Genomic DNA, 55,507 nt, shown 5'->3' with positions numbered 1-55,507 from the left:
CCGTCGCGGGCGCGGTCGGCAATGGCGCATCGAGCGCCATCGCGGACCGGGTCGTCGCCGCGACCGAGGCACCGTCGTAGCGGAGCGGAATCGTCAGCGTGAAGCGGCTTCCCTCACCGGGCGCACTGCGCAGCGAGATCGCCCCACCGAGCAACCGCGCCAGTTCGCGCGAAATCGACAGGCCGAGGCCGGTACCGCCATAGCGCCGGTTGATCGCACCGTCGGCCTGGCGGAACGCCTCGAAGATCGCCCTGTGCTGTTCGGGATCGATGCCGATCCCGGTGTCGGTGACCGACAGGCTGAGCCGCTGGTCGTCCGCAAGATCGATCCGCAGGTCGACGCGACCGGCCGCGGTGAACTTGAACGCGTTCGAGAGCAGGTTGCGCAGGATCTGCTCGAGGCGCTGGCGGTCGGAGGTGAAGCGCGCCGGTGCGCCTCCCGCGACATCGACCGCGAAGATCAGCCCGCGTTCGGCGGCGACCGGATCGAAGGTCCGGCGCAGGTCGGAGACCAGACGATCGGTCGACACCGGTTCGGGACGGATCTCGATATGTCCCGCCTCGATCTTCGACAGGTCGAGGATATCGTTGATGAGGGTCAGCAGGTCGTTGCCCGACGATTCGATCGTCCTCGCATAGCGGACCTGCTCGTCCGACAGAGTATGCTGCGGATTGTCGCCGAGCAGCTTCGACAGGATCAGCAGCGAATTGAGCGGCGTCCGCAGCTCGTGCGACATGTTCGCGAGGAAATCGGACTTGTAGCGACTGGCCTGTTCGAGTTCGCGCGCCTTCAGCTCGACCGCCGCGCCGGTGCGGGCGAGGTCGTCGCGCTGGGTCTCGAGCAGCTGCGCCTGTTCCTCGAGCTGGGAATTGGTCTGCTCGAGCTCGACCTGCTGCTGCTCGAGCCGGACCTGCTGCTCCTTGAGCGCCCGTCCCTGCTCTTCGAGCTCTTCGTTCGAGACCCGCAGTTCCTCGCTCTGGACCTGGAGTTCCTCCGACTGCCGCTGGGTCTCCTCGAGCAGATTCTGCAACTCGGTGCGAAAGCGTGCCGAGCGCAGCGCGACGCCCACGGGCTCGGCGATCTGATCGAGCAGGGCTGAGGCGCGGTCGTCGATCTTGTGGAGAAAGCCCAGCTCGATCACCGCATTGGGTTCGCCGTCGGCCTTGAACGGCGCGATGACGAGATGGCGGGGCTTGTCGCGCCCCAGCGCCGATCCGACGGTCAGATAGCCCGCGGGAACGTCGTGGACGACCAGCGTCCGCCCCTCTTCCGCCACCCGGCCCATCAGGCCCTCGCGCAGCGCGAACCGCATCGGAACATCGGCATCGCCCGGCACGCCGAGCTGCGCCACCCGCTCGAACTGCCCGCCATGGCCCTTGAACAGGACGGCCACCTGAGCGCCGAGATAGGGCGCCAGGAAGTCGAGGACGGCATCGCCGAGCTGGGCGACGGTCTTGTCCCCGAGCATCGTCTCGGACACCCCGACCTGCCCGGCCGCGAGCCAGGCCTGGCGCTGCCGCGCGAGCATGCTCCGGTGCACCAACAGACCGACGGCCAGGGTCAGGCCCATGCCGAGCAGCGCCGCGAGAACGCCGCTGACGATGGCGTTGCGTGAGGCCGTCTCCATTTCGGCCAGCCGCGCCTGGCGAAGCCGCGCCTCCTCCTGGCCCATCGCCGCGAGCTGGGTACGGATCGCGTCCATTTCCAGCTTGCCGCGATCGGTGGTGACCACCGCCAGAGCCGCGCTGGCGCCACCGGCGCGCCGAAGATCGATCGTCTGCTTCAGTTCGGCGAGCTTGGCTTCGACATGCGGCTTCAGGCGCCCGATATTGTCCTGCTGGGCGCGGTTGTCCGCGGTCAGCCTCGTCACCGCCCGCAGTTCGGAGGCGATCTTCGACAGGGCCAGCTGATAGGGTTCGAGATATTTCTCGCCACCGGTCAGCAGGTAACCGCGCTGGCCGGTCTCGGCATCCTGCACATCCGACAACAGCGCGTCGAGCGAGGTGATGACCTCGTGCGAATGGACGATCTTCGCATTGTCGGCGGCGAGCGTCTGGATGTTCGAATAGGACATCGCGCCGCTGATCGCGAAAAACAGCAGGGCCGCAGCCACGGCGAACGGCGTGCGCCCCCGCGTGCCGGCGGCGACGCCCGACGCGCTCTCGATGATCGTCTTCGGCATCGGAGTTCAGCCCGCGACGCTGAACGAATTCACGGCCCCGATCGGGGCCCGCCCGACATCATGCTCCGTTGCGATATTCCAGTCCGCCCCCAATTCGATCAATGCCCGATCCCTTTCGACTGCCTTCGGTCCGCCACGCACATCCGGTGACGTCGAAAACGCAACAGGCGGACCCGTGCGGCGCGATAATCACCCCGAAATCAGCCGATGAAGGGCTGAATCCCGCGTCGCAACGAAATCGACTCGAAAAGGTTCCGGCGATTGTCGAATATCGGCATCCGCGGCGTGAAGCCCTCCCGCGCGAGGCCGTTCCCGTCGCACAGGCCGTAAATCCGAGAGTCGGGACCTCGTCATTCCCGTCGTTCGCTTCTGCGCTTTAAGAACAAACAGAGAACGCCTATGCTGCATGACGCACACGAGTCGAGGACCCGATATGGCTACGCGGACGAACATGGCGGTTATGGCGACAGCCCAGCTCACATTGCCGGTGAGCGAGATCGAGGGCGGCGACCGCACGCCGCATCCGGCGACGCGAAAGCCCCGGCGCCGCCGAACCGTGGCGCGGTCTCCCGCCGTGACACCCGCCGCGCTGGCGGAAGCGGTTCAGCCCGACCTCGTCGCCATCCGCGAGGAGCCCGTTGCCGCCGCTCCGCCGGCCGCCACGGCGACGCCGTCGATGCCGGTCGTCGAGGAACCGCCCCGCAGCGCGTTCGGACAATGGCTGCTGCGCCAGGTCGGACATAAACAGGACTGGATCGCCAATCTCGCCAAGGCGGCCAAGGCCGACCCACGCTTCCCGAAAACGGGATCGGTCGACGATGTCCGCAAGCATCTCTCGGGTCTCGGCGCCGAAGGCGACATGTTCGAGGCGCTCGAGGACGCCGAGAATGCGTGGATCCGTGGCTGACGGTGGTCCGCGGCGCCTTGCGTCCGCGCACCCCCGCCATCCCGCGATCGGCCGAGGAGAATGACCACGGACATGCATCTGATCGCGCGGGCCACCTCGCGCGACCAATGGCTCGAGCGGCTGACCGCGATCGCCGCCGAGATGGCCGGCTATGATATCGACCGGCTGGCGACCCCCTGGAATGGCGGCGCCAAAGACCAGGGCGAACTGTGGCTGGGCTTCGCGACCCGCGCGCGGATCGCGCTCGAGGCGCTGGCGCCATGCGGCCTCGATGCCGAGGAGAGCAAGACGACGATCCCCGAGGCGCTCCACGACCAGGCGACCGAGGCACATCATTTCGTGCGCACCGTCCGCGAGTGGCGCGGCATGCCACTCGCCGCGCTGGCGCGGCTGTCGGGCCTGTCGGCGGAGTTGATCGAGGCGATCGAGACACGCAGGATCGTGCCCTCGCTCTATCAGGAGCGCGCACTCGCCAAGGCGCTCGATGTCGCCCCCGAATGCGTGACCGACTGGCCGCAGGTGATGGCCGACGCGGCCGCGCTCCGTGACGATGGCGAGCTTTGCTGAGCGCATCATCGGCCGCGGGAGGTGCCGCGACGTCCTAGGCCTACGCCGCGCCAGCCATGCCGCCGGATCGCCGAGCGATCCCCCGACAGGCAGCGAATCAGATTGTCGAATGCCGCCGCGTCATACGGCACCCGCCGGCGCGGAGAAGTTTCGGCGAGCGCGGCGGCCTCCCCCATCTCTGCGGACGATCGCGCGGCAGGCGGACTGTGCAGCCGGGCGGGTTTGCCCGAGTGCGCAAGTGAATCAAGCGGTTAGATGATAAGTATTGATTTGGGACGGATCGACAAAACAGCCCATCGAACCCAGGATATAGTTCACCTCATCGCGTGACACTGAAGCAGACCAAGATGTTATTGGTCATGATGTCAGGCGAAGGGATAGATATGGACCACCCCAGCAGAGACGACGCGCTGCAGGAAGCGCGCGCTATTGCCGATGCTGCCCGGCATCTCAAGGAGCGCAACCGGCTTTTGCGCGAGCGTCTGGAGGCGATGCACCGGCGGGGCGCTGGCCCGCCCGATGAGACGACCGCCCGATTTGACTGAAGCCTGTCGCTTGCGGCACCGATGGCCAGCGACCGGCTTAGGGCTCGTCCAGCGAGCGGGCGGCGGCGAGTTGCTCGCTCGCCTCGATCAGATATTCCTGGGCGCCGGGCGCAGCGCCCTTTGCCCCTGAGTAAGCCGGTACCGTTGTCATTGCGGGAAGCCTATCATGCTTTCCCGAACCACCCCCATATTATCGTCGCGACGCGCAAACGGGCCCGGCTTTGTTCACTTTCACACATTTCCACGCCGCGCCGGGCCGACCGGCCGCGACAGCCGATCCGACGCGGAGCCACGTGGCCGCCAGCCACGCACAACAGCCTGGCGCGACCTTGGCGGGCGGCGGCGGAACGCCCGCTCATCGCTGCCGTTGAGCGCAAAGCAAGGAGACACCGCCATCGCTCGCACGATCCTGATCACCGGCGCCAGCATCGCCGGCAACGCCGCCGCTTACTGGCTCGGCCGCCAAGGCCATGACGTCACCGTCGTCGAGCGCGCGCCGGCCTTTCGCGACGGCGGCCAGAATATCGATGTCCGCGGCGTCGGCCGCGCGGTCATCCGCCGAATGGGCCTCGAGGCCGACGCGCTGGCGCAGGGCACGGGCGAGGAGGGCACCGTCTGGATCCGGGCCGACGGCACGCCCGCGGCCAGCTTCGTCGCCGCCGACATGGCGGGGGACGGGCCGACCGCCGAAATGGAGATATTGCGCGGCGATCTCGCCCGCCTGATATTCGAGCCGGCACAGGCGGGTGCCCGCTTCCGCTATGGCGACCATGTCCGCGCGATCGACCAGGCCGACGATGGCGTCGGCGTCCGCTTCGCGAGCGGACAGAGCGAACGCTACGACCTCGTGATCGTGGCCGAAGGCGTGGGTGCGGCAACGCGCGAACTGGCCTTTCCCGGCGAGAATGATCCGCGCTGGATGGATCTGACCATGGCCTATTTCACGATTCCGCGTAGCCCGGACGACGACCGGATGTGGCGCTGGTTCCATGCCAGCGGCGGGCGCAGCATCTCGCTGCGTCCCGACCGCCACGGCACCACCCGCGCCATGCTGTCGATCCAGAAGGTCGCCGAAGGCGAGGAAAACTGGGCCACCGAACGACAGAAAGCCTGGCTGCGGCATCGCTTCGCCGACGCCGGGTGGCAGGCGCCGCGCGTCCTTGCAGCGATGGACGAAAGCCAGGACTTCTACTTCGACGCGCTTCGCCAGGTCCGCATGCCGCGCTGGGCCAAGGGCCGCGTGGTCCTGACCGGCGACGCCGCCTGGGCGGTCACGCCGCTCGGTGGGATCGGCGCGACCCTGGCGCTGACCGGATCCTATATCCTCGCCGGCGAGCTCGCGCTCCATGACGATATTCGCGCCGCGCTGGCCGCCTATGAAAAGGCGATGCGGCCGATGGTCGAGCAGGCGCAGGCCATTCCCAAAATCGTCCCCCGCCTGGCGAACCCGCACAGCCGGCTCGGCATCCATCTGCTTCACGCCGCGCTCAAGCTGGCGAGCCAGCCGGCGCTGCGAACCGCAGCCGGCCGGCTGTTCGCGCGGCCGCCCAATGAACCCGACCTGTCGCGCTACGACCGCGCGCCCGCCTGACCGGGCACAGCGGCGAACGCCGGCCGCCTCGAGGCCCCCGTCGATGCGGGCCGCCTGGCATATCTCCGGGTCACCATGCGGGATCGTGCGCCGGCCCGGACCGGCGCCTGACGCAGGCCCGATCAACAAGCGGTCTCACGCCCCGTTCGAGCGCTCAACCGGCGCGGATATCCCCGGCGGCCGGCCGATAAGGCGGTGCCTCGGGCGGCGCCAAAGCCGCCGAGTACAGCTCGGCGAGCCGACGATGGGCCGCCCTCGCCTCCACGGTCCTGGCGGCCCGCATCAGCATGGTCTCCTCGGCAAGCCGCGCCCGATAATAATCGCGATCCTTATCCTGCATGATCTCCTCACCGCCTCGTTGTGGCAGGCCGCTACGTCCCGCCCGAACAGACCCGGGCGCCTGGCATGCACGGCCGATATGACCGCCGCCCGTGCCCAGATAGGTGGCCATCAACGCGCTTCAAGATACTGGAAATGCGCCATTAAACGAAGACGCGCGCTGGAAAAGCATGTTCGTCGTTGTCATATTCGGGTGATGATGCCCCTGATCCTCGCCTTCGGCGACAGCCTCACCGAAGGCTACGGCCTGTCTCCATCGCAAAGCTTCGCCGGCCGGCTGCAGACCCTGCTCCGGGCGCGCCGGCCCGACGCGCATGTCGTCAACGGCGGCCTGTCCGGTGACACGACCGCGAGCGCGCGGGCGCGGTTGCCCAGGCTGCTCAGCCGGCTGCAGGCGGCGCCCGATCTCGTCATCGTCGAACTCGGCGCCAACGATCTGCTGCGCGGCATGCCGCTGGCTGAGACGCGCGCCCATCTCGATGCGATCCTCACCGAACTCGGTCGGTGCCGGCTGCGGGTGTTGCTGGCGCAGATCGACGCGCCGGCAATCCTCGGCGATTTCGGTCGGCGCTGTTCGGCGATCTATCCCGAACTCGCCGCCCGGCACGGCATCGCTCTCGCCCCGTTTCTGCCCGCCGGCCTGCTCGGCAATCCCGCGCTCACCCTGCGGGATCGGGTCCATCCCAATGCCGCCGGGACCGACCTGATCGCCCGCGCCTTTCTTCCGGCGGTGGAAGCGGCGCTGGCGGAACCCGCCGAACGCGCCGCGTGAACCAGCGGCGCCGTGCCGAACACCATCTGCTTACCGGCGATCGAACGGACCTGCCATTTGAAGCCGGCGGACGGCCGCTCTCGCGACGCCGGCTAGGGTTTGCGAAACCGTGAGCCGTTAGGGTCAGGCGAAACAGCCGCCACCTCGCCCGACGCCAGATAGGACTCGGGCAGCAGCCAGCGCGAGCTCATGCGATGGTCCCGCGCGCTCAAGCTCTGCGCCGCCGCCGCACGGAAGGCCGCCACCGCGCCCTCGCCACCCATTGCGAACAGACGCAGCGCATATCTGATCTGAGCCGCCGACAGACCATCCCGACGCATCGCCATTCCCAGTCGCCAACGTCTCAGCATCGCGAATCCTCCTGGTCGGATGATGAAGATCGATCTCGCCTGGTCAATAACCTGGGTCAACGTGGCGCGACGCCGGGCGAGCGCAGCATCCGAGGTCGGAGCAACCGGCTGCCGAGTCGAGATCCCGTACGCGCCTCCAGGCCGGTACCCGGCGACAACACCGCACTTTATCTTTGCTCCTGCTAGGCAGTCGCAGACAGGCTCGGATGACGGACGTAGGTTCGCACCGCCCCGCGCCGCATGGCGCGCCAGGCAGACAGGATCTTGCCCATGCCGACCCGCAAATTGACCCGATTGGCCCGGCTCAGGCTGAAGCACGCCGCGGGCGAGGCACCCAAATCGGCCTTGGCGTCGGAGGCGTCGGGCACGACAGCGCTCAGCTCTGCGGGCCGGCGGACAATGTCGGCCAATGCGAGCGCGAAGCTCCGCAAGCTGCGATCGATCGCCGCCCAGGATCTGCACGACGAGCGCCGGTAGCCGCGCGGGCCGCCTGCGACCCCCGATGATGGTCGGGTCGCGATGCCAGCCGGTGGCGGACGATGAGCCGGCTGCGCGCTATTGCTCGACCGCGGCGACCTTTCCGCCCGCGAGGACGATCATGCGATACTCGGTCGGCCGGCCATCGCACTGCCAGGCACTGTTGACATGCTCCTCATCCCAGCCGTCGAGGCCAGCCAGCGCGCAGCCGGCCGCCATCTGATCAAGCACGCTCAGGGGGCCGATGGCGCGCTGGGTAAAACGTGCGGGCGCGAACCCCGCAGCACCGTTGGCCTCGGCGGCGCGGATCGTCTTCAGGACGATCGCCGTGCTGCGCGCATGGCCGATCATCGGGATTTCCGCGCCGGCCGGGGCGGTGATGCCGAACCCGACCGCGATGACGCCCCAGAATATTGTCCCGCGCATAGCGACTGCTCCCGATTTCCGCTCGGCCATTCGACCTGACCGCATCAAACCTTCCGTGACCGATGTCGGGTCCGACAACGCTGCGATGCGTCCAGGCCGAAAGGACGATCTATGGCGACTGCTCCACGATCGCGCTGGATGCGTCACCGTGCGAGGCCGCGGCGATCGAGCTCGGCACACAACGCGCTCGCCCAAGCACATTCCTCATCGATGAGATGGAAAGCTTCGATAAGCTCGGCATCGCTGAGCAGCGTGAAGTCGGTGTCGCGGGTGAACATGATGATGCCTCCGTGGCAAACGATGGATGGTCACTCCGGCGGCGGGATCACCGGCTCGACCCGCGGGGCGGAACCAGGTCCGTCGGGTTCGCGACGCGGGTCGTCCATCGGGGCTTCGATCGGTTCCTCCTCGGGCGGTGGCCGGGGCGCCATGACGGTCTCCTTTCGCGTTGAACGCGCAGGACGGAGCCCGGGTACCATCGTCCGGGGCGGAATAATCGCATCCTGCCGCCAGCGGGAAGGCGCGCGGACGCGATGGCATCGCTCGGCAACGCCGCGTCCGATTGCCGCGCCTGCCATCACGGTTCGCAGCGGCGCAGCGATGCGATGCCGCGCATTGCGCGTCGTTTCACCTCCGCCTGGTGACCGCCGGCTGCTAAAATGACGGACGTGCCAGGTTGATGGCACATCGGCCTGGATGTGTCTGTGCGCCATAGCCAGGCGGCCCCTCATGCTCCGGGGACGAACCCGTCGTCACGGTCGGCAGGCGCCGGCGCGTCGATCGCCGCGCAGATCATACGCAGCGCCGGCTTCAGCCCTTCCTCGTACGTCGGGTGATAGATCGGGAGTTCGAGCAATTCGGTCGCGGTCTGCCGCTTCTCGATCGCCCAGGCCAACAGATGCACCATGTGCTCGGCACCGGGGCACGCCAGCGCCGCCCCCACGATGCGGCCATCCCCGGCATCGGCGTAGATATGGGCGAGACCCGCATTGCATCGCATGATCTTGGCGCGCCCCTGGTCCTCATAGCTTGCGCGACCCAGAATCACCGGCAGGTCGGCGCGACTGCCGACCTGCCCGACGACGGCAAGCGGCGGATCTGTGAACATGATCGAAAAGGCGATCGTCCGGCGACTCGGGTCGACACCCGGAAAGGCCGCGGCGTTACGACCGGCGATGCCGCCCTCGGCCATCGCGTCATGGAGGACCGCGCGCTCATGATCGGCGTCACCGGCGATGAAGACGGGACTCGAGCCACATTGCATCGTCGCCGGATCGAACAGGGGTGTCCCATGCTCGTCGAGCGACAGTCCGGCCCGGTCCAGGTCGAGCTCATCTAACCGTGGCGCACGCCCCGTCGCCACCAGCAGCTTCTCGAACCGCCGCTCCCCGGCGGTGTTCCCGCTCCAGCGCAGCCGCGCGCCGCCAGCCGCGTCCGACGCCTCAACCTTCACCGCCAGATGGATCGGAAATTCCTGCTCCAACCGCGCGCGGAGAGTTCGGGCCACGGCGTCCTCCTCGAGGCCAGCAATACCTTGCCCCTCGTCGAACACCATGACCTCGACGTCGAGCCTGGCGAGCGCCTGCGCGAGTTCGAGACCAAGCGGCCCGGCGCCAATCACGCCGACCGAAGCGGGAAGTCCGGCCAGCTCGAAGATCGTCTCGTTGGTCAGGACATGATCGGCGACGGCCTCGAACGCATCCGGGATCACCGGCTTTGCACCGACCGCGATCACCACGGCCTTGGCCTCGATCTCGCGGCCGTCGCCCAAAGTCAGCAGTGTCGCTCCGCTGAATCTGGCGTTGGCGTCGATGCAGATGCCTTCGGGCAAGTCCGCATATTGCGCCTTTACACCGTCGACGAAGGCGTCGCGCGCATGCCGAACGCGATTCATCACCGCGACACCATCGATGGCGTTGAGCGTTGCGTCGAGGCCGAAGCCGCCAGCCTGCCGTACCGCATGTGCGGCGGCGCCCGCAGCGATCAGCAATTTGGACGGCATGCAGCCGACCCGCGCGCAGGTCGTGCCGCTGAACCCGTCGTCGATGAGCAGGGTGGATGCCCCCGCGCGACGGGCGGTACGCTCCGCGGCGAGGCCGGCCGTGCCGGCGCCGACCACGGCAACATCACACTTCAATCTGGTCATGGACGCGCCCCTGCCGAATGCCGGACGATCCGACGGAAATCGTCCAACGCCATATGCTGGCACGCGTTCCTCGATGGACCGCGGGCGCTGGCCTCGTGGCAACCGCCGACGGCCGGGCGGGCTTGGCAGGTCGAAGTCGTCTTCCGAAGACATCATGGCGGCTCACGGAAGTTGGAACGCGAAGATGCTTCCCCCGCCAGGGGCGTCGCGCGCGTCGATTCGGCCGTGATGGCCGACGATGATCGCGCGCGTGATCGTCAAGCCCAGCCCCGTTCCCGGCGTCGCCGACCCGCGTTGGCGCTCGCCTTGGGCAAAGCGAGTGAACAGGCGCTCGCGCAGTTCCGCATCGATCCCCGGGCCGTTGTCGCGCACCGAGAATTCGACAGCATCCGGCAGCCTTCGGACATGGACCGCCACCTGCTCCCCCGGCGGGGAGAAGCGGATCGCATTCGACAGGAGATTCATCATGGCCTGAAGGATGCGGCCGCTATCGGCCTGGACGGTGAGAGGCTCGGCGGGGCGCTCCAACGACAGGATTATGTCGTGCATGTCGGCGAGGCCGATCATGTCGTCCACCGCGCGTGCGGCGAGCTCGCCAATGTCGACAGTCTCCATGACGAACGTCATCTCACCGGCCTCCATCTTGTCGACATCAAGCAGGTCGGTGACAATCCGGATCAGACGGTTCGCGCTGCGTTCGGCTATCTCGACAAGATTGAGGGTGGCGGCATCGAACCGCGCCGCGCCCCCGGCACGCAGCAGACCGAGCGCGCCGACGATCGACGTGAGCGGCGTCCGCAGCTCATGGCTCACGTTCGAGACGAGTTGATCCTTGAGACGCTCGATCCGCGAGCGCTCGGATATGTCCTGGAACGCGGCAACGACATGAACGCCGCCGGTCAGCGGCATCCGCCCGAGCGACACTTCCGCGAGAAACATGGTGCCGTCGCGGCGGGTCGCATCCACCCGGCCGCGTTCGGCCGGCATTGATTCGGCGGGAAGCTTCACGCGATCGAGAAACGCGCCCTCCCCGGGTGCGATCGGCGCGAGGTACGAGATGTCCTTGCCGACGATATCCGCCGCGTCATAACCGAACAGGCGTTGCGCCGACATGTTGATCGCCTCGATCACACCGGCGGGGTCGATGGCGATCACCGCATTCGCGGTATGATCGAACAATGCCGATTGCCGCGCGAGCGCATCGCGTGCGGACGACAGCGCAGCATAGCGTGTCCGTCGGGTGCTCCATGTCAGATAGGCGACGCCGAAGGCCAACGCGGAAATGAAGAAGACGAGCGCCCAATAGATTCGCGACGCGAGCGCGGTGCGCGCCGTGGCTTCGGCCTCGCGTTGCTCGACCAGTTGTTCCTGCCTCGAAATCTGCCGGTTTACCAACGAATCGATCGTCTCGATCAGGGCCACATGGTTCGCTGCCACCACCAGCTTCGCGGCGGCGGCGACGCCATGCCGGTCGCGCGCGTCGATCACGACGCGCATCTCGGCCATCTTGAGGCCGATCGACCGGCGCAGCCGTTCGATCGCGGCGCGTCCGTCGGCGGAACGGTTGTCGGGAAGCGCCGCAAAACCGTCAACTTGCACCCCTATGTGACGGCGCGCGGCGAGATAGGGCCCGAGCAGCGACGGATCCCCCGTCAGTGCATAGCCGCGCTGGCTTCGTCCGGCATCTTTCACGGCCGTGAGAATCGCGGTGGCGGCGAGCACATAATGGAGTGACGCCTTCGCACTGCCGTGGCTTCGTGCCGCGCGCATATACTCGAATTGCAGCGACAGGCCGGCGACGGTCAGCGCGAGTGGCACCAAGGTAACCGCCAGAAGAAATCGCCAAAGAGCAGGCGGTCCGCCAAGGTCGAGGCTGGAGGCTGGCGGCCTGTCAGCCGTCATCGCTCGCGCCACGGTATCTGTGCCAGCTCGCCAGAGGTCTTCTCCCGGTGACGCACCACCGATCATCAACGATCGGCAGCCCTGCCAACATCTACCACTTGCCGATTAAGACGGCGAGCAGCATGACTTGACGAATTTCGCCGTTCCGATGTCACTTGCTCATTATGGGACATCGCGTGAACTTGGCTTGATCCACACCGATCAGGACATGGCGCGAATGACAGGCGTGGAATATTGATCAAAGGCCCGCTGGATATTTTTCGGTGATTTCCGTCTGCACCGCCAGCCTTTCTTTTCCCAAGTTCGGGAAACAGACATCGCATCGCGAGCAAGCGACGGGGTCGGACGAGGAATATGCCATCCCCGCTCGGCGTTACCGGTCCGTTGCGATCCGAAAGCACCTAAGCGCGGCGACCTGCTCGATATCCTGGCCATATAGCCCGGCTTTTCCGAGAGTAGGCAAAAGCGCCGTCATCATGGGCGACGAGCGCGGATGGCAGAGGCGCCGCCGGTCGTCGGGCGGCGCGTGGGGCTCAGGATCAGCTGAAGGCCGGGGAGCCGGCCGACTCTGGTGAACCGGCGTCCTGACGGGCGATGAACTGCAGCGCGGCTTCGGCAACCTCCTGCCAGCCGGCCTCGTTGCAGATATAATGGCTGCGACCGGCAAAGGGCAGGAATTCGGTCACGCTGCCGGCATCGGTGTACCCGTTGAAGTTCTTCTCGGTGAGGTGCGCGGGGATGATCTGATCATTTTCACCGCCGATCAGCAGCAGTGGCGCGTGCGGCGCATCAAGGTCGATCCGACCATCTACACCCATGCAGTCGCGCAGCACGTTGCGGCTGTCATGGGTGGCGGTCGCTTCATATTCGCGCGCGGCCTCTTCCTCGCTGAGCGTGTTGGCGAACGCGCCGTGGAAGGTCTTCGCATCCATCAGCACCGGATCATTGCCTTTCAGCGGATTGGCGATGATCGCGCTGTTTTTGATGAAGCCCCAGTCGAGATCGATCATCGCGTTGGGGGCGACCGAGTTGATCGCGACGCCGGCGGACAACAGGCCCTTGGCCAGCATGAGCTGGGTGATCAGCCCTCCGACCGAATGACCGACCATCACCGGCCGGTCGAGCCGGCGGACCTCCGCCTCGATCGAGGCGATCACCTGCTCGAGGCGCAGATCGCCTAGGCCCGGGGGCGGGTTGTCGCGCAGGGCGCGCGGATCGCCTTCATGCAACGGCCAGGCGGGGGTGACGCAATGATAGCCCCGCTCCGTGAAGAGAGCCGTCCATTTCTGCCAGCTTTTCGGATTCTGGAACATGCCGTGGACGAAAATGACGCTCTTCATACTGACCTCCTGCACAATTTTTCGGCCAACAAATCAGCATGGTACCTGTTCCCGCCGGGTGCGCCGGACCGTGGCCGAAAATGGGACGGATCAGCCTGGCGGGCACATGCGAACAGGCATCGCGCCGCCTTGCCGACCGAGCACGCCAGTCCACGCCATCACCGCTTCGGCCGCGAGGCCGATCAACGCGCCGACGGCGACGTCACGCGCAAAATGGGCGCCCCGCGGCATCTGGACCCTTCCCGCCAGAACGGCGCATCCATAGGCGATCGGCGCGCCGCCCAGATATTCGCGCGCGATCGCCCGCGCGACGGCGACCGCACCGGCGGCGTGTCCCGACGGGAACCTGTTTTCGCGCCAGGCGTGGCTGCCGCCCGCCCGCGATCGTGCCCGCCGTCGAGGATCACCGTGGGCCGGGTGCGATCGATACGGTGCTTGACGAACGATTTGGCTTTCATCGCCAGCCAAGGGCTGGCCGGCATCCGGACGCCGGTTCGCACAAGCCGCTACCGGCCGGCGAGCCGGCCGACGACGATCGTCCCGGCCGACAGCGCGATCAGCGGCGGCTGGTCGCCGAGTTCGCTCGCCTGACCGATCGCCGGGACCAGCGGGATCTCATGTCCGCGCCCGGCTGTCGGACGACGGTCCGATCGAGACGTTCGCCCTTCGCCCTGCCCTTGCCGGCCATATGCCTCGCGTCGCCCATGTCGGTCGCCCTGTCGGCGTCCAGACGCATGGGCGGGCCGATCATTCTCGGCGTCACCTTGCCGTCGCCGCCCCGGGTCCGCAGCGCCGGATCGTGGCCAGGCGCGCCGACGGGGCTCAGATCTTCCCGGCATGTTCGCTGTCGCCAGGCATCCCGACGCTGGCGGCGGCCGCGTCGCCGGCCCCCGCTAAGGCGGCCCGCCCCGCGTGCAGATAGGCGGGGTCGAAATCCGCCACGGCGCACATCCTCTTCCACTCGATGACCTCCACGACCCGCCGGCAGCGGACGATGATGCCGTCGTCGTCGAGCGCGCGCAGGCACCGATTCACATGCACCGCGGTCAGGCCGGTGGCGTCGGCCAGCTGGGTCTGCGACAGGGCCATGTCGAACCGCACCATGTCCGGGCCCACCGCGTCGCGCCGAACCGCGATTTCGCACAGGAGATGGGCAACCCGGGCCTTTGCCTCGCGTCGCCCGACGTTGAGCATCCATTCGCGCAGGATCGATCCGTCGACCATGCTCTCGTGCCAGAAGGCGGCGGCGATCCGTAAATGCGACGCGAGCAGTCGGTGGACATTTCCGGCGTCGAGCTGGGCAACGCGCAGCGGACTGATGGCGAGCACATCATGGTCGAACCGAGCGAGGACCAGCTGCTGCAGACCGATGATGTCACCGGGCAGATGCAGCGACACGATCTGCCGCGCGCCGCCGCGGGCAAGCCGGTAGCCGCACGCATGACCTTCGACCAGGACCGCGACGGCCGTGGTGCGGTCGGTCCTGCGGAAAAGATGCTCGCCGACCCGGAGCGCCCTCTCCTGCGGCACCAGCGTCAGGAACGCCGCGCGATCACCATCATCGAGCGCGCTTGCCCGACCAAGACGGCACAGCACACGGCCAAGGGACCCGTCCTCATCGACAAGCATGCAAGCTCGCGCCTCCAGATTTTCGGGCGCTCAATGCGCGAACCGCCGCCTGGTTCATCGGCGGGATCGACGCCGGATCGGGTGCGGCGACCCGGCGTCGACAGGCCCGCCATGGCTCGGCCACGACGATCGCCGCCGTCTCCCGCCGCACCGGAACCGTAACCGACTGTAATGGTTGTCACACCAGCGAAACATTCGAGAGGAGAGGATGATGGGCAAGGGCCTTATATTGTGGCTTTTGGGCGTACCGGGCATCATCGTCATCGCCCTGTTCCTATTCCATATCATCTAGCGCGCCGATGGCCGACCCGGCTGCTTCGGCGGGTAAGCCATACCCCGGTGCCGAGACGCAGGACGGGTTGGCCGACAGCATCGAGGCGCTGGTCCGCCGCCACGAGGACGACGCGCAAGCCAGCGCCCCCCTGCAGGCGATCATCGACAGAGTGAGCGACCTGGCGGGGCGGCCGATGTTCGTCCTGCTGCTGATCGCCGCGATCGCCGGCTGGCTGATCTATAATATCCTCACTGGGGCCGCGGGCGGCGCGGCGCCGATCGATGCGCCCCCGTTTGCATGGCTCGAACTCGCGCTCACCCTGGTGGCGCTGCTGCTCGCCGCCGTCATCGTCGCGACCCAGCGCCGCGAGGATCGTCTCGCCGAACGACGCGCGCAACTCACGCTCCAGCTCGCCCTGCTCGGCGAGCGCAAGAATGCCAAGATCATCGCGCTGCTCGAGGAGATCCGCCGCGACAGCCCGGGGCTCGCCGATCGGCCGGATCCCGAGTCCGAGGCGATGGCGGCTCCGGTCGATCCCGGCTCCATCCTCGACCGGATCGATCGCGACGCAACCGATAACTGACCCAGGAAGCCGGCAGCATGGACCATCTTTTCGCCAAGTTCGCCAACGCCACCGCGCGCGCCACCGGCAGCCCGATCGCCTTCCTGCTATGCGTGCTGATGGTCGTGCTGTGGGCGGCATCGGGACCGATCTTCCATTATTCGGAGACCTGGCAGCTGGTGATCAACACCAGCACCACGATCATCACCTTCCTGATGGTTTTTCTGATCCAGAACACCCAGAACCGCGACGGCTCCGCGGTGCAGACCAAGCTCGACGAACTCATCCGCTCGTCGGATGCGATGGACGACTATATGGGCATCGAGAAGCTCACCGACAAAGAGCTCGAGGAGTTGCACACACGCTGCGAGGCGGCGGCCAAACGCACCCAGGAGATTTTGGCCAAGGCCAAGCGTGAGCGCGAAAGCCGGGGGAGGAAGTGAAGGTGGCACGACCGCAGCCGGCCCTCCCGCGCAGCCGGGCGGACGCGACCGCAGGATCGGCCAGGATTCTCCCGAGGGCGGCGCTCCTGTCGGACCGCTGCCATGGATCTTGACTGTCTGGTGATCGGCGGCGGGCCGGCCGGCCTCACCGCGGCGATCTATCTGGCGCGCTACCACCTGCAAGCCAGGCTGATCGACGCCGGGCAGAGCCGTGCGAGCTGGATTCCGCGCACCCATAACCATGCCGGATTCCCCGGCGGGATCTCGGGCATCGATCTGCTCGAACGGATGCGCGAGCAGGCGCGGCTCTACGGGGCGACGATCGAAACCGGGCGGGTCTCCCGGCTCGACCCAACCGATGGCGGCTTCGCCGCCGAGGCGGGCGCCGGCCGGGTCACCGCGCGCACCGTGCTGATCGCGACCGGCATCACCAACCGGCGCCCGCAGATCGACGAGGCGCTTCACGCCAGCGCGCTCGCCGCCGGACGGATCCGCTATTGCCCGGTCTGCGACGGATTCGAGGTCACCGACAAGGATGTCGGCGTGATCGGCACCGGCGGACGCGGCACGGCGGAGGCGATCTTCCTGCGCGGCTTCACCGAGGCGGTCACCCTGATCGCGCCCGACGGCGCTCATTGCCTCGCCGCGGATGAGCGAACCCGCCTCGCCGACCTCGGCATCGCGCTCGTCGAGGGCCCGGCACGGGTGACGGGAATGGCCCAGGACCGTCTGATGGTGGCGACCGGCGAGGGCCCGCGCGACTATGACAGCGTCTACCCGGCGCTCGGGTCGGATATCCACGCCGAACTGGCCCGCCAGATCGGCGCCGATCTCGCCGAGGATGGGGCGATCCGTGTCGACAGCCATCAGCGCACCACCATTCGCGGCCTTTATGCAGCGGGCGACGTCGTGATCGGTCTCGACCAGATCAGCCATGCCATGGGCGAAGGCGGGGTCGCCGCGACGACGATGCGCAACGACCTTGCCCGCGAACACCCGATCCTGCGACACCGCCACGGGCGGGATGCTGGGTGACGGCACCGTGCCGGCGATCGCCTGTCGGGGTTCGGACCGGAGCCGGACGGCGCGAACCGGCGCCCCGCCGGGCGGGCGTGCCGCGCACGCCTGCTAGCTGGCGATCCGATCGAGCCTAAAGGTCAGGCGGACGCCAAGGCCCTCGGGTCGCCAATCGAGCGCCATGGTGCCGCCGAACTGGCCGGTGACGGTGCGCTCGACGAGGGTCGTCCCGAAACCCTTGCCCGCCGGTGCCCCCGGCACCGACGGTCCGCCGGTTTCGATCCACCACATGTCCAGCGCGGCGCCGTCGATTGCCCAGCCGATCGTCACGCGCCCCGCCGGCACCGACAGCGCACCATATTTGGCGGCATTGGTCGCCAGCTCATGGACGATCAGGGCGAGGCCATTGGTGGCGTGGTCGCCGCAGCCGATCGCCGGGCCCGTGACGGAAAAGGGCGACGACGATCCATCGGCGGGCTCGTGCGCCTTGACGATCGCGCCGATCAGATCGCCCAGATCGGTGGCGGGTGCCGTCCCATCGAGGTCGCTGACCTTGCGCCGCACGATCGCATGGGCGTCGGCGAGCGCGTGCATCCGGCCCGACAGCGCCTTCGCCATCGCGGCGGGCGTCTCGGCCGAGCGCGCGCTGACCCGGATCATACCGTCAGCCATCGCGAAGATGTTCTTGAGCCTGTGGCTCATTTCCTTGGCGACGGTCTCCTGTTCGTCGAGCGCCTGGCGCAGCCGGGCTTCGTTGCGCGCCATGCGCAGCGCGATCCCGACGAAGCCCGCCAGTTCGGACATCGTCGCGGCATCGCCGCCATCGAAATGCCCGTCCTCGTCGGACACCACCCACAAGGTGCCGAGCGGCGCCCCACCGATATGGAGCGGCACCAGCAGCACCTCGGGAACGACGATACCCGCATCGGCGATCCAGCCATAGACGCGCTCGGGATAGGCGGCGAGCGTCGGGACATTGCAGTCGAGGGTGACCCCGCACGGGCTGTGATCCCGCGGCGTGGTCGCCGCCTCGAAGCGCGCCAGCGTCCCGCGCAGATGCCGCCATTCGAAAATGTCGGGGGCACTGTCCTCGTCGTACAGGCTGATCCCCGCCGACACCGAGCCGGTGAGCTGCATCGCGAGGTCGACGAAATGCGGCAGCACATCCGCGGGATCGTCGACCATCCGTGCGGCGAGCGCCTGCAAGGCATCCTTCGCCCGGCCGGCATCGACGCGCTGCGGCGGACGCCGGTGGAGCGCGTCGGTGATGAACACCTCGGCGGGCGCCGGACCTTCTTTGGAACCTGAGGTCAGCGGCTGGCTCATCGCGTGATGCTACACATGCTGCGCTGCCGAAGCGAGTCCGTTACGATTACGGCATATTTCGACGGCATATTTTCGGCGCACGGGTCCAACGCCGGCGTGACGCGTTCGGCATCGCACTGGAGAGCGCCATGTGTCATGTCCTGATCATCGAAGACGAACCGCTGGTCGCCCTGGATCTCCAGGACATTCTCGAATCCGCGGGTGCGACCTCGTTCGCGTTCGCCGCGACCGAAGCCGAGGCGGTCGATCAGGCCAGGCTGCGCACCCCCGACATGATCACGTCGGATGTCCGGCTGCTCGAGGGCACCGGGCCGGCCGCGGTCGAGACGATCCACCGCGAGCGTGGCGACGTGCCCGTCCTGTTCATCACCGGCACGCCCTCGGTCTGCCATCCCTGCAATCCGCCGGGACGTATCCTGACCAAGCCCGCCCCGCCGGCGGCGATCATCGCCGCATTCCACGAAGCCACCCGCCACTGAGATCGCAAAGGCCAAAGGCCAGCTGACTCCCGGGCCTGGCGGAGGTCAATCGGCCGCGCCGTCCTGCCGAGAGCAGATCAAAGTCGCAGGTGACCGTCGTCGACAGCTGCTTTCAAGCGGGCTTTGGCGGGCGCTCGAACCTATCGCGGATGGCGCGCCGTCGTCAGCCCTTCCCGGTCAACGCGAGCACCGCCTCCTTGATCTTGGCGATGCCGAAGCGCGCCGCTTGGCCGGGTTCGATGTGCGGCATGGCGGGTATCTCCGCAGGGTCGACGACGACGTGGAGGATCGCGGGACCATCGACGGCGAGCAACGCCGGAGCGGCCTGGGCGAGTTCAGCGGGTGTCGTCGCGGTGAAGCCTTGGGCGCCGCATGCGCGGGCATAAGCGGCGAAGTCGAGGTTGGGGAAGCGCGCGCCGCTTGCGGCGGGATTGCCCGCGCCTTCCATCTCAAGATGCACGAGGCCCCAACCGCTGTTGTCGTAAACGACTATCTTGACCGGCAGGTGATGCTCGACCGCGGTCATGAACTCGGCAAGCAGCATCGTGAAGCCGCCGTCGCCGGCATGGAGGATGACCTGGCGGGCGGTGTCCAGCGCCTGGACGCCGTTGGCTATGCCGAGGCCGGTGCCGACCGCGGCATTGTTGAACGATCCGGTGATCTGCTGGCGGCCCGACTGACGGAACCAATTGGCCGCCCACAGCGTCACCTCGCCGGTGTCGGTGACCCAGATCGCGTCCTCGGCGGCAATATCGCTAAGCGTGCGGGCGACCGCCTGCGGGTGAATCTTGTCGGCCGACCGCGCGGGATCGGCCTTTTCGTCGAGCATCGCGTCCCAGACGCGGCGATCGGCGGCGACCGCGTCGAAGAAGCTGGTGTCAGTCTTGGGGGCGAGCTGGTCGAGCAACATCGCGATCGCCGGGCGAACCGAGCCGACGATGCCGAGCGCGACCGAGGTGCGGCGGCCCAGCGCGAAGGGGCGCTCGTCGATCTGGATGACGTTGCCGGAGGTCGGCAGAAATTCGGAATAGGGATAGTCGGTACCGAGCAGCAGCACGAGATCGGCATGGCGCAGCGCGTCGACCCCGGGCCGCCCCCCGATCAGGCCGACCCCGCCCATCCAGTGGGAATCGCCGTAAGGGAGGATGTCCTTGCCGCGGAAACTGTGCATCAGTGGCGCCTTGAGCCGGTCGGACAGCGCGACCAGTTCGGCTGCCGCGCCGCGGCAACCGAATCCGGCGAAGACCGCGACACTGCCGGCCTCGCCGATCATCCGCGCCGCCTCGACAATGTCGGCATGAGCTGGCGCGACCTCTGGGCGCGGACGCAGTGTCGGGAGGCTCGGCACCGGGCCGCTCACCTTGGCCGCGAACACATCGGGCGGAATCGAGACATGGGCGACGCCCTTGGCCCCATAAGCCTCGGCAATCGCCTGGTGGATCACCGAGGCGGCCTGATCGGGCGACGCAATCAACTGGCTGTAGACCGCGACGTCGTTGAACAGCGCGACAGGATCATCCTCCTGGAGGTAATCGATTCCGCGCTTGGCGGACGGCACCCCGCCAGTGATCGCAAGGACAGGGGCATGATCCTTGCGCGCCTCGTAGAGGCCGGCGACGAGATGATTGCCGCCGGGTCCGGTGGTGCCGCAGCACACGCCGAGCCGGCCGGTGAGCTTGGCCTGGCCGGCGGCGGCAAGGGCCGCGCCTTCCTCGTGGCGGACGCCGAGCCAGGCGAGTTGGTCCTGCCGCCGGATCGCGTCGGTGAACGGGTTGAGCGCGTCACCGACGATCCCGAAGACCTGGCGCACGCCGATCGCCGACAGGGTTTCGACGAGCAGTTCGGCGACGGTCTGCGACATGGGGAAGCTCCTGATCCGGTCAGGCTGACGAGACACGTGGCGGCGCGACAAGTTCCGTTGCGGGACGGCAGGCGCGACGACCGCTGCATCGAGCGTGGCACGCCGTGCGGCGTCATGCGTTCGCAGGGTTCATGGCGACGGGACGAGCATAGCGGAGGCATGGATGGAGCAATCGACGATGCGGCGGTCGGCCGAATGCCGATGCGGCGCGGTGCGCGTCGACTGTTGCGGCGAACCGGTCAGGATATCGGTGTGCCACTGCCTGGCCTGCCAACGCCGTACCGGCAGTGCCTTCGCGGTGCAGGCGCGTTTTATGGCCGGCGATGTCATCATCCTTGGCGAGACCCGCGACTATATCCGAACCGCGGATAGTGGACGGCGCGCGCGTTACCGGTTCTGCCCATTGTGCGGGTCGACGATCGTCTATGAGAATGAGGGGATGCCGGGAGTGATAGCGGTGCCGGTCGGGGCCTTTGCCGACCCGGCCTTTCCGGCACCGGCCGTCTCAACCTACGAACGGCGCAAATATGGCTGGGTCGCCATCCTCGGCGACCAGGTCGACCATGAGATATGATCCGCGTCTGCAGCGGCCGGCGCCAGGGCAGCAACGATTGACCGGGCCGGGCCCGGCGCCAGCGGCCGCGTCGCGCCCTCGCCAGGATACGCGTTTCATCGCGGGCAGCTTTATATCTCTCGTCCCGCCCGTCCCTTTCGTCGCGTCGACTGGAAATCTGCGATAAGGTCGTGCCGAGGATCGCGGTGGCGGTCCGGCCGATCAGATACGGCAGCAAACCCAGGATCGCGCAACGCGTGAAGAGGGCGGACCGCGTCACCGGTCATATCGACGCGGTCGCCTTCGCCCGACCCGGGGCAACAGCGCGATGGGGCGCCATCCGCGCCCCGTTCAACCGTCGAGCGTGGCCCGCCAGCCATGGGCGAGGCGCTCGACCTCGAGCCATCGCCGCCGCTCCTCCTCGGCATCGGCCAGCGCGCGATGTGCGGGAGCGACGCCCGCCGGCCGCGGCTCGGCCTGCGCCAACACCGCCTCGACCGCCCCCGCCAGCCCGGCCGCATCGACCTTGCCGCGCAGGATCGCCAGCGCCGTCGCGCGATTCTCCTCGTCGCTATCGCGCAGCCTGAGCGCGCGCCGCGGCAACCCCGCACCGCGCAGCAACACGCTCAGCCATTTGCCGTCCCACGAGGGCGCGCTCGCTAGCAGATCATGCCCGGCGAGCGCTTCAACCATGCGCCGTGCCACGACGTCGTGCGGCGTTGCATCGGCGAGCATCGCTCGGCTGATTCCATGGATCGCCTCGGCTTCGTCCGCCCAATCGGACCAGTCCGGTGCGGGACGGATCAGAAAGCTCTCCGAGGCCCCATCCTCGAACACCCAGCCGACCTCGATCGGATAGCTGACGTTCGAGAGCGACGATGCCTCGAAATCGATGAAGACGCGCATTGCTACTTCTTCGGCGGTAGCGCACCCTGCGCGTAGGTTCCGACAAGTTCGCCCTTTGCGACCACCTTGCCCGACATCGCAGCAAGCACCGTCTCGCGGTCGGCGCCGACCGGCAGGTCGAGCGTCTCCGACAGCGCGAACAGCTCGACATGATAATGGTGGGGATCGTCGCGACCGGCGGCCTGGGTCCATAGTAGCCGGGCGATCCGCGGGTGTTGCGGCCCTGACGCATCGCTTTCGGATCGGCGAGCTGACGCTCGGCGGGCAGCGCCTCGGACAGCGCGTTCGTGGTCGCGGGGATGTTCCAGGCGACCCAGTGAATGAACGGGTGCCCCTTGGCAGAATCGGGATCCTCGACCAGCAGGACGTAAGACCTCGTTTGCGCCGGCGCGCCTGACCAGCGCAGCGCCGGTGACACGCCGTCATGATAGTCGCTGTACCGCGGCGGGATCGGGCCGCCGGCAGCAAAGGCAGGGCTCGTGATCGTCAGCGTGGCGGAGGCTTGCGCTTCGGGCCGCGCGATCGCGAGTGCTTTGCCCAACGGCCGCGCTTCGCCCTCCGGCGCGCGAGCCACCGGCGGCGGCAGCATCGCCCCGGCCTTGTCGGCTCCGGCATAGCTGATGCGATAGATCACCCCGTTGATATCGTCGGTGAACAGCAGCGATCCGTCACGGGCAACCGCGAGCCCGACCGGCCGTCCCGACTGGGCGGGGCCATCGCTGCTCTCGAATTCGAAGCCGGTCAGGAACGGCTCGAACCCGACCGCCTCGCCGGCGGCGTCAAAGCGCACGCGCGCGACCTCGTAGCCCGAAGGCTTCGATCGGTTCCACGATCCCCGGAACGTGACGAAGGCATCGCCCTGGTAGCCGCGCGGAAACATCGCCCCGCGGTAGAAGAGCAGCTGCATCGGCGCGGCGTGGCCGGTGTAGCCGAGCACCGGCCGGGTCGCCGCCTTGTCGAGATCGGCCATCGTCAGGCCGTTGGGCGGATCGTCCTGCGGATTCTGCCCGCCAAAACCATAGATATAGGGCCAGCCATAATTCTTCCCGAAGGCGATCTTGTTGAGTTCCTCGGGCTGCTGGTCGTCGCCCAGCATGTCGATGCCATGATCCATGCCCCACAGCTGACCGGTCTTCGGATTCCAGTCATAGCCGATCGTGTCGCGGAGGCCGGAAGCGAAGATGATGCGGCTCTCGCCGTCGGGAGACATCCGCAGAAGCGTGGCGCTTTCCGGGCTGCTCTCGACGCACTCGTTACAGGTCGAGCCGACGGTGATGTAGAGCTGGCCGTCGGGGCCGACCCGCACCGTGCGGGTATTGTGTTGACCGGTATCGGGCAGGGTCGCGGTCAGCTGCTCGAGCGGACCGAACGAGCCGTCGGCAAGGATCGGCGCGGTCAGCACCTCTTTCATGGCGGCGAGGTAGACCTTGCGGCCGTCGATGGCGATGCCATGCATACCCGACCGGGTCGCGACCACCTTGCGCAGGTCGGCCTTTCCGTCGCCATCGGTATCCCGCAGCATCACGACATCGCCTTCGGCGCGCCTGGTCAGATAGACCGTGCCATCGTCGGCGACAGCGAGCAACCGCGCATTGCCAAGGTCGCTCGCCCATATCGCGACCCTGAACCCGGCAGGCAGTTTGAGCCGCGCGAGCGACGTGGCATCGGGTTTCACACCGCGCGGTTCGACGATGGCGACATCGTATCGGAAGTTGGCGGCCTTCGCCTCGGGCAGCGGTTGGCCGGCGGGTACCGCCGGTCGGCCGCCCACCGCCCCCGGCTCCGCCGCCGATACGGTGGTCGAAAGGAGCGCGAGCCCCAGGATCATGTGACGCATGACGCTTTTCCCAGTTGCCGGCTTCGCGGACGCCCCCGCAGCCGAAAGATCGATCAGACAAGGCGCTCGACGTGGCGAAAGGTTCCCGGCGCTGTCGCGATCGCAACCTGGGTTAGCCAGAGGATTTTCCGCACCGACCGACGCATAGTCGGCGGCATGGCGTCGCCCGGCTGATGTCAGATGGGAGCGCGGTCTCGCCGGCACGAACTCAGTCGTCGCCGATGTCCTTGGCGAACCGGTAGCTGGTCTGCTCGAACTTCAGGGTGCGGAAGAAATTGTGGGCGTTTTGAATTTCGATGTCGCTCATCGCCTCCACCCGCGTGCACCCGGCCTTGCGCAGGGCGCCGATCGCGGCATTGACAAGCGCGCTGGCGATGCCGCGGCGGCGATGCCCCTGATCGACGATGATCACGGTGAGCCGGCCGACCGGACCATGCTGGATCGTTGGTATCACGGCCCAGGCACAGCAGCCGACGAGATCACCGCACAGCGCGACTGCCATCCCGCCGCGCGCCTTGCGCGCGGCGTCGAGATTGCGAGCGACCGCCATCTCGTCGAGATCGATCTGGGAAAGCTGGGTTAACAGGCCTGCAAGCGCTGCGGCGTCGGCCGGTTTGGCGGGCCTCACGATGAGCGCCGGTGCGGGTGGGGGCGGCGGCGGTTCGGAACCGCCCGGGGGTTCCGATTCCGCCGGTGGGACGAGCGTCGGCCGGTTCGGCACGACCGGCCTGGACGCGGCCTTGTGCGGCTTCGCCGCCGCGGCTCGCCGATCCTTCCCCTCGCGAATGACGGGCATTTGCTTCGATCGGCGGACACCTTCGTCGCCGACGGGACGCGCGCGCCGCGGCCGAATGGCGGACGGCTCGTCAGCGGCCGATGCCGATACTGTCGCCTTGTCCGATCTCGCCGGGGATGCAGCAGTGGTGTCCGCCGAGATCTTCCAGGTGCTGGTGGCACCTGCACGCAGATAGTCGGAGATGTCCTTGGCGGTCGCGGTGAGGCCGTCGTCGCCGACCCCGAGCAGGGGCTTGCCGGTCGCGTCGGTCAGCCCATATTTGCCATAGTCACCAATGCCCGGCTTGCGGCGGCGCGATCGTAAGAGCTTGAGGCCGCGATGTTCGGCAGCCTCGCGCAATTTCTCGTCGTCGCTCGGATCCGCCATGACCGGACAACCCTCCGGTCGCAAAGATGTTCAACAGCGTCCGATCGCCAGATGCCGGCAGCCGCCTCGTCTCACCTTGATCCCGATTCGGTTGATCGCCTCCGCCGGAACCGACGAGTCTGCGATACGCTGGGCTCTACATGCGCGCCTGCCGCTTCCGCACCTCGTCGATGATCGATCGCGTCGCCTTCAACGACGATGCCCAAACGCTGTGCATCTCGTTCCGTCAAACCGGCAAATATGTCTATGACAACGTGCCCCGCGCGATCTTCGACGGGCTGTGCAAGGCCGCGTCGGCGGGGACCTATTTCAACGCGCATATCAGGGGACGCTTTCGCTGCCGCCGCGATCCCGAACGACGCCGGTTCGGCCCTGATGGCTGATCCGCTCAGCTCTCGCCCAGCGCCCGGTAGACCGCCATCAGCCGCTGCTCGCAGACCGCGCGCGCACGTCCCGAGCCGATCGTCGCCTGGTTGGTGTCATTCAGCATTATCAGCATGTCGAGCACCTCCTGGCGCGGGGTGCCACCGTCGATAAGATGGGTAGCCATCAGGGTGATCGTATTGCTCCACAGGGTGATCGCGGCTTCGCCGAAGCCGGCATCCTCGTCATTCGCGACGTGCGAAATCATGTCCGCCACCCGCTCAGGCCCGCTTGCGCGCAGGTGCCTTGGCCGAGGCTTTCGCCAGCGGCTTCTTGTCGGCCGCCTTCGCCGCCTTCGCCGCCGGCTTCTTCGCCGAGGGCTTGTCATCGCCGCCGCCCGACGCGGGGCCGAGCGATTTCTTGAGCGCCGCCATGAGGTCGACGACGTTGCTGCCGCGCGGATCCTTGCCCTCGCTGTCCTCATCGATGTTGAGGGTCTTGCCCTTCTTCTTGCGCTCGATCAGCTCGCGCAGCGCATCGACGTAGCGGTCATGGAAGTCGCTCGCGTCGAACTTGCCGGTCTTCTTCTCGATCAGCGTGGTGGCAAGATCGAGCAGCTCGTCATCGGGGGTGCCGTCACCGATCTCGCGAAAATAGCTCGCGGCCTTGTTGACCTCATCGGCATAGCGCAGCGTCTCCATGACGATGCCGCGGCCGCAGGCCTTGATGCTGACGACATATTCGCGGCCACGCATCGCCAGCTGCCCGAGGCCGATCTTGCGGCTGCGGCGGAGCGCCTCGCGCAGCACGATGAACGCCTCCTCGGCGAGATCGTCGGCGGGCACGACATAATAGGGCTTCTCGAAATAGATCGCATCGATCTCATGGCTGTCGACGAACTGAGTCAGCTCGAGCGTCTTCTTGCTCTCGAGCTTGACGCCCTCGATCTCGGCATCGTCGAGCAGGACATATTCGCCCTTGGCATATTCGAAGCCCTTGACGATCTCGTCGACATCGACCGGGCCGATGCCGGGCACGACCTTCTCATATTTGATGCGCTTGCCCGAGGGCTCGTGAATCTGGTTGAAGGAGATGGTCGCGCTGCTCTTCGTCGCCGAATAGATCTCGACCGGGATCGATACGAGCGCCAGTCGGATCTGGCCCTTCCAATAGGGACGCGCGGCCATGTTCGTCTCCACAAGCTGTTGTTCGGTTATCGCAGCTCAATCCATGGCGGGGCGCGGCGTTCCCGCTAGCGCCCACATGCATAGCTGATCAGAAAGCCGGTCAAAACGAGACGATGCGTTAAAGCGGGCGCGGAGCGGTGGCAGACTCGCTTCTGGGCCCGATGCCGCCCCCGCCTGGCGGGAGCGGCTTTCGATGTCATTCGGCGCCAGTGCCGGGCTCCGTGGTCTTGGGAGCCTTGCCGTCCTCGAGGCGGCCCTCGTTGCGGAGGTCGCGGCCTTCCTGCGCCTTTGCCTGACCTTCGGGAGTCTTGCTGTGCTCATAGGCTTCTTCCTTCACGAAGCCCGCAGCTTCCTTGACCTTGCCTTCGATGCTCATCGACTGTCTCCTTGCGCATTCACCACACCGACGGTGGCCGGGCTGAAACACCCGGCGAGCGTGATGGCTCCCTCCTCCCCCTCCCTGCCGCTGAACCTTGACATGGATCAGGACGAATTCCCGGAACGTCGGGCAACCCTGTGCCGTGCCGAGGATTATGTTCTGCATGTGCACAGAGAATCGGGGACGAGAGCGTGCGTCGTCACGTTCGGACAGGCATCGACCGGTCGCTCGGCACGCAAACCGAGCGGACGCTGCGCGGTTGCCCGCCGTTGCGATAGCGATACCTGTCAACAACGAGCAGGACTGCCTCGCGGCGACCCTCGCCGCACTCGACCGCGCGGCAGCACGCTACTCGGGCAAGACTATCGTCGTGCTGATGCTCAACGGCTGCACCGATGACAGCCTCGGCGTAGTCACCCGGCAAAGCGTGCGGCATCTAACGGTCGACTGTCGATCGATCTCGCTGCGCCCTGGCGATCGCCACGCCGGGTGGGCGCGACGTCTCGCTCTCGACGCCGCGGCAGACTTACTCGCCGCGGACGACGACATGCTGTTATCGACCGACGCAGACACGCTCGTGCATCCTGACTGGATTATCAAGACGGCAGCCTACCTCTCGGCTGGGTATGATGCGGTGGCCGGAAAGGCTCTGACACCGGCCCGCGAGCGTGCGGCCCTTGGTCGCGCGGCCCGCGGCCGCCTCAACCAGATCGGCCGCTATTATACCGCACTCGATTGGCTGCGCGCCGATACCGGCAATGTCGATGATCCCTGGCCCCGCCATTATTATGAGGGTGGCGCCAGCATCGCCCTGACGCTCCGTCTCTATCGCCGCATCGGCGGCGCGCCGACCCCACCACTGGCTGAAGACAAGGCACTGTTCGATCGGCTGCGCGACGCCGGCGCGCGCATTCGGCATCCGCTCGATGTGCGCGTCTTTACGTCGTGCCGCACGCGCGGTCGCGCGCCGGGCGGGATGGCAGATGCGCTCGCGCAGTGGATCGGACAGGCCGACGACGCGCCCGTCCATGAGACCTATTTCGTGGCGGCGGCGCTCGCCGGCACCGGAGGCCTGTCCGACCGGCTCAGCTTCGGTACGCTGCCCGATGCCCTGCGTGAGGCGCAGCTGCTGATCGCATCCCGCCGCCGGTCAGCGTCGCTGCCAAAGATCGAGACGATAGGCATCGTGCCGGTCCGAACGCCGGACGAGAATGTCATCGCCGAGAAGCTCGGACAGCTCGAGCACGGCCCCGTCCCCGCTTTTGGGATAGTCGGTTTCGCCGGTCCAGTGGACCAGCAGGAGGTGGCCGCCTGAAATCGTTGCCGAGAGGAGATACTGCGCGAGCCGTGCGAGGTCGGCGCTGTCCCAATAATAAACGACCTCCGACAGCATGATCAGATCGAACGATCCGGCGGGCGCCTCCTCCGGCAGCCGCCGACGGGCGAAGCGGACCTGCGGCACATCCGCACAGCGAAGCTTGGCGGCGGCCAGCGCGGTAGCTGACACATCGACGGCAAGCAGCCCATCGCAGCGCGGTGCCAGCCGCCGGGTCAGTACGCCGTTGGCGCAGCCCACTTCGAGTACACTTGAAAACCGCGGCACGGGCAAGGCGTCGAGGGTCGCTGCGTATTTGGCGTCTTCATAGGGGCTGGTCTCGAACCGCCAGGGATCCGGATCGGTCTGGTACATCGCCTCGAAATAGTCGGGCTCGATCGAATGCTCACGCCGCATCGCGGTGTCTCCCGGAAAGCAGGATGAGATGGCTTCGTCCAGCCAGCCGGGCCATCGCGTTCGACAGACGGAAGCGTTTCCCGCCGCCGGTGATGCGCCCGCCGAACTGGCTGCGATGACAAGCGATCGCCCGGCGTTGCCGCCCGCGGCCACGCGAGACGTCGAATGACAGGACGCGACGCGGCGCGACGCGACGTTCGAGGTCGGCGATCGTCCAGCCCCACACCAGATATTCGAGATGGACGACCGCGCTACGCGCCGCGACCGCACGACCGAGCGCCGCAGCCGCCTCGTGATCGCAATGCGGCTCGCCGTCCCACGTTGTCAGCACGGTGCCGATCCCATGACGGTGGCAAAAGGCGACAAGGTAAGCGGCCGAGCGTCGTAACAGCGCATCCTCCTGCGACGGCGGCGCGGCATCCTGCCAGCCGAGGAAGAGCGGAGCCGTCGCGACCCCCAACGCTCCCAGCGCATGTCGACCCTCCGTGCGTCGCGCTTGCCCAACTCGGGCTGGCGACCACCCTGGTACCCCGACATGCGACCCGCTTCCATCGGTCAGGAAGGCGACGAAGCTCGTCTCGCCGACGGCGGCACGCGCGGCCAGCAGACCGCCGACCCCCAGGCTCTCATCGTCGGGATGGGGCGCGATGATCAGCCACGCGCCCCGACGTGTCGGTGCCTGGATCGTGGACCGGCATGATCGCATGAGCAGCCGGCGTGCGCTTGCCGCGCCGGGCGCTACCACCATGCCGCGTCCCCCCAGCAATCATGTTCGAGCCAAGCCGCCGCGGCCCGGTCGCGCGCTTGGTCGGGCACCGGCTGGCGCAGATACAGACCCAGGTCGCGGGTGAGGCGGTCGATCGGGTGAGACGTAAAGAAGGATGCCGTGCCAACCGCTCGAGCGGCCGCCTCCATCACCGCAAGCCCGGCCTCCTCGACGACGCCACGCGTCATGAGCACGAACGGCACCGCCGTAGTGCCGTTGGTCTCAGCCAGCATCGCCGCACGCCGGACCCACTCGCCAGCGCTTCGGCACGTGACGACGCAGTTGGCGAAGCGCGCGCGTTGGATCGGATCGTCGGCCTTGCGGGTTTCCACCAGATGATCCCGCAGGTGCCGTAGCAGCGCTTCGACGCCGCCCAGTTGAACCGCGGCGAAACGCCACGCCCCGGCGCTGAAGCGCGGTTCGCGTTCATATTCGCCCGGCGCCCCGATCAGAGCCGTCGACGCAATCTCCAACCCCGAGAAATCGAACAGTCCGCTCATAGTGCCGCGCATGCCGCGCACCTGCCAGCCATCGATATCGGCACGGTCGGCGCGTCCGGCCACATCGACCAACAACATCTGCTTGGCGCCTTGGGCGTCACGCGCCGTGATGAGAGCCCGGTCAAGATGACCCGCGCCGGTCGCGAAGCTTTTCGCGCCGTCAAGCCGCCACCGACCCGCGCCGAGGGGAGCCATCGACACGCCCGGCGATGGCTCGGTGTTCCAAACCCCATACAGTCGACCCGCGTCAATATCTTGTTCGAGCGACGCTCGCTGGGCGGCATCTCCATAGGCGGCGACCAGTTGGACCGCGTTGACATGGCCTTCGTAGATCCGGCCCAGCGCAAGGTCTGCGCCACCGATCAGGCGGAGCGTATCGCGCAGATCATCGACATCGGCCTCCGACGCGATCCGCGAGAAAGCCGCCAGCACGCCCAGTTCCCGGAGCGAGGACAACCGCGCCGTGGGAAAGGTTTCATCGTCACATGACTGGAAGCTCCACGCTGCGATCAAGGGCGCGAGCTTGCCTGCGGTGGCGCTCGCCACAGCCGCATCCGGCGCGATCAGCCCCATGGGACATCCGTTACCGCGCACCGTGCGACCGGTCCTTCGTCCATGCGTTTCATCATCTTGCTCGGGGTCGCAATGTGCAAATTCTGCTCCGGCTGCGGCCCATCGCCGGAAAAATGTCGCGTGCCGAGGCCCGCGTCACAGGTGCGCGATGGCCTTGGTGATCGAGGCGGGCGCGCGGGGCCAGGAAAACCAGCGACGTGACGGTCGCCGGCTAGGCGCCCTGGCTCCTTGCCATGGTATCGAGCAACGCCTCGGCGCGTCCTTCTCCGACGCCGGGAGGTCGACCTGAGCGCCGTTGCGGTCTGGACCTTACAACGGGGACGCATGGTCACATTCGTCTCCAAAATCTGTTGTAAGGCTGTCGGGGCTCAATCCATGGCGCCGCCCGGCGTTCCCGCCTCGCTGCGGCAAATCGCCCTGCTTTATATTGGGGTCGTCGTGCCAAGCTAAATGTCAGGGAGCACCTGGTCGGCACGGCCCCAGCCGGCGAGCGCCTTCGAGCCGGCGCGCTTGACCAGTTCGGCGGCATCGCCAACATGCCAGTGAGCGGGGCTGTCGATCCCCTCGAGCTCTTTCCAGCTGATCGGCACCGCGACCGGTGCGCCTTCGCGGGCGCGCACCGCATAGGGCATCACCGCCGTCGCACCGCGCTGGTTGCGCAGATAGTCGACGAAGATCCGCCCCTTGCGCTGCGCCTTGGCCAGCGCGGCGGTGAAGCGCTCGGGCTCAGTCTGGGCCACCACCTGGGCGAAGCGGTGGGCGAAATCCTTGACTGCCGGCCATTCGGCCTGGGGGGTCAGCGGGGCGATGACATGGACCCCTTTACCGCCGGTGACCATCGGGAAGGTCACGAGCCCGATCTGCTGCAGCAGATCCCGGAAGTGGAACGCCGCGGTCCGCACCGCCTCGAAGTCGAGCCCCTCGTCGGGATCGAGGTCGAACACCAGACGGTCGGCCTTCTCGACATCCTCGATCCGCGCACCCCAGCCATGGAATTCGATCGTGCCCATCTGGACGCAGGTCAGCAGCCCCTCGGCATCGTCGACGAAGATATAGGCTTCGTCATGGCCGTCCTTCTCGCGGATCGCGACCTGTTTGATATGCTCGCCGAACGTGCCGGCGTCGTGCTTCTGGAAGAAGCATTTCTTGGCGCGGCCCTGCGGGCAGCGCACCAGGCTGATCGGCCGGTTCGCTACCCAAGGCAGCATGATCCCGGCGACCGCCTGATAATGGTCGGCGAGTTGGCCCTTGGTGATCTTGGATTCGGGGAAGATCACCCGCTCGCGGTTGCTGATCGCGACATCGACCTGGGTCTGCGCCGCCGCGGCCACCGCCCTGCCGGTCGGCACCTCGGTCTCGATCACCACCGCCTCGGGCTTCTTGTCCTCGCGCAGGCCGAGATAGGAGGGATGGCGCAGCACCCCCTCGTCGGTGAACTCGGCAAAAGCGATCTCGCACACCAGCTTCGGCGCGATCCAGTGCGCGCCACGCACCGCCGCCCGCGGCGCGTCGACCGTCGGTACCTTTACCGCGAGCGGTGCCATCAGCGCCATCAGCCGCTCGATCTCGTCGCCGGTGAAACCGGTGCCGGCCTTGCCGGCATAGACGAGCACCCCATCCTTGTTGACCCCGAGCAGCAGCGAGCGAAAGCCGCGCTGCTTGTCCGACGGGGTCCAGCCGACGATGACGAACTCCTGGCGCCGGGTGCATTTGATCTTGAGCCAGCTGCCCGAACGCGATCCCGAATATTTCGCGTCGGCGCGCTTCGAGATCAGCCCCTCGACGCGAGCTTCGCAGAAACTCGACAAAAGCTTCTCGCCATGGCCGACGATATGGTCCGAATAGCGGATGCGCCCATCGCCATCGCCGACCAGCGCCTTGAGCTTCTCCTTGCGCTCGAGCAGCGGCAGCCCGGTCAGATCCTCGCCGTCGAGCGACAGCAGGTCGAACGCATAATAGACGATCGACGACGGATCGCCCTTGAGCGCCGCCTGCAGCGCCTGGAAGCTGGTCCTGCCCGACGGATCGACCACCACCGCTTCGCCGTCGATCAGCGCCGAGCGGCAATCGAGCGCCGTCGCCTCGGCGATCAGCCCGGCAAACTTGTCCGACCAGTCGAGGCCCGAACGGGTGTACGCACGCCCCTCGCCGCCCGCGACCGCAAGCAACGTCCGGTAGCCGTCATATTTCATCTCGTGGAGCCAGCGGTTGCCCGCAGGGACCGAGCCCACCAGCAGCGCCAGCTGGACCGGCTGGAACGGCGGCAACGGCAACGACGTCCCCCTCGCCTTCTTCCGCATTACGGGCGCGACGCGACCCTCCGACCCATCGGCGCCCTTCTGTGCGGCCAGCCCCGTTGGCGCTCGGGCCTTCACAACCTTTTTCGGTTTCACGCCCGCCGCGATCTCTTCCATCGTCAACCCGCTCTCGACGCTGGTCAGGTGGATTCCTACGAGATCGTCCGAGCCGCCGGCATGCTCGTCAGCGATCTTGCGCAACAGCCAGTTCTCGCCCTTTTCCTTGCCGCGCGGCTTCAGGCGGATCATCAGCCACTCGCCTTTCATCCGGCGGCCGTGCAGGAAGAAGTGGAGATGGCCCTCCTCGAGGGTCTTCACCGGATCCTTCCCCGGCACCGGCTCCCAAGTCCCGTTGTCCCACAGCATCACCGTGCCGCCGCCATATTGGCCCTTGGGGATTGTTCCCTCGAAGCGCGCATAATCGAGCGGATGGTCCTCGGTTCGTACTGACAATCTTTTGTCGTCGGGATTGAGGCTGGGCCCGCGGGTCACCGCCCAGCTTTTCAACGTCCCGTCGAGCTCGAGCCGGAAGTCATAATGAAGCCGGGTCGCTGCGTGCTTCTGGACGACGAAGCCGTTGCCACCGGTCGGAAGGGTTGCGCCAGCCGGTTCAGCGGTCAGGGCGAAATCGCGCTTTTCGCGGTAGCGGGCGAGACTGGCTTCGGCTCTGGAAGCCCCGGTGTGGGGGTCGGCACGGCGAGCCATTGGCAAGGCGTCCTCATGGGGAGTGCATTTAACCGTGAGCGGCTAGACTCGTTCCGCGCCGTGGACCGCTCGACATCACGATTTCGGCCGTCGATCTGGACTAGCCGACCGGGGCGGCAGGCGACCATCCATGGCCCTTTCGATAGCTCCGGTTCGCGAAACGGCCATTGCGCCACGGCCGCCAGTTCGGCTCGCCGCTGGCACCGAAGATCTGCCCAGAGCTAACCATCGGTCAAAACCTTGGCATAGAGCCGACGATAGGCGCTGGCCATCCGTTCGACATTGAACCGCTCGGCGGCAACCGCGCGCACCGTCGCGCGGTCGATGCGATCGATCATCGCGACGGCGGCGGCCGCTTCATCGAGGTCGTCGACCAGAAAGCCGGTGACGCCATGCTCAATCAGTTCGGCCATCGAGCCCCGGCGGGTCGCGATCACCGGCGTGCCGCACGCCATCGCCTCGATCACCGAAAGCCCGAACGGTTCATCGAAGTTGATCAGATGCAGCAGCGCCCGCGCCCGACCGAGTGCCGCGACCCGCGCGGCCCCGCCGACCGCGCCATGATAGGCGACCGAGCTTCCATCGACAGCGGGTGCGACCGTCTCACGAAAATAGGCGTCGTCCTGGACGATGCCGTACATGTTCAGGCGATGGCCGCTGGCCCGCGCGACCGCGACCGCCTCGGCGGTGCCCTTGTCGGGGTGGATCCGCCCGAAATAGAGCAGGTCGCCGCCGCCGGATGGCTCGAAGGTGAAGTCGGCGATCGGAATGCCGTGGTGGATGGTCGCCGCGTAGCGCAGGTCCGGATGCCGGTCGGCTTCGCTGATCGCGACATAATGGACGCGGTCCTGAAAGGGCTCGTACATTGGCAGGATACGATCCGACGAGAATCCATGGATCGTCGTCACGATCGGGGTGTCGACGAGCCGCGCGAAGGCATGGGCGGGGAAATCGGCCTGGTTGTGGATGATGTCGAAGCGTCCGGCCTGCTCGAAGAGATGGGCGAGATGCCGGAACTCCCACACCTTCGCATCGATGCTGGCGTCGTCATTGTACGGAGCCGGTACGACGCCCTCGAGCGTTGCCGCGGTGATGCTGTCGAGCGTGGCGAACAGCGTGACGTCGATACCGGCCGCGACCAGTTGCTCGGTCAGCAGACTGGTGACGAGTTCCCAAGGGCCATAATGGCGCGGCGGCGTGCGCCAGGCGATCGGCGCGAGCATCGCGACCCGCATCAGCCGGCATCCGCCAGACATATCACGACGCCCTCGTCGGCGGCGAGCCTGTCTCCCCCGGCCGCGCCGGCGATCGTCGTCGCCAGTCGCGCATCGTGCCGGGTGTCGCCGGGCAACGGGAGGCGGCGCGACTGTCCGCCAAGATTGAGCGCGACCAGCAGCCGGTCGGCGCCGTGGCGCCGCTCGAACGCGAGCACATCGGGTTCGGCTTCGACGAGATGGAGACTGCCGATCGCGAGCGCGGCGTGCGACCGCCGCAACGCGAGCAGTTCGCGGTACAGCATGAGCAGCGAGTTCGGGTCGCGCGCCTGCATGGCGACATTGCGGACCGGCCAGTCGGGGTTGAGCGGCAACCACGGCTCCCCGCTGCTGAAGCCCGCATGGGGCGTGGCGTTCCAAGGCATCGGCGTACGCGACCGATCGCGGCCGATGCCGATGCCGGGCTGGCGCAATTCCTGCGGATCGCGGATCCGGTCGGGCGGAATCACCACCTCGCCGATCCCGATCTCGTCGCCCTGATAGAGGGTCGGCGTGCCACGCAGCGTCAGCAGCAGCATCGCCGCGACGCGGGCCTGGGCATCGCCGATCCGGGCGGCGATGCGGGGCGCATCATGGCTCCCCATCACCCAGTTGGGCCAGCCGAACGGCGGCAACGACGCCTCATAGTCCGCGATCAGCCGCCGCAGCGTCGTCGCGTCCCAGCCATTTTCGATGAGCTGGAAATTGAACGGCAGATGCACCTGGGGTCGTTCGGGCGTTCCGTACCAGCGGGCATGGCGATCATTGGGCAAGAATATCTCGCCGACGAGCAGGCGGTCGCCATAGTTGTCCGCCAGGGCGCGCATCTCGGCGGATATCGCATGCGCCTCGGGCTGGTCGGTCGAATGGAGCTGGATCAGCCGGTCGCGCTCGGTGCGCCCGGGCCGCCAGTCCGGGTTGACCGGATTGTCCGGCAAACCCTCGGCCTTGACGATATGCCAAAGCACGTCGATCCGGAATCCATCGACGCCGCGGTCGAACCAGAAGCGCATCACGTCCATCATCGCCGCGCGCAACGGCGGGTGGCGCCAGTTGAGATCGGGCTGTGCGGCGAGGAAGGCGTGAAGATAATATTGGCCGGTCGCTTCGTCCCATTGCCAGGCCGAGCCGCCGAAATCGCTGATCCAGTTGTTGGGCGGACCGCCATCGGGCTTCGCATCGCGCCAGATATACCAGTCGCGTTTGCTGCTCTCGTGCGACGCGCGGCTCTCGACGAACCACGGGTGCTGGTCCGAGCTATGGTTGGGGACGAAGTCGAGCAGCACCCGCAAACCGCGAGCGTGCGCCGCGGCCAAGAGACGGTCGAAGGCAGCAAGGTCGCCGAAAATGGGGTCGATCGCACAATAGTCGGCGACATCGTAGCCGAAGTCCGCCATCGGCGAGGGGAAGATCGGTGACAGCCAGATCGCGTCGACGCCGAGATCCGCGACATAGTCGAGCCGGGCCTCGATCCCCGCCAGATCGCCCACCCCGTCACCATCGCTGTCGAGAAACGAGCGCGGATAGATCTGGTAAATCACCCCGCGCTTCCACCACGTCTTGCCATCGTCGTTCATCGATCGCCTCCTGCCACGGGCGCAACGCCGGCCGCCGGAGATCGAGCCCGTAAATTTTCGCTCGCCGGGGCGACCCGCCGCATCGTGACGGGGCTTGATGCCGGACGCACCGAGACAGCGCCAGGTCGCCCTAGCACGCGGAGATGTCGAGCCAGGGCTGTGCGACGTCGACGATGTGTATGGCGATTCCACGGAACGACGCGTTGCCAGCGGCAATCGCCGTTGCCGCGCCGCTTTCACGCAGCAGGCGATAGGCGCTCTCGCCGTTCATGACCCACCGTACAGGGTCGGCGCCGGCTTCGAGCGCGGACGCCAGCAGCCGTTCGAGTTCGGTCGAGATAAAGCCCATCCCGGCTATAACGCCGGTGACGCGCAACCGCTCCGCCAGCGCCGCTTCCGACCGGCGATCAAGAGCGCTCACCGACGATCGCAAGGGTCGGAAGCGTTCATAGGGCCACCGACGGCTGAATCCGCTTGTTAACATGGGTCATGATGAAATGCTGAAGGCGAACGCAACGGCACGACCTCATGGGGTGTTGAGACGATAGGCCGTCCGACATCGAAGTCGTGGGCACGGGAGATCAGATGCCGCTGCGAGCCCATTCCGACGATTGCGCGCGTCAATGGCGATGAGCGATGCGCGTGCGGAGCCGCAGCCGCGTAGCGATCCCGGCGTCGCGACCGCCGAAGACGGCCTCGTCCTGCTCGACGGTCCGGATGGGCTTGCGATCACGCTCACCCCACGCGCGGCCGCCGAAACCGGCCGAAGCCTGCTCGAAGCCGCCGCGCTGGCCGAACAGCAGTCGCCGCCGCAGAAGCCGCATCACGGTCATCGGACGAAGACTGAGGCGTTGCGGTCTTAGCGCTATCGTGCGGCCAGCCCGCCCCGTGCGGCGCCCGCTTCCCCGACGGCGGACCGGGTCGACCGCGCCCCGCATCATCATTGCGCCGGCGCGGTTACGTCGGGCGCGAGCTCGTCGATATAGAGATAAGCCGGATCGAACTCGCCGCGACGGCGCAGCCGCTGCGGATCATGAATGTCGACGAGCGACGAGCGAAAGCTGAAAATCTTTTCCTCGCGCATGCTGCGCAGCACGCGATTGACGTGAACGCTGGTGATCCCGCAGATTTCTGACAGATCGGTCTGGGTGATGCCAAGCGCGAAACGCCGGCCGTCGCTGAGCCCCACCGCGCGCAGGCGGGCTTCGGTCTCGCATAGAAAATGGGCGATACGACCGCAGGCGTCGAGACGGCCGAGACGGAACAGCCAGGCACGGTGGATCGCCGCATCGAGCAGCGTGGCATACCAGAGTTTGGCGGCAAGTGCGGGACGCTCGGTGACGATCCGGTCGAGCGCGCGATGCGGCACGATCGCGACGGTTGCCGTGGTCAACGTCGCGACATCATGGTCGAGCAATTTGAGCGGATAGGCATGGAGATCGACGAAATCCCCGGGCACATGGACCGCGACGAGCTGACGCAGCCCCTCGCGATCGTCGAGATAGCGGCACATGAACCCATCGATCAGCAACGTGCTGTGCGACAGCGGCTCGCCGCTGCGCACCAGCGTCTGCCGCGGCGCGACCGTCCTGACGTCGGTGATGCAGGCTTCGAGGGCCGCGCGCTCGTCGGGTGTCAGGCTCGCGCCGCGCCGATGACGCAGGAACCGATCGGTCAACATGCTACCCTCCTTGGCACGCTAGCGAGAGGAACCCGCCGCCGTAACGCGCAGTCGCCGCCTGCGCTCCATCGCCTTGCGACCCGCTTGCTTCAGATCATTTTGCCCAGATCAGTTTCGCTCCGGGCCGCGACGTGTTCCGAAGTTCCGGAGCGGGGCCGGGCGCCGAGAATGCACGGTGGTCACCGCCGCTCGCATCGTCCCGCTTCATGAGATCCCGGCCATTTCGGCAGGACGCATCTCATGGATCAATTGGTCCATGGTGCACTGGGCCGGCATCTTGTCGGGGCGCCACCGCAGGATGCGTGTGCCGTGGCGGAAGCGATCGCCGGTGACCTGATCATACAGGACTTCGACGACGAGCACAGGTGCGAGTGGCTCCCACTCATGGCCATCGCCATCATTCCAGCGGCTCGGTCCCCCTGGCGCCTTGCCGGTGAAGCCGCTGCCGCCGAGGCAAGGCGTCACCCGGGCGGCGAGATCAGACTGGTCGCTGCCCTTGATCGCCGAGGTGAAGCCGACATGGTTAAGTTTGCCGGCCTCGTCGTAAAGCCCCAGCAGCAACGACGCGATCGCCACCCCGTCATCGGCACGTCTGAGGCCTCCGACCACGCAGTCGGCGGTGCGGTGGACCTTGAGCTTGCGCATCGCTCGCTCACCCGACGAATAGGGCTCGTCGAGCCGCTTGGCCACGATGCCATCGAGAGCGCCGCCGCTTTGCGCAAGCCATGCCCGCGCCGCCGCTGGGTCCGCACTGCACGGTGACAGCAACAGCGCCGGCCCGCCCGCCATGCGGTGAAAGCGCTCGAGCGCAGCCCGGCGCTCGGCCAGGCTGCGCGCGGCGAAATCGATATCGTCGACATGCAGGCAATCGAACAGCATCAGCTGCGCGGGAGTCGCGACCGACAATTTCGCGATCCGGCTCGGGGCGGGATGAAGCCGCTGCTGAAGCGAATCGAACGACAGCGCATCGCCGACCGGCAGGATGATCTCGCCATCGACGACGAAGCGTGGCACCGGCGTTGCCAGCAGCATATCGATCAGCTCCGGGAAATAGCGCCCGAGCGGCTTTCCGGCTTTCGACCAGATGGCGGCCGCGTTGCCATTGCGCACCGCTATCGCGCGGAATCCATCCCATTTGGGCTCATATTGCCAGCCGGGGCCCTCGGGCAGCGTCGCTACGAGTTTCGCCTCCATCGGCGCGACCGGATCGTCGATCGAGGGCGTCACGGCGAACCGTCGTTCAGCCATTCACCTTGCCGAGCTCTTCGGCCACCACGTTGGCGCCGACCCCAACCCGGTCGACGGCGACCTGCAGTCGATCTTTCGACACGCCGAACTTTTCGGTCCAATAGGCGACCTCATAATCCTCGCTCATGTTGATCCGAGCCGAATCCTGCGGGCCGCGCTGGGTCTTGTCATCACTCATGGCGTCTCTCCTTCGACGATACCCAACGCGCAGGCGAAGCGCCGGGGTTCACGGCTCAGGCCGCGAGCAACGGCCACAGCGCCAAGCCGAGCCCGGCAAGGCTGATGAGGAAGACCAGCGTCCGGATCTTGGGAATCCCGGCGGCGTAGAGCGGCAGGTAGATGATCCGCGCCCCGAGCCAGATCCATCCGCCGAGCGCGGTCCACGCATCGCTGCGGCCTGCGATCACCACCCCGGCGAGCGCGATGATCGCCAGCGGCAGGGTCTCCTGATAATTGGACTGGGCACGGCCGAGCCGTCCGGCGAGCGGCGATGGCGGCGGCAGCACCTCATCGCGCGCGCCCATATTCCAGTCGGCGCCATATTGCCGGGTCCGCACGATCGCGGCGGCGAAGATGTGAACGAGCAGCAGCAGCGCGCCTAGGGCCAATATGCGAAGCTCGACAGCCATGGGCAATCTCCCTGATCGCGCCGGCCAGCGCCGGCGCATGCAGCGGCAGAACCCGCGGGAACAGCCTTGGGGTCCCCGGGCTACCGCCCGCGGCGGAGGGCATAACCGCCCGCCCCGACGCCGCGGCGACGCCAGCCAAGATACCGGCCGCGCGCCGCTGTCGAAGAAACCGAAAGGACCCATGATACGGGTTGCGGCGTTTGCTGCCGAAAGTGAGTGTGGAGTTTCGAGCACGGGCATCAAAGCGATCCTGATCGATCTTGACGGCACGCTGGTCGACAGCAACGAACATCATGTTGAAGCGTGGTGGCAGGCCTTCGCCGAGCAGGGCGAACTGATCGGCCCAGAGGCGATCCGCGATCAGATCGGCAAGGGCGGCGACAATCTCGTACCGACGCTGCTGCCGGGCAGCGACGATGGCATGGTCAAGCGGCTGTCGGCGCGGCACGACGAGATCTTCGCCGCCGATCATATCGACAAGGTCGATGCGTTCCCGGATGCGCACGCGCTGCTCGCCTGGCTCGCGCGTGCCGGCCTGCGGATCGTTTTCGCTTCGTCAGCCTCGCAACGAGACCTGGACCATTATTGCGCGCTGCTCGACGCGGACGACCTGATCTCTGCGACGACGAGCGCCGACGATGTCGCGCGGTCCAAGCCGGCCGGCGATATCTTCGCCGCGGCGCTCGCCAAGGTGCGGCCGCTCACCGCGCAGGAGGTGCTGGTGATCGGCGATACGCCATACGATGCCGAGGCGGCGCGACGGTGCGGGATATCGAGCATCGCCGTGCGCAGCGGCGACTTCCCCGATCATGTGCTGATCGAGGCCGGGGCGTGCCGGCTGTTCGATGACGTCGCGACGATTCTCGCATCGCTCGAGAATGGCAGCTTCGAGCTCGACGACGTTGCCGGTCGGACGGGCCGGGGCGACTATCACGACGCTGCGGTGCGGTCCGAGTCGCGGATACCGGCCCATCACGGAGATTAGCGATCCGTCCGCAAGCCGATGCCGATCCTCGCCCCGGCGCTTGACCGGGCGACGATCCTGCTCAGCGCTCGATCATCTCGGTGATCTTGGTGGCGAGTTCGGTCATCACGAACGGCTTGGTGACGACCTCCATTCCCGGGTCGAGATCACCGTTGCCGACCGCCGCATTCTCGGCGAAGCCGGTGACGAACAGGATCTTGAGATCGGGCCGCGTGACGCGCGCGGCGTCGGCGACCTGGCGGCCGTTCATGCCGCCGGGCAGGCCGACATCGGTGATCAGCAGGTCGATCCGCATGTCGGACTGCAGGATCCTGAGCCCCGACGGGCCGTCGCTCGCCTCGACCGGGGTATAGCCGGCCTCCTCGAGCACATCGACGATCAGCATGCGGACGGTCGGCTCGTCGTCGATCACCAGCACCGTCTCGCCGGCGCCCATGACCGCGATGGCGGCGTCGAACGCCTGCTGCTCCTCGTTCACCTCCCCGACATGGCGCGGCAGATAGAGGCACATCGTCGTCCCCGTGCCCGGCTCGCTGTAGACGCGGACCTGACCGCCCGACTGGCGCACGAAGCCGTGGATCATCGACAGGCCGAGCCCCGTCCCCTGGCCGATCGGCTTGGTGGTGAAGAACGGATCGAAAATGCGGTCGACGATCTCCCTGGGGATGCCGGTGCCGGTGTCGGTCACGCAGATCGAGACATATTGGCCCGGCTTGAGATCGCGCTCGCGCGCGTCACGGTCATCGAGCCATTTATTGGCGGTCTCGATCGTGATCCGGCCGCCCTCCGGCATCGCATCGCGGGCGTTGATCGCGAGGTTGAGCAGCGCGCTCTCGAGCTGGGCGGCGTCGACCCGGGTCGGCCAGAGCCCGGCGGCACCGACCACCTCGACCGCAATCGCCGGCCCGACGGTGCGGCCGATCAGATCCTCCATGCCATGGACGAGCCGGTTGACGTCGGTCGGCCGGGGATCGAGCGTCTGGCGGCGCGAGAAGGCGAGCAGGCGCTGGGTCAGCGACGCGGCGCGCTGGGCCGACGAATGGGCGCCGGCCAGGAACCGCTCGATCCCGTCGGTGCGCCCCTGGGCCAGCCGGCGCTCGATCACCTCGAGGCTGCCGGTGATGCCCGCGAGCAGATTGTTGAAGTCGTGCGCGATCCCGCCGGTGAGCTGGCCGACCGCTTCCATCTTCTGCGCCTGGCGCAGCGCCTCGTGCGCCTCGGTCAGTTCGCTGGTGCGCTCCTCGACCCGGCGCTCGAGGGTCTCGTTCGCCTCCTGGACGCGCCGGATCAGATCGGCATTCTCGATCGCCACCGCCGCCTGCGAGGCGAGCGCCACGATCTGGGCCTCATGCTTGGCGTTGAAACGACCGGGTTCGGGATGGCCGAAGAACAGCCCGCCGATCACGCTGCGGTCGCGCTTGAAAACCGGCGCCGCAAGATAGCTGGTGACCGGCAGATGCCCTTCGGGCATGCCCTTGCGCGGCAGGTTGAGCCCGTAGCGCGGGTCGAGCTTGATATCGTCCGATCGCACCACCCCCTCGCCGCCGAAGGTCGGCGCGAACACCGCGGTGTTGCGCGGCATCGGGAATTGCGCGAACGCCGAGCGCGGCACCCCCGACAGCGCATAGAGCATGTAGCTTTCGCCCCGCGCGTCGAGGACATTGTAGAAGAAGGCCCCGAAGGCGGCGCCGGTCAGTTCGACCCCGGCATCGACGACATGCTGGACGATCGTCTCGAGATCCTTCTCCGCCGCGATCGCCGCCGCCACCCGGTTGAGCGTCTGCAGCGCGCGACGCTCGGCATCGACCTCCTGCTCGGCACGATGGGCGTCGGTGACGTCGGTCCCCTCGCACAGCACCCCGACGATCGCGCCGTCCCCGTCGCGCATCGCCTCATAGACGAAGGTGAGGAAGCGCTCCTCCTCGACGCCGTTGGGCTGCCGGAAGCGCACCGGCTGGGCAAAGGCCTCGACCCGCTCGCCGGTCGCGTAGACCCGGTCGAGCATCTCGAAAAAGCCCTGGTCGGCGACGTCGGGAAAGGCATCGCGGATGGTCCTGCCCGCCCATGTGGCGCTGGTGAACACCCGGCGATGCGCCGCGTTGACGAACTCGACCTCGTGGGTCGGCCCGCGCATGACGATGATGAAGCCGGGGGCCTGTTCGAACGCCTGGAGCAGCCTCTCGCGCTCGGTGGCGAGGCGGCGGTCGGCCTTGACCCGCTCGCTCGTCTCGATGACCACCGCGATCACGCCCGCGGGCGCGCCGCTTTCGTCGAGCACCGGCGAATAATCGAGGTTCATCCACACCTGCTCGGCCGCACCATGGCGGTAGAGGGTAAGCTCCTGGTCGCGATAGGCGAGGGTACCGCCCGCCAGCCCGACCTTCATCACATGATCGTTAAAGTCGGCGACCTCGGGCCAGCCCTCGAGCACCCGCGATCCGAGCAGTTCGGGATGCCGGCCGCCCGCGAACACCGAATAGGCATCGTTATAGAGCATGATGCCGTCTTCGCCCCACAGCATCACGATCGGCACCGGCGACAGCAGCAGCAGGCCCAGCGCGGTCTTGAGGCTCTGGGGCCAGGTCTCGATCGGACCGAGCGAGGATCGCGACCAGTCGCGTTCGGCGATGAGGCGCCCAGCCTCGCCGCCACGGTACAGCCAATCTTCAGCGGTGGTCGTCACGCACGATTCCTAGCGCCAACGCGCAACCACGCGCAATGGCCCGGCATCGCGGCGTCCGCCGTCATGGCGGGTCGGGGAGGACGGTCGACGGCGGGGCGCTTGCGGCATCCGCCGATCGGGCCGCCCGTCCCGGGCGCCGATCGCTCCGGCCGTGACAGCATCGCCATCGTCACCACCATCGCATGGTCCCCCGGGGTCGGGCGACCGCCAGCGGCGATCGCGATCATTTCGATGCGCGACAACGCCGCCGCCCGACCACCGTTCCACGCGCCACCGGGGCACGGCGCCAGCGGACGCTGTTCGATCGGACATCGGCATGAATCGTGAGAGGTGCGGCTATCATCGGCACCGTATCGATCGCATCGTCGCGCCCGAGACGTCAATCGGCCGACAGCCATGCCTCGGCTTCGCTCCGGCTCGCGAAGAGACGTGCCTCGTCGCGCCCCTCGACGATGCGCTGCGCCTGCAGCCGAGCCAGCGATCCGAGCCCGGCAATGGCGATCCGCCGCGCCTTGATTCGGGCCCCCTCGATCAGTTCACGAAAGCAGGCGACCACCGCCTGGCTCTGGATCGCCGCTGACCCGGCATCGACGAGCAGGTCATATTGCCCCGACTGCCACCCGAGCGCCGCGACCGCGGCCTGCTCCTGCGCCGCAAAGCTGGCGACATCCTCGGGCGACAGAAAGGCCGATATCCGGACCACCAGTCGTCGACGCCCGGGCTCGTGGCTGACGCGGATCATCGCTCCTACTCCCATATGACGCGCGTCCCGAAAAACGCCGCACCACCGAGTCGGGTTGCCGGCCTGACCGGATTCATCGGAACGCGAGCGATCAGCGGCGGCAGCGATCGGCTCGGCCAAAAGCGCGATCGCCGCCCCGGACCGATCCCCTACCCGATCACCGCGCCGATCAGGCCGAGCATGTCCGTCAACCAGGCGACTGGCACGGCATCGCCCATCCGCCGCACATCCTCTCTTTGGCGGGCGACCGCCTCGCGCCGCCCGGCCCATTGCCGGCAATCAGGTCGGCGGCGGCGCGCCGTGGCTCGCCGGCTCTGCTAGGGCGGGTGCCGCGCCCGCGAAGCCGGTCGGTCGAAGGCAATCCGATGCTCGCCACGCGGGCGCGGAGGTTCAGACGCGACCATCAGCGCAGGGCGAGCGGCCACGCGGCCCCATGGGCACGGGCACAACGGTCAGTGAAGGTTCGTCGGGCGCCCATGTCGGAAAAGCGCACAGAGCGCGAGCTGGCCGCCGTTCCGCGCCGCAGTCTTTGTCGCCGCGTTTGGGGCTGTCCGCGATCGCCGCGGCCGCGCGGCGCTGACGGCCGGTGCGGGTTCGAATGGCGCAGTTCGCTCGGCTCGCCCCTGATCTCGCGCCGACTGTCGAAAGCCCGACCAGCTACGTCGACTACCGGACTTGTGCGGATGGCGCGCGGGCGTAGGCCATCGCGACCTATCGGAGCTGTTCATCCCATGATCGAGACAGCCGCCCAGATGATTGCCGCGCATGGCACCATGGCAATCGACATCCTGCTTGTCGCGGTCACCGAAGCCGTGCGCGCCAGCGACGACAAACGCGCCGGCCAGCTCGACCGCATCCTGCAGGATGTCGAACGGCAATTGAACGACGATCGGCGCAAGCTGGTCGCCGGCCCACCGCTCGGCGTCTGACGCGACTCGATCGCCGGACCGCAGCGGTCGCCCCCAAGCGGCAATCCCACCTCACCCCGCCTTCGCAGGCGCCCGCGCATTCTGGTCAGAGCGGAAGGCCGATCTGCTCGGGCTTCCTGCCGATCTCCTCGACCCGGAAGGTGTTGAAGGGCGGCGTCGCCAGCAATTCGCTCTCGGGGAGGGTGGAATCGAGCCATTGCATCACCTGCCGCCGCAGGATGATCGCGCCATGCCGCGGCTGATACGGCCCCACGTCATGATTGGCATCTACGGTGATGATCCGGAACGACAGCGGCCAGGCGGCCATCGCCGGCTCCCAGATCGCAGCGAGATAGAAGAAATTGCCGTCGTCGAGCGTCACCCGGTAGTTCTTGCCCTCGGCGCGCATGTGGAATTCGGAAGCCGGCACCAGGCAGCGATGGCTACGGAAATCGCCGCGGTCGGATCGGAGGAAACGATAGGAGGCACCGGCGGCGAAGCGCGGATCGGATCCCCAGGTCGCCTCGACCATTTCAATCTCTTGCGCATTGTCTGGGTCGCGCCGGATGATGGGACGGGTCGCGCCCGGCGCGGCATCGGAGTCGAAGGGATTCGGTTTCGGGCCCATGGCCGGAACATAGCGGGAACGATTGCACCGGACAAGCGCCGGGGACGAGGAAGACAATGTGCAACGACTACCGGCTGCTCGTCGACATTGCGTCGATCGCCGAGGATTTCGAGGATCTGAAGATCAGGATCAAGATGCCCGAGGGCGCGCCCAACGTCGAAGCGCGCGAGGACATCAAGATGACCGACATCGCCCCCATCGTCCGCGGCGTCGAAGGAGAACGCGGCGTCGGCGAACTGGTCAACCGGCGATGGAGCTGGCCCGGGCCGAACCGCAAGCCGGTCTATAATTTCCGCTCCGAGAATCGCGAGTTCACATCGGGGCGTTGCCTCATCCTCGCCGACGGCTTCTACGAATTCACCGATGCCGAGATACCCAAGCAGAAGCGCCTCGACAAATGGCTGTTCGCGATGACCGACCATCGCTGGTTCTGCATCGCCGGCATCTGGCGCGCACATCCCGAGGTCGGCGAGGCCTTCACCATGCTGACGATCGACGCCGGCGAGGACGTTGCCCCCTATCATCATCGCCAGATCATCCCGCTGCCGCGCGAGCGCTGGGCCGACTGGCTCGATCCGGCGGTGCCGGCCGCCGAAGTCCTCACCTATCTGCCGAAGGGAAGCCTGCCTGCGACCCGCGTCTATCCCGCGCCCGCCGACGGGCCGGCGCAGCCAACGCTTGCCCTATAACCAGGCGACCGACCAGCTACTGATCAGGAGAGTTGGCATCCCGCGCGCCGATCGGCCGCGGACAGGCGCGCTTGCGGCGACCGGCTCAGGCCGCGGGCTGGTCCGGCGACACGCCCGCGACAGCGCCGATCCACAGCGCTTCGATCTGGTTGCCGTCGAGCGTGCGGCCCTCGACGATGACATGGCCATCAGGCGGGGTGACCACGTCGGCGCCGGAAATGAGCCGCCAGAGCGTGCCGTCGCCATCCTCGAGCAGCGTGCCGCGCTCGACATGCCGCAGTTGGCCGGCCATCCGAACATGTACGCCGCTCATCATCGCCTCCCCGTTTTCGGCGAGGAGGCACCCGCGCGCCCGATGCCCGCGATCCGGTAAAAACGCCTCGCCAGGACGATCATCGCACCCCGAGCCCACCGCCACAACGCGCCAAAGGGCACGGCGCGTGCGAAATCTGTTGATAAGTCGACGGGCAACCCCGCCGCGCGCAGACGGGCAGGCCCGGCGCTCTAACCGTAGCTTGACGAACCGACCACGCGGACGGAACATAAAGGGAACAATTGAGTCGTTGACCAGCCATGCTTATCCCGATCCCCTCTACCGACCGGCCACGTGCCGAGCAGATCGCCGCGCTCCGTGCCGAACTCGCGATTACCCGCAGACCGGCGGCGGCGGCACTCGCGTTCGGACTTGCGGCGATCGATGACCGGCTTGCTGATGGCGGGCTGGACGGGGCCGGGCTCCATGAGATCGCGGCCGCCTCGACCGGGCTCGCCGACGACGCCGCAGCGACCCTGTTCGCCGCCGGGATTGCCGCCCGTTTCGCCGCGCGCGGCGTGGCAACGGTGCTGTGGACGCTCGGCCGTTTCGACCTTTACGCCCCCGGCCTCGAACAGGTCGGCCTGCCACCGGACCGGCTGCTCTACGGCCAAGGCGGCAAGGATGCCGAGATACTCGCACTCGCCGAGGACGGCTTGCGCGACGGGTCGCTCGCCTGCATCGTCGCTGAGATACGGCTGGCCGACCGCACCGCCACGCGGCGGCTCCAGCTTGCCGCCTCGGACGGCCGCACCCCGGTGCTGCTCTACCGCCGCCACCGCACCCGCGAGCGCTGTCCGCTCGCCGAGCCCTCGGCGGCGATGACCCGCTGGCGGATCGGCTGCCTGCCGTCGGCGCCGCTCCCCCATGCCGGTGTCGGCCGCGCCCGCTGGCGGATCGAGCTGGTCCGCCAGCGCGGCGGCAACCCTTTTTCCCTCGAAGCGGAGGCATGTGATGCCACGGGTCGCCTCGCTCTTCCTGCCGCAGCTGCCGATCGAGCGGCTGCGCGGGTCACCGCGTCCAGCCGCGCCGCCTGAGCCCGCGCGGGAACTGCCCTCGGCGCGTCCGCTGCCACCGATCGACGACGATCCCGGTGCCTGCTCGGTGCCGCGTGGCGGCGGCTGGCGCCCCGGCGCGCGCTGGGCGCGCGACGCCGGTCTCGCGCCCGGGCACACGCCTGACCCTGCACCGGATCGCGACCAGGGCCGCGCCGGCAACCTGGCCGACCTCGCCGTCCACCAGCGCCCGACGATGCGCGAACTCGGCCGGCGCAGCGAGTCCGCCGATCATCCGTTCCGGGCGATGCGTTCCGACGACGGTGCGCCCGGAACGACGCCGGCGATCGCCCTTCCCCGCTGGTCGCCGGCCGGTCGGCAGCCGACGATCCTGATCGACCGCAGCGGCCAGCGCGAGACCGTCACCGCCGCCTGCCCGCAAGCGCTCGCCCTCGGGCTGCATCCCGGCATGGCCGCCGCTTACGCCCGGGCGCTCGTCGCCGAGCTCGATGTCGCCGACGCCGACCGCCAAGCCGACGACGCCTGGCTCGAGCGGCTCGCGCTCCACGCGGTCACGCGCTGGACACCGGTCGCCAGTGCCTGCCCGCCCGACGGGCTGTGGCTCGATCTCGCCGGCACCACCCATTTGTTCGGCGGCGAGGAACGCTTCGCCCGCCGGCTGCTCGCCTTCCTGCGCCGGCTCGGTTTCACCGCGACGATCGCGATCGCCGGCACGCCGGGCGCGGCGCATGCGCTCGCGCGTTACAGCAGCAACGCGATCACGCTGCTGCCGCCGGGGCGCGAGACCGAGGCGATCGGGCCGCTGCCGCTCGCGGCGCTGCGGCTCGCGCCCGACGCGCTGACCGCCGCCGCGCGCTTCGGGCTCGAACGCATCGCCGATCTCTATCCGATGCCGCGCGGGCCGCTCGCCCGCCGGCTGGGCCTCGACACCGTCCGCCGCCTCGACCAGGCGCGCGGCCTGATCCCCGAGCCGATCGTCGCCGCGGTGCCGTTCGAGGCGCCGATGGCCGAGCGGCGGCTGCTTGAGCCGATCGGCACCGCCGAGGCGATCCTCCAGGTGATCGGCGATCTCGTCGACGATCTGGTCGAACAGCTGCTCGCCCGCGGCCTCGGGCTGCGCAACGCGATACTGACCTGCCTCGTGGTCGACGGCACCGAGCCACGGATCGCGATCGGCACCGCGCGCGCCACCCGTGATCCGCGCCACCTCAAGCGGATGCTCGCGATGCGGGTCGAGCGGATCGACCCCGGCCTCGGCATCGAGGCGATGCGGCTGGCCGCGACCCGGGTCGAACCGCTCGCCGCGGAAGCCATCGCCAGCACCGCACTGGCCGGCGACCACGCCGCCCCCGACCTCGCGCCGCTCGTCGACCAGCTCGGCGGCCGGGTCGGGCCGGCGGCACTGTTCCGGATCGGATCGGCCGAGAGCGACGTCCCCGAGCGCGCGGTCCGTCGCCTCGAACCGCTCGCCAGCCCGCCGGGCTGGCCCGGTTGGCCGCGGCCGGTGCGGCTGCTCGCCCGGCCCGAACCGCTCAGCGACGTGCTCGCGCTGCTGCCCGACCATCCACCGCGGCGCTTCCGCTGGCGCGGCACCGGCTACCGGGTCGTCGCCGGCGACGGGCCCGAGCGGATCCATGGCGAATGGTGGCGCAGCGACCGCGAGATGTGGGCGGTGCGCGACTATTTCCGGGTCGAGACCGAGGAGGGCGCCCGCTTCTGGCTGTTTCGCCGCGGCGACGGCATCGCCGGTGCGACCGGCGACCTCAGCTGGCATCTCCACGGCTTCTTCGGCTGATGGCGCGCTATGTCGAGCTGCAGCTGACCAGCCATTTCTCGTTCCTGCGCGGCGCCTCGTCGCCCGAGGAGCTGTTCGCCGCTGCCCAGGCGCAGGGCCACCGCGCGCTCGGCCTCGCCGACCGCGGCAGCGTCGCCGGGGTGGTGCGCGGCTGGGACGCGCAGAAGCAGAGCGGGGTGCGGATGATCGCCGGCGCCCGGGTCGATCTGACCGACGGCCGCGCGCTGCTGCTCTACCCGACCGACCGGCCGGCCTGGTCGCGGCTGACCCGGCTGCTGTCGATCGGCAAGGCGCGCGGCGGCAAGGGCCTCTGTATGCTCGACTGGAGCGATGTCGCCGACTGGGCCGACGGGCTCGTCGCGATCCTGCTCCCCGACACCCCCGATCCGCGCACCGCGACCTGGACCGTGGAGCTGCGCGACCTGTTCGGCGATCGCGGCCATCTCGCGCTGACGCTGCGCCGCCGCCCCGGCGACGCCGCGCGACTGCACGCGCTCGACGCGCTCGGCCGCGCCGCCGGCATCCGCCGGGTCGCGACTGGCGATATCCTCTACCACGCCCCCGAGCAGCGCCCGCTGCAGGACGTGGTGACCGCGATCCGCGAACGCAGCACGATCGACGCGCTCGGCTTTCGCCGCGAGCGCTTTCCCGACCGCGCGCTCCAGCCCCCGGCCGAGATGGAGCGGCGCTTCGCCGCCTTTCCCGACGCGATCGAGGCCAGCGCCGACATCGCCGGCGACTGCCGCTTCGACCTCGGCGAGATCAGCTATCAATATCCCTATGAGCAGGTGATGGCGGGCCGCACCGCACAGGAGGCGCTCGCCGCGCTGACCGCGGCAGCGGCCGAGCAACACTTCCCCGAGGGTTTGCCGCCGCCCTATCGCGACCAGGTCGCGCACGAGCTCAAGCTGATCGGCGAACTCGGCTACGCCCCCTATTTCCTCACCGTGAACGCCATCGTCGCCGAGAGCCGCCGGCGGGGCATCCTGTGCCAGGGACGCGGCTCGGCCGCCAACAGCTGTGTCTGCTATCTGCTCGGGATCACCTCGATCGACCCGATCAAACACGAACTGCTGTTCGAGCGCTTCGTCAGCGGCGAGCGCAAGGAGCCGCCCGACATCGACGTCGATTTCGAGCATGAGCGGCGCGAGGAAATCATCCAGTGGATCTACGAGACCTATGGCCGCCACCGCGCGGCGCTGACCGCGGTCGTCACCCGCTACCGCACCCGCGGCGCGGTCGCCGAGGTCGGCAAGGCGCTCGGCCTGCCGCGCGATCTCACCAAGATGCTGACCGGGCTGGTGTGGGGCTGGTCGATGGACGGCATCTCCGACGAACAGATCGCCTCGCTCAACCTCAACGCCGACGATCATCGGCTGCGGCTGACCCTCGACCTCGCCCGCCGGCTGATCGGCACCCCGCGCCACCTGTCGCAGCACCCCGGCGGCTTCGTGCTGACCGAGACCCGGCTCGACGAGCTGGTGCCGATCGAGCCGGCACGGATGGAGCAGCGGCAGATCATCGAATGGGACAAGGACGATATCGACGCGATCCGCTTCATGAAGGTCGACGTGCTCGGTCTCGGCATGCTCGGCTGCCTCAACCGCGCCTTCGTCCTGCTCGAGCAGGACAAGGGGATCAAAATCGGCATGGCCGACCTCCAGCATGACGATCCGGCGGTCTATGCGATGGTCCAGAAGGCGGACACCCTCGGGACCTTCCAGATCGAATCCCGCGCGCAGATGTCGATGCTCCCCCGGATCAAGCCCGCCCGCTTTTACGATCTGGTCATCCAGATCGCGATCGTCCGCCCCGGCCCGATCCAGGGCGACATGGTCCACCCCTATCTCCGCCGCCGCGAGGGCCGGGAAAAGCCCGAATATCCCAAGCCCGAACTGCGCGCGGTGCTCGAGAAGACCTTGGGCGTACCGCTGTTCCAGGAACAGGCGATGAAGGTCGCGATCGTCGGCGCCGGCTTCTCCGCCATCGAGGCCGACCAGCTGCGTCGGGCGATGGCGACGTTCAAGATGACCGGCGGGGTCAGCCATTTCTACGACAAGCTGGTCAACGGCATGGTCGCCCGCGGCTATCCGAAGGACTTCGCCGAGCGCACCTTCAAGCAGATCGAGGGGTTCGGCAGCTATGGCTTTCCCGAGAGCCACGCCGCCTCCTTCGCCAAGATCGCCTATGCGAGCTGCTGGCTCAAGCACCACCACCCCGATGTCTTCTGCGCCGCGCTGCTCAACGCGCAGCCGATGGGCTTCTACGCCCCCGCCCAGATCGTCCGCGACGCGCGCGACCATGGAGTCGAGGTCCGGCCGGTGTCGATCAACCACAGCCATTGGGACTGCACCCTCGAACCCGCCAGAGGCCGCTGGCTGGCGGTCCGGCTCGGCTTCTGCCAGGTGCGCGGGCTCGCCAACGTCCATGGCGCCGCGATCGTCGCTGCCCGCGGCCCCGAGCCCTATGACAGCGTCGAGGCAGTCTGGCGCCGCGCCGGCGTGCCCCGCGCCGCGATCGAGCGGCTCGCCGAGGCCGACGCCTTCCATATCCTTGGGCAGGATCGCCGCCAGGGGCTGTGGAAGGTCCGCGGCCTCGGCCAGGCCCCCTTGCCCTTGTTCGCCGCCGCCGACGCCCGCGAGCAGGGCTTCTCCCCCGAGGGGCTCGAGCCGCCGGTGGTGCTCACCCCGCTGACCGAAGGCCGCGAGGTGGTCGAGGACTATCGCGCGCTGCAGCTGTCGCTGCGCGCCCATCCGTTGAGCTTCCTGCGCGCCGAACTCGATGCGATGCGGATCGTCCGCTGCGCCGACCTGCGGGAGATTCGCGACGGCCGCAACATCGAGGTCGCCGGGGTCATCCTAGTCCGCCAGCGCCCGGGCTCGGCCAAGGGGGTGCTGTTCGTGACGATCGAGGACGAGACCGGGGTCGCCAACGGCATCCTGTGGCCCGACCGTTTCGAGATCTACCGCCGGCAGGTGATGTCGGCGTCGATGATCGCGATCCGCGGCCGGCTGCAGAAGGAGGGCGAGGTCATCCACATCATCGCCGACCGGATCACCGACCATGACGCGATGCTCCGCAGCATCGGCCGGACCGGCTTCACCGTCGCCCCCGGCCGCGGCGACGGCGCCACCAGCGGCGGCGGGCCAGACCCGCGCGATCCGAGCTTTCCGCGAGGGCGGACGCTGGGCGCCCCGCCCTACCGCACCGCCGATGATCAGGACGTGCTGCCGCCGATCCACAGCCATGATTTCCACTGACGTCAGACGCAATCGGCGTCCACATCATCCCGAAGACATAGCGCGTCGGGGAACGTTTGCCTCGGGATGATCCGGACAGCGGCGACCAGTTGCGCAGACTCGACGTTGAAACAGCTGACATTGGCAGGTCCGGAACACCTCCGTTTGATCCCCACCGAATGCTCGGATGTTCCAACAGTTCGGGATTGGGAACTGCCGACCGCATCACGCGCAAAAGCTCAGATCATCCGCTCTGGCTCTGGAGTTCGACATAGAGCACCACATCGGCCAGCCGCTTGACGTTAGCTGCGGCGATATCGCCGGGAACCGGATCGGGCGTCGCAAGGTCCCCCGCGTCGACCAACGCAATCCGATGACGGCCCGCGAATCCCCCGGCCAGCGCCATCGTGGCATCGGCGACGGCATAGCCCGGGAATTGAACGTCCGGCTTGAAACCTGACAGCGCCGTGCCATCGAGGCTGATGATCGTGCCGGCGGCGAGCGCCGGTTCGCCCGGGAGGATCAGCAGCAAGGCGCGGCTCACGCCGAGCTTGGTCCCGCGCAGCCAGATCGGCAGGATCCGCTCGTCGATGTCGAACAGCACCTCGGTCGCAGCCGGGCTGGCAAGCAGCCGGTGGAAGAGCGAGGACTGCTCCTGCCGCAGGCTCAGCATCCGCGGGATCGGCTTCTGCGCAAGCGCTTGGGCGATGCTGCCCTCTAGCGCCGCATTGTCCGCCTCGACCGTCGCGCGAAACAGGTCGTCGACCAGCGCCGTATAGCTGATCCCGAGAATGACGTCGGTGATCGTCTGATAGTCGAACGAGCGAAAGCTCTTGGGGAGCGTGAGCGTCCAGCGGCTGATCGCGCCGGCCCCCTCGAACGGCGCGTAGCGTTCGTCCCGAAAGCTGAAATCGAAGACGCCGGCATCGCTTTGGGCGGTCGAGGTCGCAATATTGATATTATGGCGCAGCGGCAGATCGGCGAGATGCGCAGGGCCAGGTTTCGCTTCGGCGCGCACGAACGACTGACGCAGCGTCAACGACGCGGCGATGTTCGTGTAAGGGCCTGTCACGCAGGGAATGGTCAGCCTGACGGCCTTGATGCGACGGCGATATTGTCCTGGGTAGAAGAGATCGAAGGCAAACTCGGGCACCGAGATCTCGCACTCGCCCGTTTGCCGCAGTGCCAGCAATTGCGCCGGGTCGAGCTGCATCAGCGAAAAGGATTGGTCGACTTCCAGGCTACGGTAATTGGTCTCGAGAAAGCGGCGTTCCATCTCCGCGAGCGCGGCCGACAGCTGGTCGGCTGCCAGCATGCCCAGCCGCTGGCCATCCCAGCCGGATTCGCCCAGCAGCGGGCTCGTCTCGTCACCACGCTCGAACCGATAGGCACGTTCGGCCAGCCGCGCCATGGCCGATGCCGTATCGAAACCCTGCCGATGGATCCGCTGCAATGTCGACGACAGCCAGCTGTAGAGACCCAGGCCGGTGAATTTCTCGCCGTAGAACGTCATGACCTCGTCCTGCTGCTCGATCGCACGCGCATGGAGTTCGATCGCATTCGCAGCGATGTCCCGCCGGATTTGGGCGATCTTGAGCTGACGCTCCACCTGTTTGAGCTCCTGATCGGCCAGGCCGGACTGATGTTCCCAGCCTTCGCGACGGCGCTGGAATCCCGCTTCGAGACCGGCGGACGCACCGAGCGTCTCGAATCCGCGCGCCGCTTCGCCGCCTGCCTGACCGGCGCGGTGGAGCGTGTCGCCGGCCTGCTTGCCACCATAGGTCATCGCGAAAGGCGAGCCGGCCTGCGGCACGACATGGGCGATACTGGCCACGCCGAGCAGCCCCGCCGCGGTCGCCCCCGAAATCGCGGAGAGATGCCGCATCAGCTGCTGGGTTCGTTCCCAGGCGTCGAGGTCGGCATCGACGAGCCCGGCATAATAATCGCGGCGATAGCTGATCGCGGCCTTTTGCGCCTCGCACTGGGCGATGTGCTCCTCGGCCGCCTCCAACTCCCATTCGCGGAC

Annotated in this window: 54 protein-coding genes and 1 pseudogene (2 of these 55 running past the window's edge); 20 read left to right on the top strand and 35 right to left on the bottom strand. The window is 67.7% G+C overall.

Features of this window, described 5'->3' with window-relative positions; genetic code table 11:
• Positions 1-2,182, bottom strand: partial view of a response regulator gene (locus AC1RM6_RS09860; protein ID WP_493100575.1) — the 5' portion only. Its footprint begins 1,250 nt before the window's first position; the window shows 2,182 of its 3,432 coding nt (coding positions 1-2,182); it begins with the start codon at positions 2,180-2,182; its stop codon lies beyond the left edge, outside the window.
• Between the two features lie 460 nt (positions 2,183-2,642).
• On the opposite strand from AC1RM6_RS09860, the gene AC1RM6_RS09855 reads away from it, so the two are divergent.
• The 4 genes from AC1RM6_RS09855 (at position 2,643) to AC1RM6_RS09840 (ending at position 5,792) form a co-directional block, all read left to right on the top strand.
• The gene (locus AC1RM6_RS09855) at positions 2,643-3,089 is read left to right on the top strand and encodes a YozE family protein (protein ID WP_493100573.1); all 447 of its coding nucleotides are present in this window, start codon (positions 2,643-2,645) and stop codon (positions 3,087-3,089) included.
• A 60-nt stretch (positions 3,090-3,149) separates the two neighbouring features.
• Positions 3,150-3,656 (top strand): helix-turn-helix domain-containing protein, encoded by a 507-nt coding sequence (locus tag AC1RM6_RS09850; protein WP_493100571.1) that lies wholly within the window; start codon positions 3,150-3,152, stop codon positions 3,654-3,656.
• Between the two features lie 383 nt (positions 3,657-4,039).
• Positions 4,040-4,201, top strand: a complete 162-nt coding sequence (locus tag AC1RM6_RS09845; protein ID WP_493100569.1) for a hypothetical protein — start codon at positions 4,040-4,042, stop codon at positions 4,199-4,201.
• 367 nt (positions 4,202-4,568) lie between these two features.
• Positions 4,569-5,792: an FAD-dependent monooxygenase gene (locus AC1RM6_RS09840; protein WP_493100567.1), complete on the top strand. Its 1,224-nt coding sequence runs from the start codon at positions 4,569-4,571 to the stop codon at positions 5,790-5,792.
• 154 nt (positions 5,793-5,946) lie between these two features.
• Here the strand turns inward: AC1RM6_RS09840 and AC1RM6_RS09835 are convergent, their stop codons facing one another.
• The gene (locus AC1RM6_RS09835) at positions 5,947-6,243 is read right to left on the bottom strand and encodes a hypothetical protein (RefSeq protein WP_493100565.1); all 297 of its coding nucleotides are present in this window, start codon (positions 6,241-6,243) and stop codon (positions 5,947-5,949) included.
• 84 nt (positions 6,244-6,327) lie between these two features.
• On the opposite strand from AC1RM6_RS09835, the gene AC1RM6_RS09830 reads away from it, so the two are divergent.
• Positions 6,328-6,903 carry an arylesterase gene (locus AC1RM6_RS09830; RefSeq protein WP_493100563.1) on the top strand — a complete coding sequence of 192 codons (576 nt, stop codon included), beginning with the start codon at positions 6,328-6,330 and terminating at the stop codon, positions 6,901-6,903.
• Between the two features lie 92 nt (positions 6,904-6,995).
• On the opposite strand, the gene AC1RM6_RS09825 is transcribed toward AC1RM6_RS09830, so the two are convergent.
• Positions 6,996-7,313, bottom strand: a complete 318-nt coding sequence (locus tag AC1RM6_RS09825) for a hypothetical protein (RefSeq protein ID WP_493100562.1) — start codon at positions 7,311-7,313, stop codon at positions 6,996-6,998.
• Between the two features lie 210 nt (positions 7,314-7,523).
• On the opposite strand from AC1RM6_RS09825, the gene AC1RM6_RS09820 reads away from it, so the two are divergent.
• A complete protein-coding gene (locus AC1RM6_RS09820) occupies positions 7,524-7,730 on the top strand; it encodes a hypothetical protein (RefSeq protein ID WP_493100560.1) in 207 nt (68 codons plus the stop codon).
• Positions 7,731-7,808: 78 nt separating this feature from the next.
• On the opposite strand, the gene AC1RM6_RS09815 is transcribed toward AC1RM6_RS09820, so the two are convergent.
• From AC1RM6_RS09815 to AC1RM6_RS09790, 6 genes are all read right to left on the bottom strand, one after another.
• Complete coding sequence (locus AC1RM6_RS09815; protein ID WP_493100558.1) at positions 7,809-8,186, bottom strand: hypothetical protein; 378 nt, start codon at positions 8,184-8,186, stop codon at positions 7,809-7,811.
• A gap of 113 nt (positions 8,187-8,299) precedes the next feature.
• On the bottom strand, positions 8,300-8,434 hold the full coding sequence (locus AC1RM6_RS09810) for a hypothetical protein (protein WP_493100556.1): 135 nt from the start codon (positions 8,432-8,434) through the stop codon (positions 8,300-8,302).
• Positions 8,435-8,883: 449 nt separating this feature from the next.
• Positions 8,884-10,302, bottom strand: a complete 1,419-nt coding sequence (locus AC1RM6_RS09805) for a dihydrolipoyl dehydrogenase (RefSeq protein WP_493100554.1) — start codon at positions 10,300-10,302, stop codon at positions 8,884-8,886.
• A 162-nt stretch (positions 10,303-10,464) separates the two neighbouring features.
• The gene (locus tag AC1RM6_RS09800) at positions 10,465-12,204 is read right to left on the bottom strand and encodes a sensor histidine kinase (protein WP_493100552.1); all 1,740 of its coding nucleotides are present in this window, start codon (positions 12,202-12,204) and stop codon (positions 10,465-10,467) included.
• Between the two features lie 539 nt (positions 12,205-12,743).
• On the bottom strand, positions 12,744-13,544 hold the full coding sequence (locus AC1RM6_RS09795) for an alpha/beta hydrolase (protein WP_493100550.1): 801 nt from the start codon (positions 13,542-13,544) through the stop codon (positions 12,744-12,746).
• A 90-nt stretch (positions 13,545-13,634) separates the two neighbouring features.
• Positions 13,635-14,012 (bottom strand): phosphatase PAP2 family protein, encoded by a 378-nt coding sequence (locus AC1RM6_RS09790; protein ID WP_493100548.1) that lies wholly within the window; start codon positions 14,010-14,012, stop codon positions 13,635-13,637.
• On the opposite strand from AC1RM6_RS09790, the gene AC1RM6_RS09785 reads away from it, so the two are divergent.
• On the top strand, positions 13,992-14,135 hold the full coding sequence (locus tag AC1RM6_RS09785) for a hypothetical protein (RefSeq protein ID WP_493100546.1): 144 nt from the start codon (positions 13,992-13,994) through the stop codon (positions 14,133-14,135). The two genes, AC1RM6_RS09790 and AC1RM6_RS09785, sit on opposite strands and share 21 nt — an antisense overlap.
• A gap of 231 nt (positions 14,136-14,366) precedes the next feature.
• On the opposite strand, the gene AC1RM6_RS09780 is transcribed toward AC1RM6_RS09785, so the two are convergent.
• On the bottom strand, positions 14,367-15,173 hold the full coding sequence (locus tag AC1RM6_RS09780; protein ID WP_493100544.1) for a Crp/Fnr family transcriptional regulator: 807 nt from the start codon (positions 15,171-15,173) through the stop codon (positions 14,367-14,369).
• Positions 15,174-15,532: 359 nt separating this feature from the next.
• Between AC1RM6_RS09780 and AC1RM6_RS09775 the strand changes: the two genes are divergently transcribed.
• From AC1RM6_RS09775 to AC1RM6_RS09765, 3 genes are all read left to right on the top strand, one after another.
• On the top strand, positions 15,533-16,030 hold the full coding sequence (locus AC1RM6_RS09775) for a DUF1003 domain-containing protein (RefSeq protein WP_493100543.1): 498 nt from the start codon (positions 15,533-15,535) through the stop codon (positions 16,028-16,030).
• 17 nt (positions 16,031-16,047) lie between these two features.
• The gene (locus AC1RM6_RS09770; RefSeq protein WP_493100542.1) at positions 16,048-16,452 is read left to right on the top strand and encodes a low affinity iron permease family protein; all 405 of its coding nucleotides are present in this window, start codon (positions 16,048-16,050) and stop codon (positions 16,450-16,452) included.
• Positions 16,453-16,554: 102 nt separating this feature from the next.
• Positions 16,555-17,487: an NAD(P)/FAD-dependent oxidoreductase gene (locus AC1RM6_RS09765; RefSeq protein WP_493100541.1), complete on the top strand. Its 933-nt coding sequence runs from the start codon at positions 16,555-16,557 to the stop codon at positions 17,485-17,487.
• Between the two features lie 93 nt (positions 17,488-17,580).
• Here the strand turns inward: AC1RM6_RS09765 and AC1RM6_RS09760 are convergent, their stop codons facing one another.
• Positions 17,581-18,795, bottom strand: a complete 1,215-nt coding sequence (locus AC1RM6_RS09760) for a sensor histidine kinase (protein ID WP_493100539.1) — start codon at positions 18,793-18,795, stop codon at positions 17,581-17,583.
• Positions 18,796-18,923: 128 nt separating this feature from the next.
• On the opposite strand from AC1RM6_RS09760, the gene AC1RM6_RS09755 reads away from it, so the two are divergent.
• The gene (locus AC1RM6_RS09755; RefSeq protein ID WP_493100537.1) at positions 18,924-19,274 is read left to right on the top strand and encodes a response regulator; all 351 of its coding nucleotides are present in this window, start codon (positions 18,924-18,926) and stop codon (positions 19,272-19,274) included.
• 163 nt (positions 19,275-19,437) lie between these two features.
• Here AC1RM6_RS09755 and AC1RM6_RS09750 read toward each other — a convergent pair whose 3' ends face one another.
• Positions 19,438-21,135, bottom strand: a complete 1,698-nt coding sequence (locus AC1RM6_RS09750) for a thiamine pyrophosphate-dependent enzyme (RefSeq protein ID WP_493100535.1) — start codon at positions 21,133-21,135, stop codon at positions 19,438-19,440.
• Positions 21,136-21,298: 163 nt separating this feature from the next.
• Between AC1RM6_RS09750 and AC1RM6_RS09745 the strand changes: the two genes are divergently transcribed.
• Positions 21,299-21,709: a GFA family protein gene (locus tag AC1RM6_RS09745; protein ID WP_493100533.1), complete on the top strand. Its 411-nt coding sequence runs from the start codon at positions 21,299-21,301 to the stop codon at positions 21,707-21,709.
• A 330-nt stretch (positions 21,710-22,039) separates the two neighbouring features.
• Here the strand turns inward: AC1RM6_RS09745 and AC1RM6_RS09740 are convergent, their stop codons facing one another.
• The 3 genes from AC1RM6_RS09740 to AC1RM6_RS09730 form a co-directional block, all read right to left on the bottom strand.
• Positions 22,040-22,381, bottom strand: coding sequence for a hypothetical protein (locus AC1RM6_RS09740; RefSeq protein ID WP_493100531.1), 342 nt, complete (start codon positions 22,379-22,381; stop codon positions 22,040-22,042).
• Complete coding sequence (locus AC1RM6_RS09735; protein WP_493100529.1) at positions 22,374-24,431, bottom strand: YbhB/YbcL family Raf kinase inhibitor-like protein; 2,058 nt, start codon at positions 24,429-24,431, stop codon at positions 22,374-22,376. Before AC1RM6_RS09735 ends, AC1RM6_RS09740 begins: the two co-directional genes overlap by 8 nt.
• A 208-nt stretch (positions 24,432-24,639) precedes the next feature.
• Complete coding sequence (locus tag AC1RM6_RS09730) at positions 24,640-25,593, bottom strand: GNAT family N-acetyltransferase (RefSeq protein ID WP_493100527.1); 954 nt, start codon at positions 25,591-25,593, stop codon at positions 24,640-24,642.
• Positions 25,594-25,733: 140 nt separating this feature from the next.
• Between AC1RM6_RS09730 and AC1RM6_RS09725 the strand changes: the two genes are divergently transcribed.
• Positions 25,734-25,976 carry a KTSC domain-containing protein gene (locus AC1RM6_RS09725; protein ID WP_493100525.1) on the top strand — a complete coding sequence of 81 codons (243 nt, stop codon included), beginning with the start codon at positions 25,734-25,736 and terminating at the stop codon, positions 25,974-25,976.
• Between the two features lie 5 nt (positions 25,977-25,981).
• Here the strand turns inward: AC1RM6_RS09725 and AC1RM6_RS09720 are convergent, their stop codons facing one another.
• The 3 genes from AC1RM6_RS09720 to AC1RM6_RS09710 form a co-directional block, all read right to left on the bottom strand.
• A complete protein-coding gene (locus AC1RM6_RS09720; protein WP_493100523.1) occupies positions 25,982-26,224 on the bottom strand; it encodes a hypothetical protein in 243 nt (80 codons plus the stop codon).
• 13 nt (positions 26,225-26,237) lie between these two features.
• Positions 26,238-27,143 carry a non-homologous end joining protein Ku gene (gene ku / locus AC1RM6_RS09715; RefSeq protein WP_493100521.1) on the bottom strand — a complete coding sequence of 302 codons (906 nt, stop codon included), beginning with the start codon at positions 27,141-27,143 and terminating at the stop codon, positions 26,238-26,240.
• A gap of 196 nt (positions 27,144-27,339) precedes the next feature.
• Positions 27,340-27,519 carry a hypothetical protein gene (locus tag AC1RM6_RS09710; protein ID WP_493100519.1) on the bottom strand — a complete coding sequence of 60 codons (180 nt, stop codon included), beginning with the start codon at positions 27,517-27,519 and terminating at the stop codon, positions 27,340-27,342.
• A gap of 157 nt (positions 27,520-27,676) precedes the next feature.
• On the opposite strand from AC1RM6_RS09710, the pseudogene AC1RM6_RS09705 reads away from it, so the two are divergent.
• A pseudogene (locus AC1RM6_RS09705) lies at positions 27,677-28,441 on the top strand (glycosyltransferase); the annotation flags it as partial.
• 231 nt (positions 28,442-28,672) lie between these two features.
• Here AC1RM6_RS09705 and AC1RM6_RS09700 read toward each other — a convergent pair.
• The 12 genes from AC1RM6_RS09700 to AC1RM6_RS09645 form a co-directional block, all read right to left on the bottom strand.
• The gene (locus tag AC1RM6_RS09700; protein WP_493100518.1) at positions 28,673-29,254 is read right to left on the bottom strand and encodes a class I SAM-dependent DNA methyltransferase; all 582 of its coding nucleotides are present in this window, start codon (positions 29,252-29,254) and stop codon (positions 28,673-28,675) included.
• Entirely contained in the window at positions 29,244-30,002 is a 759-nt protein-coding gene (locus tag AC1RM6_RS09695; protein WP_493100516.1) for a PIG-L deacetylase family protein, read from the bottom strand. Before AC1RM6_RS09695 ends, AC1RM6_RS09700 begins: the two co-directional genes overlap by 11 nt.
• Positions 29,993-31,093 carry an acyl-CoA dehydrogenase family protein gene (locus AC1RM6_RS09690; protein ID WP_493100514.1) on the bottom strand — a complete coding sequence of 367 codons (1,101 nt, stop codon included), beginning with the start codon at positions 31,091-31,093 and terminating at the stop codon, positions 29,993-29,995. Before AC1RM6_RS09690 ends, AC1RM6_RS09695 begins: the two co-directional genes overlap by 10 nt.
• Before the next feature lie 446 nt (positions 31,094-31,539).
• Positions 31,540-34,095 carry a DNA ligase D gene (gene ligD, locus AC1RM6_RS09685; RefSeq protein WP_493100512.1) on the bottom strand — a complete coding sequence of 852 codons (2,556 nt, stop codon included), beginning with the start codon at positions 34,093-34,095 and terminating at the stop codon, positions 31,540-31,542.
• A gap of 221 nt (positions 34,096-34,316) precedes the next feature.
• The gene (locus AC1RM6_RS09680) at positions 34,317-35,330 is read right to left on the bottom strand and encodes a glycosyltransferase family 4 protein (protein ID WP_493100510.1); all 1,014 of its coding nucleotides are present in this window, start codon (positions 35,328-35,330) and stop codon (positions 34,317-34,319) included.
• A complete protein-coding gene (locus AC1RM6_RS09675) occupies positions 35,330-36,925 on the bottom strand; it encodes an alpha-amylase family glycosyl hydrolase (RefSeq protein WP_493100509.1) in 1,596 nt (531 codons plus the stop codon). The genes AC1RM6_RS09680 and AC1RM6_RS09675 overlap by 1 nt, the downstream gene beginning before the upstream one ends.
• Before the next feature lie 130 nt (positions 36,926-37,055).
• Positions 37,056-37,346 carry a hypothetical protein gene (locus AC1RM6_RS09670; protein ID WP_493100507.1) on the bottom strand — a complete coding sequence of 97 codons (291 nt, stop codon included), beginning with the start codon at positions 37,344-37,346 and terminating at the stop codon, positions 37,056-37,058.
• Positions 37,347-37,545: 199 nt separating this feature from the next.
• Positions 37,546-37,758 carry a hypothetical protein gene (locus AC1RM6_RS09665; protein WP_493100505.1) on the bottom strand — a complete coding sequence of 71 codons (213 nt, stop codon included), beginning with the start codon at positions 37,756-37,758 and terminating at the stop codon, positions 37,546-37,548.
• Between the two features lie 107 nt (positions 37,759-37,865).
• Positions 37,866-38,606 (bottom strand): Crp/Fnr family transcriptional regulator, encoded by a 741-nt coding sequence (locus AC1RM6_RS09660; protein WP_493100503.1) that lies wholly within the window; start codon positions 38,604-38,606, stop codon positions 37,866-37,868.
• Between the two features lie 204 nt (positions 38,607-38,810).
• Positions 38,811-39,854, bottom strand: coding sequence for an ATP-dependent DNA ligase (locus AC1RM6_RS09655; RefSeq protein WP_493100501.1), 1,044 nt, complete (start codon positions 39,852-39,854; stop codon positions 38,811-38,813).
• A complete protein-coding gene (locus tag AC1RM6_RS09650) occupies positions 39,847-40,032 on the bottom strand; it encodes a DUF3606 domain-containing protein (RefSeq protein ID WP_493100499.1) in 186 nt (61 codons plus the stop codon). The genes AC1RM6_RS09655 and AC1RM6_RS09650 overlap by 8 nt, the downstream gene beginning before the upstream one ends.
• Positions 40,033-40,087: 55 nt before the next feature.
• Positions 40,088-40,483 carry an MAPEG family protein gene (locus tag AC1RM6_RS09645; RefSeq protein WP_493100497.1) on the bottom strand — a complete coding sequence of 132 codons (396 nt, stop codon included), beginning with the start codon at positions 40,481-40,483 and terminating at the stop codon, positions 40,088-40,090.
• 37 nt (positions 40,484-40,520) lie between these two features.
• Between AC1RM6_RS09645 and AC1RM6_RS09640 the strand changes: the two genes are divergently transcribed.
• A complete protein-coding gene (locus AC1RM6_RS09640) occupies positions 40,521-41,468 on the top strand; it encodes an HAD family hydrolase (protein WP_493100494.1) in 948 nt (315 codons plus the stop codon).
• A gap of 61 nt (positions 41,469-41,529) precedes the next feature.
• On the opposite strand, the gene AC1RM6_RS09635 is transcribed toward AC1RM6_RS09640, so the two are convergent.
• Positions 41,530-44,151 carry an ATP-binding protein gene (locus AC1RM6_RS09635; RefSeq protein WP_493100492.1) on the bottom strand — a complete coding sequence of 874 codons (2,622 nt, stop codon included), beginning with the start codon at positions 44,149-44,151 and terminating at the stop codon, positions 41,530-41,532.
• 379 nt (positions 44,152-44,530) lie between these two features.
• The gene (locus AC1RM6_RS09630; protein WP_493100491.1) at positions 44,531-44,893 is read right to left on the bottom strand and encodes a hypothetical protein; all 363 of its coding nucleotides are present in this window, start codon (positions 44,891-44,893) and stop codon (positions 44,531-44,533) included.
• A gap of 731 nt (positions 44,894-45,624) precedes the next feature.
• On the opposite strand from AC1RM6_RS09630, the gene AC1RM6_RS09625 reads away from it, so the two are divergent.
• On the top strand, positions 45,625-45,822 hold the full coding sequence (locus tag AC1RM6_RS09625) for a hypothetical protein (protein ID WP_493100489.1): 198 nt from the start codon (positions 45,625-45,627) through the stop codon (positions 45,820-45,822).
• 85 nt (positions 45,823-45,907) lie between these two features.
• Here AC1RM6_RS09625 and AC1RM6_RS09620 read toward each other — a convergent pair whose 3' ends face one another.
• Positions 45,908-46,429, bottom strand: coding sequence for an SOS response-associated peptidase family protein (locus AC1RM6_RS09620; protein ID WP_493100487.1), 522 nt, complete (start codon positions 46,427-46,429; stop codon positions 45,908-45,910).
• A gap of 56 nt (positions 46,430-46,485) precedes the next feature.
• On the opposite strand from AC1RM6_RS09620, the gene AC1RM6_RS09615 reads away from it, so the two are divergent.
• Positions 46,486-47,118: an SOS response-associated peptidase family protein gene (locus AC1RM6_RS09615; protein WP_493100485.1), complete on the top strand. Its 633-nt coding sequence runs from the start codon at positions 46,486-46,488 to the stop codon at positions 47,116-47,118.
• An 85-nt stretch (positions 47,119-47,203) separates the two neighbouring features.
• Here AC1RM6_RS09615 and AC1RM6_RS09610 read toward each other — a convergent pair whose 3' ends face one another.
• Positions 47,204-47,431: a DUF5818 domain-containing protein gene (locus AC1RM6_RS09610; RefSeq protein ID WP_493100483.1), complete on the bottom strand. Its 228-nt coding sequence runs from the start codon at positions 47,429-47,431 to the stop codon at positions 47,204-47,206.
• A 260-nt stretch (positions 47,432-47,691) separates the two neighbouring features.
• On the opposite strand from AC1RM6_RS09610, the gene AC1RM6_RS09605 reads away from it, so the two are divergent.
• From AC1RM6_RS09605 to AC1RM6_RS09595, 3 genes are read left to right on the top strand one after another with little or no spacing between them, the layout of a single operon-like run.
• Complete coding sequence (locus tag AC1RM6_RS09605; protein WP_493100481.1) at positions 47,692-48,468, top strand: ImuA family protein; 777 nt, start codon at positions 47,692-47,694, stop codon at positions 48,466-48,468.
• Positions 48,386-50,242, top strand: coding sequence for a DUF6504 family protein (locus tag AC1RM6_RS09600; protein ID WP_493100480.1), 1,857 nt, complete (start codon positions 48,386-48,388; stop codon positions 50,240-50,242). Before AC1RM6_RS09605 ends, AC1RM6_RS09600 begins: the two co-directional genes overlap by 83 nt.
• Positions 50,242-53,502, top strand: coding sequence for an error-prone DNA polymerase (locus tag AC1RM6_RS09595; protein ID WP_493100479.1), 3,261 nt, complete (start codon positions 50,242-50,244; stop codon positions 53,500-53,502). Before AC1RM6_RS09600 ends, AC1RM6_RS09595 begins: the two co-directional genes overlap by 1 nt.
• A 223-nt stretch (positions 53,503-53,725) precedes the next feature.
• Here the strand turns inward: AC1RM6_RS09595 and AC1RM6_RS09590 are convergent, their stop codons facing one another.
• A protein-coding gene (locus AC1RM6_RS09590) for a Tc toxin subunit A-related protein (RefSeq protein ID WP_493100617.1) crosses the window boundary here: on the bottom strand, positions 53,726-55,507 show its final stretch. The gene runs 3,144 nt beyond the window's last position; only the last 1,782 of its 4,926 coding nucleotides appear in the window; its start codon lies beyond the right edge, outside the window; the stop codon is at positions 53,726-53,728.

This window comes from Rhizorhabdus sp. GW822-FHT03C02 (assembly GCF_058801765.1).
This window is presented reverse-complemented; position numbering and strand designations above follow the sequence as displayed.

Coding starts and splice junctions, on each gene's coding strand:
- AC1RM6_RS09690 (WP_493100514.1), bottom strand. CDS start 31,093: ATGGGGCTGATCGCGCCGGATGCGGCTGTGGCGAGCGCCACCGCAGGC.
- AC1RM6_RS09710 (WP_493100519.1), bottom strand. CDS start 27,519: ATGAGCATCGAAGGCAAGGTCAAGGAAGCTGCGGGCTTCGTGAAGGAA.
- AC1RM6_RS09610 (WP_493100483.1), bottom strand. CDS start 47,431: ATGAGCGGCGTACATGTTCGGATGGCCGGCCAACTGCGGCATGTCGAG.
- AC1RM6_RS09630 (WP_493100491.1), bottom strand. CDS start 44,893: ATGATCCGCGTCAGCCACGAGCCCGGGCGTCGACGACTGGTGGTCCGG.
- AC1RM6_RS09650 (WP_493100499.1), bottom strand. CDS start 40,032: ATGAGTGATGACAAGACCCAGCGCGGCCCGCAGGATTCGGCTCGGATC.
- AC1RM6_RS09675 (WP_493100509.1), bottom strand. CDS start 36,925: ATGAACGACGATGGCAAGACGTGGTGGAAGCGCGGGGTGATTTACCAG.
- AC1RM6_RS09820 (WP_493100560.1), top strand. CDS start 7,524: ATGCCGACCCGCAAATTGACCCGATTGGCCCGGCTCAGGCTGAAGCAC.
- AC1RM6_RS09805 (WP_493100554.1), bottom strand. CDS start 10,302: ATGACCAGATTGAAGTGTGATGTTGCCGTGGTCGGCGCCGGCACGGCC.
- AC1RM6_RS09595 (WP_493100479.1), top strand. CDS start 50,242: ATGGCGCGCTATGTCGAGCTGCAGCTGACCAGCCATTTCTCGTTCCTG.
- ligD (WP_493100512.1), bottom strand. CDS start 34,095: ATGGCTCGCCGTGCCGACCCCCACACCGGGGCTTCCAGAGCCGAAGCC.
- AC1RM6_RS09765 (WP_493100541.1), top strand. CDS start 16,555: ATGGATCTTGACTGTCTGGTGATCGGCGGCGGGCCGGCCGGCCTCACC.
- AC1RM6_RS09780 (WP_493100544.1), bottom strand. CDS start 15,173: ATGCTTGTCGATGAGGACGGGTCCCTTGGCCGTGTGCTGTGCCGTCTT.
- AC1RM6_RS09725 (WP_493100525.1), top strand. CDS start 25,734: ATGCGCGCCTGCCGCTTCCGCACCTCGTCGATGATCGATCGCGTCGCC.
- ku (WP_493100521.1), bottom strand. CDS start 27,143: ATGGCCGCGCGTCCCTATTGGAAGGGCCAGATCCGACTGGCGCTCGTA.
- AC1RM6_RS09665 (WP_493100505.1), bottom strand. CDS start 37,758: ATGACCGTGATGCGGCTTCTGCGGCGGCGACTGCTGTTCGGCCAGCGC.
- AC1RM6_RS09605 (WP_493100481.1), top strand. CDS start 47,692: ATGCTTATCCCGATCCCCTCTACCGACCGGCCACGTGCCGAGCAGATC.
- AC1RM6_RS09740 (WP_493100531.1), bottom strand. CDS start 22,381: ATGGTTGAAGCGCTCGCCGGGCATGATCTGCTAGCGAGCGCGCCCTCG.
- AC1RM6_RS09795 (WP_493100550.1), bottom strand. CDS start 13,544: ATGAAGAGCGTCATTTTCGTCCACGGCATGTTCCAGAATCCGAAAAGC.
- AC1RM6_RS09620 (WP_493100487.1), bottom strand. CDS start 46,429: ATGGGCCCGAAACCGAATCCCTTCGACTCCGATGCCGCGCCGGGCGCG.
- AC1RM6_RS09735 (WP_493100529.1), bottom strand. CDS start 24,431: ATGCGTCACATGATCCTGGGGCTCGCGCTCCTTTCGACCACCGTATCG.
- AC1RM6_RS09850 (WP_493100571.1), top strand. CDS start 3,150: ATGACCACGGACATGCATCTGATCGCGCGGGCCACCTCGCGCGACCAA.
- AC1RM6_RS09640 (WP_493100494.1), top strand. CDS start 40,521: ATGCAGCGGCAGAACCCGCGGGAACAGCCTTGGGGTCCCCGGGCTACC.
- AC1RM6_RS09800 (WP_493100552.1), bottom strand. CDS start 12,204: ATGACGGCTGACAGGCCGCCAGCCTCCAGCCTCGACCTTGGCGGACCG.
- AC1RM6_RS09680 (WP_493100510.1), bottom strand. CDS start 35,330: ATGCGGGTCGCGATGCTCGCGCCGATCGCCTGGCGCACGCCGCCGCGC.
- AC1RM6_RS09655 (WP_493100501.1), bottom strand. CDS start 39,854: ATGGCTGAACGACGGTTCGCCGTGACGCCCTCGATCGACGATCCGGTC.
- AC1RM6_RS09695 (WP_493100516.1), bottom strand. CDS start 30,002: ATGGTGGTAGCGCCCGGCGCGGCAAGCGCACGCCGGCTGCTCATGCGA.
- AC1RM6_RS09720 (WP_493100523.1), bottom strand. CDS start 26,224: ATGATTTCGCACGTCGCGAATGACGAGGATGCCGGCTTCGGCGAAGCC.
- AC1RM6_RS09750 (WP_493100535.1), bottom strand. CDS start 21,135: ATGTCGCAGACCGTCGCCGAACTGCTCGTCGAAACCCTGTCGGCGATC.
- AC1RM6_RS09815 (WP_493100558.1), bottom strand. CDS start 8,186: ATGGCCGAGCGGAAATCGGGAGCAGTCGCTATGCGCGGGACAATATTC.
- AC1RM6_RS09645 (WP_493100497.1), bottom strand. CDS start 40,483: ATGGCTGTCGAGCTTCGCATATTGGCCCTAGGCGCGCTGCTGCTGCTC.
- AC1RM6_RS09810 (WP_493100556.1), bottom strand. CDS start 8,434: ATGTTCACCCGCGACACCGACTTCACGCTGCTCAGCGATGCCGAGCTT.
- AC1RM6_RS09835 (WP_493100565.1), bottom strand. CDS start 6,243: ATGGCCACCTATCTGGGCACGGGCGGCGGTCATATCGGCCGTGCATGC.
- AC1RM6_RS09615 (WP_493100485.1), top strand. CDS start 46,486: ATGTGCAACGACTACCGGCTGCTCGTCGACATTGCGTCGATCGCCGAG.
- AC1RM6_RS09830 (WP_493100563.1), top strand. CDS start 6,328: ATGATGCCCCTGATCCTCGCCTTCGGCGACAGCCTCACCGAAGGCTAC.
- AC1RM6_RS09660 (WP_493100503.1), bottom strand. CDS start 38,606: ATGTTGACCGATCGGTTCCTGCGTCATCGGCGCGGCGCGAGCCTGACA.
- AC1RM6_RS09845 (WP_493100569.1), top strand. CDS start 4,040: ATGGACCACCCCAGCAGAGACGACGCGCTGCAGGAAGCGCGCGCTATT.
- AC1RM6_RS09700 (WP_493100518.1), bottom strand. CDS start 29,254: ATGCGGCGTGAGCATTCGATCGAGCCCGACTATTTCGAGGCGATGTAC.
- AC1RM6_RS09745 (WP_493100533.1), top strand. CDS start 21,299: ATGGAGCAATCGACGATGCGGCGGTCGGCCGAATGCCGATGCGGCGCG.
- AC1RM6_RS09770 (WP_493100542.1), top strand. CDS start 16,048: ATGGACCATCTTTTCGCCAAGTTCGCCAACGCCACCGCGCGCGCCACC.
- AC1RM6_RS09760 (WP_493100539.1), bottom strand. CDS start 18,795: ATGAGCCAGCCGCTGACCTCAGGTTCCAAAGAAGGTCCGGCGCCCGCC.
- AC1RM6_RS09755 (WP_493100537.1), top strand. CDS start 18,924: ATGTGTCATGTCCTGATCATCGAAGACGAACCGCTGGTCGCCCTGGAT.
- AC1RM6_RS09730 (WP_493100527.1), bottom strand. CDS start 25,593: ATGGCGGATCCGAGCGACGACGAGAAATTGCGCGAGGCTGCCGAACAT.
- AC1RM6_RS09625 (WP_493100489.1), top strand. CDS start 45,625: ATGATCGAGACAGCCGCCCAGATGATTGCCGCGCATGGCACCATGGCA.
- AC1RM6_RS09855 (WP_493100573.1), top strand. CDS start 2,643: ATGGCGACAGCCCAGCTCACATTGCCGGTGAGCGAGATCGAGGGCGGC.
- AC1RM6_RS09600 (WP_493100480.1), top strand. CDS start 48,386: ATGCCACGGGTCGCCTCGCTCTTCCTGCCGCAGCTGCCGATCGAGCGG.